The sequence below is a fragment of the Intestinimonas massiliensis (ex Afouda et al. 2020) genome (genome assembly GCF_900626285.1).
GTDB lineage: Bacteria > Bacillota > Clostridia > Oscillospirales > Oscillospiraceae > Flavonifractor > Flavonifractor massiliensis_A.
The window spans coordinates 1,912,935-1,969,545 of record NZ_LR131147.1; the positions used below are offsets into that span (position 1 = coordinate 1,912,935).

At 55.1% G+C, this 56,611-nt stretch carries 53 protein-coding genes, 1 tRNA gene and 1 pseudogene (2 of these 55 only partly in view); 31 read left to right on the forward strand and 24 right to left on the reverse strand.

Translation table 11 applies throughout. The features are described 5' to 3' along the window. The 6 genes and pseudogenes from E0E41_RS09625 to E0E41_RS09650 all read right to left on the reverse strand — a co-directional run. A protein-coding gene (locus E0E41_RS09625; RefSeq protein ID WP_130869737.1) for a M14 family metallopeptidase crosses the window boundary here: on the reverse strand, positions 1-669 show its beginning. Its footprint begins 3,099 nt before the window's first position; the window shows 669 of its 3,768 coding nt (coding positions 1-669); the start codon lies at positions 667-669; its stop codon lies off the left edge, out of view. 213 nt (positions 670-882) lie between these two features. Next, a pseudogene (locus E0E41_RS09630) lies at positions 883-1,449 on the reverse strand (polysaccharide deacetylase family protein); the annotation flags it as partial. A 74-nt stretch (positions 1,450-1,523) separates the two neighbouring features. After that, positions 1,524-2,825, reverse strand: coding sequence for an ATP-binding protein (locus E0E41_RS09635; protein ID WP_242623750.1), 1,302 nt, complete (start codon positions 2,823-2,825; stop codon positions 1,524-1,526). A 119-nt stretch (positions 2,826-2,944) separates the two neighbouring features. Further along, a complete protein-coding gene (locus E0E41_RS09640; protein ID WP_130869738.1) occupies positions 2,945-4,486 on the reverse strand; it encodes a recombinase family protein in 1,542 nt (513 codons plus the stop codon). Between the two features lie 296 nt (positions 4,487-4,782). Next, entirely contained in the window at positions 4,783-6,357 is a 1,575-nt protein-coding gene (locus E0E41_RS09645; RefSeq protein WP_130869739.1) for a DUF5906 domain-containing protein, read from the reverse strand. After that, positions 6,341-6,862: a hypothetical protein gene (locus E0E41_RS09650; RefSeq protein ID WP_130869740.1), complete on the reverse strand. Its 522-nt coding sequence runs from the start codon at positions 6,860-6,862 to the stop codon at positions 6,341-6,343. Before E0E41_RS09650 ends, E0E41_RS09645 begins: the two co-directional genes overlap by 17 nt. An 80-nt stretch (positions 6,863-6,942) precedes the next feature. Between E0E41_RS09650 and E0E41_RS09655 the strand changes: the two genes are divergently transcribed. Continuing rightward, positions 6,943-7,995: a hypothetical protein gene (locus E0E41_RS09655; RefSeq protein ID WP_130869741.1), complete on the forward strand. Its 1,053-nt coding sequence runs from the start codon at positions 6,943-6,945 to the stop codon at positions 7,993-7,995. 137 nt (positions 7,996-8,132) lie between these two features. On the opposite strand, the gene E0E41_RS09660 is transcribed toward E0E41_RS09655, so the two are convergent. Further along, positions 8,133-8,342 (reverse strand): helix-turn-helix domain-containing protein, encoded by a 210-nt coding sequence (locus E0E41_RS09660; RefSeq protein WP_130869742.1) that lies wholly within the window; start codon positions 8,340-8,342, stop codon positions 8,133-8,135. A 363-nt stretch (positions 8,343-8,705) separates the two neighbouring features. On the opposite strand from E0E41_RS09660, the gene E0E41_RS09665 reads away from it, so the two are divergent. The 3 genes from E0E41_RS09665 to E0E41_RS09675 all read left to right on the forward strand — a co-directional run bounded on the left by E0E41_RS09665 (position 8,706) and on the right by E0E41_RS09675 (position 11,479). Beyond that, entirely contained in the window at positions 8,706-9,821 is a 1,116-nt protein-coding gene (locus E0E41_RS09665; RefSeq protein ID WP_130869743.1) for an amidoligase family protein, read from the forward strand. Further along, the gene (locus tag E0E41_RS09670; protein ID WP_130869744.1) at positions 9,821-10,750 is read left to right on the forward strand and encodes a class II glutamine amidotransferase; all 930 of its coding nucleotides are present in this window, start codon (positions 9,821-9,823) and stop codon (positions 10,748-10,750) included. The genes E0E41_RS09665 and E0E41_RS09670 overlap by 1 nt, the downstream gene beginning before the upstream one ends. A 135-nt stretch (positions 10,751-10,885) precedes the next feature. Beyond that, complete coding sequence (locus E0E41_RS09675; RefSeq protein ID WP_130869745.1) at positions 10,886-11,479, forward strand: recombinase family protein; 594 nt, start codon at positions 10,886-10,888, stop codon at positions 11,477-11,479. Positions 11,480-11,508: 29 nt separating this feature from the next. Here the strand turns inward: E0E41_RS09675 and E0E41_RS09680 are convergent, their stop codons facing one another. Next, positions 11,509-11,844, reverse strand: a complete 336-nt coding sequence (locus E0E41_RS09680) for a helix-turn-helix domain-containing protein (protein ID WP_130869746.1) — start codon at positions 11,842-11,844, stop codon at positions 11,509-11,511. Positions 11,845-12,008: 164 nt separating this feature from the next. On the opposite strand from E0E41_RS09680, the gene E0E41_RS09685 reads away from it, so the two are divergent. Both E0E41_RS09685 and E0E41_RS09690 read left to right on the forward strand, forming a co-directional pair. Continuing rightward, entirely contained in the window at positions 12,009-12,689 is a 681-nt protein-coding gene (locus tag E0E41_RS09685) for a hypothetical protein (protein WP_130869747.1), read from the forward strand. Positions 12,690-12,753: 64 nt separating this feature from the next. Next, a complete protein-coding gene (locus tag E0E41_RS09690) occupies positions 12,754-13,848 on the forward strand; it encodes a hypothetical protein (RefSeq protein WP_165450535.1) in 1,095 nt (364 codons plus the stop codon). Positions 13,849-14,148: 300 nt separating this feature from the next. Here the strand turns inward: E0E41_RS09690 and E0E41_RS09695 are convergent, their stop codons facing one another. Both E0E41_RS09695 and E0E41_RS09700 read right to left on the reverse strand, forming a co-directional pair. Beyond that, positions 14,149-14,376, reverse strand: coding sequence for a hypothetical protein (locus tag E0E41_RS09695; protein ID WP_130869749.1), 228 nt, complete (start codon positions 14,374-14,376; stop codon positions 14,149-14,151). 75 nt (positions 14,377-14,451) lie between these two features. Then, positions 14,452-15,138, reverse strand: coding sequence for a FadR/GntR family transcriptional regulator (locus tag E0E41_RS09700; protein ID WP_130869750.1), 687 nt, complete (start codon positions 15,136-15,138; stop codon positions 14,452-14,454). A 310-nt stretch (positions 15,139-15,448) separates the two neighbouring features. Between E0E41_RS09700 and E0E41_RS09705 the strand changes: the two genes are divergently transcribed. Genes E0E41_RS09705 through E0E41_RS09730 form a run of 6 tightly spaced genes read left to right on the forward strand, consistent with a single transcriptional unit; the run spans position 15,449 to position 22,792 of the window. Next, on the forward strand, positions 15,449-16,999 hold the full coding sequence (locus E0E41_RS09705) for an L-lactate permease (RefSeq protein ID WP_368019912.1): 1,551 nt from the start codon (positions 15,449-15,451) through the stop codon (positions 16,997-16,999). Between the two features lie 30 nt (positions 17,000-17,029). Beyond that, positions 17,030-18,313, forward strand: a complete 1,284-nt coding sequence (gene larA, locus E0E41_RS09710; protein ID WP_130869751.1) for a nickel-dependent lactate racemase — start codon at positions 17,030-17,032, stop codon at positions 18,311-18,313. Positions 18,314-18,359: 46 nt separating this feature from the next. Further along, a complete protein-coding gene (locus E0E41_RS09715; protein ID WP_130869752.1) occupies positions 18,360-19,781 on the forward strand; it encodes an FAD-binding oxidoreductase in 1,422 nt (473 codons plus the stop codon). 58 nt (positions 19,782-19,839) lie between these two features. Continuing rightward, complete coding sequence (locus E0E41_RS09720; RefSeq protein WP_130869753.1) at positions 19,840-20,979, forward strand: acyl-CoA dehydrogenase family protein; 1,140 nt, start codon at positions 19,840-19,842, stop codon at positions 20,977-20,979. Between the two features lie 18 nt (positions 20,980-20,997). After that, the gene (locus E0E41_RS09725) at positions 20,998-21,789 is read left to right on the forward strand and encodes an electron transfer flavoprotein subunit beta/FixA family protein (RefSeq protein WP_130869754.1); all 792 of its coding nucleotides are present in this window, start codon (positions 20,998-21,000) and stop codon (positions 21,787-21,789) included. A 13-nt stretch (positions 21,790-21,802) separates the two neighbouring features. Next, positions 21,803-22,792, forward strand: a complete 990-nt coding sequence (locus tag E0E41_RS09730) for an electron transfer flavoprotein subunit alpha/FixB family protein (RefSeq protein WP_130869755.1) — start codon at positions 21,803-21,805, stop codon at positions 22,790-22,792. A gap of 49 nt (positions 22,793-22,841) precedes the next feature. Here the strand turns inward: E0E41_RS09730 and E0E41_RS09735 are convergent, their stop codons facing one another. Further along, positions 22,842-23,978, reverse strand: coding sequence for an MFS transporter (locus tag E0E41_RS09735; RefSeq protein WP_130869756.1), 1,137 nt, complete (start codon positions 23,976-23,978; stop codon positions 22,842-22,844). A gap of 469 nt (positions 23,979-24,447) precedes the next feature. On the opposite strand from E0E41_RS09735, the gene mgtE reads away from it, so the two are divergent. After that, positions 24,448-25,797, forward strand: coding sequence for a magnesium transporter (gene mgtE / locus E0E41_RS09740; RefSeq protein WP_130869757.1), 1,350 nt, complete (start codon positions 24,448-24,450; stop codon positions 25,795-25,797). Between the two features lie 48 nt (positions 25,798-25,845). Here mgtE and E0E41_RS09745 read toward each other — a convergent pair whose 3' ends face one another. Then, entirely contained in the window at positions 25,846-27,285 is a 1,440-nt protein-coding gene (locus E0E41_RS09745) for a 4Fe-4S dicluster domain-containing protein (protein ID WP_130869758.1), read from the reverse strand. A 210-nt stretch (positions 27,286-27,495) separates the two neighbouring features. Here E0E41_RS09745 and selA point away from each other — a divergent pair, with 210 nt between their 5' ends. From selA to E0E41_RS09765, 4 genes are all read left to right on the forward strand, one after another. After that, entirely contained in the window at positions 27,496-28,845 is a 1,350-nt protein-coding gene (gene selA / locus E0E41_RS09750; protein ID WP_130869759.1) for an L-seryl-tRNA(Sec) selenium transferase, read from the forward strand. Next, the gene (gene selB, locus E0E41_RS09755) at positions 28,842-30,590 is read left to right on the forward strand and encodes a selenocysteine-specific translation elongation factor (RefSeq protein ID WP_130869760.1); all 1,749 of its coding nucleotides are present in this window, start codon (positions 28,842-28,844) and stop codon (positions 30,588-30,590) included. The genes selA and selB overlap by 4 nt, the downstream gene beginning before the upstream one ends. Positions 30,591-30,603: 13 nt before the next feature. Then, positions 30,604-30,699: transfer RNA gene (locus E0E41_RS09760), tRNA-Sec, on the forward strand. Positions 30,700-30,732: 33 nt separating this feature from the next. Next, on the forward strand, positions 30,733-31,011 hold the full coding sequence (locus tag E0E41_RS09765; RefSeq protein ID WP_130869761.1) for a GNAT family N-acetyltransferase: 279 nt from the start codon (positions 30,733-30,735) through the stop codon (positions 31,009-31,011). Between the two features lie 38 nt (positions 31,012-31,049). Here E0E41_RS09765 and E0E41_RS09770 read toward each other — a convergent pair whose 3' ends face one another. From E0E41_RS09770 to E0E41_RS09805, 8 genes are all read right to left on the reverse strand, one after another. Next, on the reverse strand, positions 31,050-32,420 hold the full coding sequence (locus E0E41_RS09770) for a penicillin-binding transpeptidase domain-containing protein (protein WP_130869762.1): 1,371 nt from the start codon (positions 32,418-32,420) through the stop codon (positions 31,050-31,052). Next, the gene (locus tag E0E41_RS09775; protein WP_368019913.1) at positions 32,407-34,206 is read right to left on the reverse strand and encodes an FtsW/RodA/SpoVE family cell cycle protein; all 1,800 of its coding nucleotides are present in this window, start codon (positions 34,204-34,206) and stop codon (positions 32,407-32,409) included. Before E0E41_RS09775 ends, E0E41_RS09770 begins: the two co-directional genes overlap by 14 nt. A gap of 155 nt (positions 34,207-34,361) precedes the next feature. Then, on the reverse strand, positions 34,362-35,771 hold the full coding sequence (locus E0E41_RS09780; protein WP_242623751.1) for a DUF4368 domain-containing protein: 1,410 nt from the start codon (positions 35,769-35,771) through the stop codon (positions 34,362-34,364). Positions 35,772-35,848: 77 nt separating this feature from the next. Beyond that, positions 35,849-36,244, reverse strand: a complete 396-nt coding sequence (locus E0E41_RS09785) for a recombinase family protein (RefSeq protein WP_130869763.1) — start codon at positions 36,242-36,244, stop codon at positions 35,849-35,851. Further along, a complete protein-coding gene (locus E0E41_RS09790; RefSeq protein ID WP_130869764.1) occupies positions 36,241-37,848 on the reverse strand; it encodes a recombinase family protein in 1,608 nt (535 codons plus the stop codon). The genes E0E41_RS09785 and E0E41_RS09790 overlap by 4 nt, the downstream gene beginning before the upstream one ends. Continuing rightward, on the reverse strand, positions 37,849-39,555 hold the full coding sequence (locus E0E41_RS09795) for a recombinase family protein (protein WP_130869765.1): 1,707 nt from the start codon (positions 39,553-39,555) through the stop codon (positions 37,849-37,851). A gap of 15 nt (positions 39,556-39,570) precedes the next feature. Then, positions 39,571-41,205: a recombinase family protein gene (locus tag E0E41_RS09800; RefSeq protein ID WP_007046157.1), complete on the reverse strand. Its 1,635-nt coding sequence runs from the start codon at positions 41,203-41,205 to the stop codon at positions 39,571-39,573. Positions 41,206-41,419: 214 nt separating this feature from the next. Then, positions 41,420-41,662, reverse strand: a complete 243-nt coding sequence (locus E0E41_RS09805) for a DUF6870 family protein (protein ID WP_130869766.1) — start codon at positions 41,660-41,662, stop codon at positions 41,420-41,422. Positions 41,663-42,295: 633 nt separating this feature from the next. Between E0E41_RS09805 and E0E41_RS09810 the strand changes: the two genes are divergently transcribed. Further along, positions 42,296-43,504, forward strand: a complete 1,209-nt coding sequence (locus tag E0E41_RS09810) for an IS110 family transposase (RefSeq protein WP_130870823.1) — start codon at positions 42,296-42,298, stop codon at positions 43,502-43,504. Between the two features lie 414 nt (positions 43,505-43,918). Here E0E41_RS09810 and E0E41_RS09815 read toward each other — a convergent pair whose 3' ends face one another. The 3 genes from E0E41_RS09815 to E0E41_RS09830 all read right to left on the reverse strand — a co-directional run bounded on the left by E0E41_RS09815 (position 43,919) and on the right by E0E41_RS09830 (position 45,903). Beyond that, a complete protein-coding gene (locus E0E41_RS09815; RefSeq protein ID WP_005934739.1) occupies positions 43,919-44,401 on the reverse strand; it encodes a hypothetical protein in 483 nt (160 codons plus the stop codon). Between the two features lie 450 nt (positions 44,402-44,851). After that, positions 44,852-45,580, reverse strand: a complete 729-nt coding sequence (locus E0E41_RS09825) for an ImmA/IrrE family metallo-endopeptidase (RefSeq protein ID WP_008816141.1) — start codon at positions 45,578-45,580, stop codon at positions 44,852-44,854. Next, a complete protein-coding gene (locus E0E41_RS09830; protein ID WP_005934743.1) occupies positions 45,577-45,903 on the reverse strand; it encodes a hypothetical protein in 327 nt (108 codons plus the stop codon). Before E0E41_RS09830 ends, E0E41_RS09825 begins: the two co-directional genes overlap by 4 nt. Positions 45,904-46,094: 191 nt before the next feature. On the opposite strand from E0E41_RS09830, the gene E0E41_RS09835 reads away from it, so the two are divergent. From E0E41_RS09835 to E0E41_RS09895, 13 genes are all read left to right on the forward strand, one after another. After that, positions 46,095-46,535: a helix-turn-helix domain-containing protein gene (locus tag E0E41_RS09835; protein WP_438819454.1), complete on the forward strand. Its 441-nt coding sequence runs from the start codon at positions 46,095-46,097 to the stop codon at positions 46,533-46,535. A 140-nt stretch (positions 46,536-46,675) separates the two neighbouring features. Continuing rightward, entirely contained in the window at positions 46,676-47,140 is a 465-nt protein-coding gene (locus E0E41_RS09840; RefSeq protein WP_223385148.1) for an ImmA/IrrE family metallo-endopeptidase, read from the forward strand. Positions 47,141-47,164: 24 nt separating this feature from the next. Then, complete coding sequence (locus E0E41_RS09845; RefSeq protein ID WP_007046151.1) at positions 47,165-47,989, forward strand: hypothetical protein; 825 nt, start codon at positions 47,165-47,167, stop codon at positions 47,987-47,989. A gap of 33 nt (positions 47,990-48,022) precedes the next feature. Continuing rightward, the gene (locus E0E41_RS09850) at positions 48,023-48,328 is read left to right on the forward strand and encodes a hypothetical protein (RefSeq protein ID WP_007046150.1); all 306 of its coding nucleotides are present in this window, start codon (positions 48,023-48,025) and stop codon (positions 48,326-48,328) included. Further along, a complete protein-coding gene (locus E0E41_RS09855; RefSeq protein WP_007046149.1) occupies positions 48,328-49,014 on the forward strand; it encodes an AlkZ-related protein in 687 nt (228 codons plus the stop codon). Before E0E41_RS09850 ends, E0E41_RS09855 begins: the two co-directional genes overlap by 1 nt. Positions 49,015-49,018: 4 nt before the next feature. Beyond that, a complete protein-coding gene (locus tag E0E41_RS09860) occupies positions 49,019-49,753 on the forward strand; it encodes a hypothetical protein (RefSeq protein WP_130869767.1) in 735 nt (244 codons plus the stop codon). After that, complete coding sequence (locus tag E0E41_RS09865) at positions 49,743-50,222, forward strand: flavodoxin (protein WP_008982904.1); 480 nt, start codon at positions 49,743-49,745, stop codon at positions 50,220-50,222. The genes E0E41_RS09860 and E0E41_RS09865 overlap by 11 nt, the downstream gene beginning before the upstream one ends. 34 nt (positions 50,223-50,256) lie before the next feature. Next, positions 50,257-50,676 (forward strand): nuclear transport factor 2 family protein, encoded by a 420-nt coding sequence (locus tag E0E41_RS09870; RefSeq protein WP_003864537.1) that lies wholly within the window; start codon positions 50,257-50,259, stop codon positions 50,674-50,676. A 308-nt stretch (positions 50,677-50,984) separates the two neighbouring features. Continuing rightward, a complete protein-coding gene (locus tag E0E41_RS09875; RefSeq protein ID WP_006859036.1) occupies positions 50,985-51,224 on the forward strand; it encodes a DUF6061 family protein in 240 nt (79 codons plus the stop codon). A gap of 249 nt (positions 51,225-51,473) precedes the next feature. Then, the gene (locus tag E0E41_RS09880; RefSeq protein ID WP_009265522.1) at positions 51,474-52,163 is read left to right on the forward strand and encodes a response regulator transcription factor; all 690 of its coding nucleotides are present in this window, start codon (positions 51,474-51,476) and stop codon (positions 52,161-52,163) included. Positions 52,164-52,225: 62 nt separating this feature from the next. Next, complete coding sequence (locus tag E0E41_RS09885) at positions 52,226-53,191, forward strand: sensor histidine kinase (RefSeq protein ID WP_431834498.1); 966 nt, start codon at positions 52,226-52,228, stop codon at positions 53,189-53,191. Between the two features lie 151 nt (positions 53,192-53,342). Then, positions 53,343-54,008: an ABC transporter ATP-binding protein gene (locus E0E41_RS09890; protein ID WP_006859033.1), complete on the forward strand. Its 666-nt coding sequence runs from the start codon at positions 53,343-53,345 to the stop codon at positions 54,006-54,008. Positions 54,009-54,022: 14 nt separating this feature from the next. Beyond that, positions 54,023-56,350, forward strand: a complete 2,328-nt coding sequence (locus E0E41_RS09895; RefSeq protein ID WP_006859032.1) for an ABC transporter permease — start codon at positions 54,023-54,025, stop codon at positions 56,348-56,350. Between the two features lie 195 nt (positions 56,351-56,545). Here E0E41_RS09895 and E0E41_RS09900 read toward each other — a convergent pair whose 3' ends face one another. After that, positions 56,546-56,611 carry the 3' portion of a DUF6040 family protein gene (locus E0E41_RS09900; protein WP_438819455.1) on the reverse strand. Its footprint extends 900 nt past the window's final position, so only the last 66 of its 966 coding nucleotides appear in the window; its start codon lies off the right edge, out of view — the gene reads right to left on this strand; the stop codon is at positions 56,546-56,548.

The following is a 56,611-nucleotide window of genomic DNA, read 5'->3' on the forward strand; positions in this document are numbered from 1 at the left end:
CTTGCCCATGGAGAACTTCTCCACATAGAGGTCGGTGTTCTTCTCAGCGTAGGACACGATCTCGTCGATCTGGGCATAGATCTCGGACATGGTGTGGAAGTTGTCATAGGGGGCCACCTTCAGGCCCACGGAACCCACGGTCTTCCCGTCCACGGCGGCAGACAGGTCGAACCAGCCGCACACGTCCAGGTAGTAGCCGCCGTTGACGTGGGGGGCGCTGAGGTCGTCGCCGAAGTAGCCGCAGTTCTCAAAGGTGACGGTCAGATAGACCTGGCCGTCCACGGTCTCAGCCCCGGACACGATGTTGCTGAAGAAGGGGGTATCCCCATCCGCGCACACCCAGCCGCTCAGGGGACCGCCCTGGGACTGGTTGGGGAACAGGGCCTCATCCACATATTCCTGGTCAGGGTCGCGGACCAAAGACCAGACTGCCTTCTCAGCGGCGGCCTTGGCCTCCGCCTCGGTCATATTCACCGGGATGCTGGCCTTGAAGGTCCGCTCGCTGGTGAGGGAGATCATATTGTCGCCGCCGTCGTCACTGGTGTTGACGAACTGGGCGGCAGGTGCGGTGGGCTCGGCGGCAGACGCCGGGAACACGCACAGGGACAGCAGGAGGGCGCATGCCATCACCAGAGACAGCACCTTCCCAACGGACTTGTGTTGCTTCATGCTGATCACCATTCTCTTTCCTTCCGGTCTGGAGTGAATAATATCCGTATATGTCGAATATTATTTAAGAATGATAGCACCGCCGTCCAAAAACGTCAAGAATAAAAATGCATAAAATCAGCAGTTCATGCGAATATATATTTATACGCACATCAATAAAAGGCTGCTGTCCCAGCATCTGTATGCTGGGACAGCAGCCTTTTATTTGAATATTTAACAGGGACATTGCCGTCCGGTATGGTCGATAACGTAATCGGTATTATAGGTCCCGGGCAGGATAATCCGGGAGATGGGCACGAAGGTGTAGCCCTCCTGGAGCAGGGTCTCAATGATGCCGGGCAGGGCCTCCGGGGTGTGGAGGGCCGCGTTGTGGAACAGCACGATGGAGCCGGGCTGTACCTTGCTCACCACCCGCTGGGTGATTTCCGAGGCGGGCAGTTCCTTCCAGTCCAGGCTGTCCACGTCCCACTGGATGGGCTCCAGGCCCATGGAGCGGATGGCGGAGATCACATGGTCGTCATACTCCCCGTAGGGCGGCCGGACCAAAGTGGGCCGGACGCCGGTGACCGCCTCGATCTTGTCGCTGCAGGCGTTCAGATCCGCCACGATCTCCTCGGTGCTCAGCTGGGACATGTGGGCGTGGGAATCGGAGTGGTTCATCACCTCATGCCCCGCGTCGGCCAGGGCCTTCACCGACTCGGGATATTTGTCCACCCAGGAGCCCACCACAAAAAAGGTGGCCGTTACATCATAGCGGTCCATGATGTCGATCAGCTCCTGGGTATCCTCATTGCCCCAGGGTGATGTAACATAGCGGCCCTTGGGGCTCTAGGGCTCCAGGGGCCGCTATTGGCTCAGATGCAGAAGCAGGCGTAGAGAGGGACCGATCTCAGCCCATTCTCCTGGCCAAAATTTTTGGTGGAAAGCCGAAGGGACTGCTCCGGCCGAAACGTCTTTTGGTAGACCTCCAGGCTCTTGGCCTTGGTGTGTTCCCCGGCCTTTACTTCAATGGGGAGGATAGCCCCTTCCCTTTGAATCAAAAAGTCGATCTCATACCCGCCCCGGTCCGCCGTCCAGTAGTAGCTGGTATAGCCGCTGGCGGTGAGCTGGGTACACACATAGTTCTCCGTCATGCCGCCCTTGAAGTCGTCCAGCTCATGGGTGGGGTACAGGATATCCTCCGGTACAATTTCTTTTTTGGCGCACAGCAGGCCCACATCGGAAACATAGGTCTTGAAGGCATCAATATCCCGGTAGTTCTCCAGCGGCTTTTTGACCTGCTCCACCCGGTAGATACGCTTGACGATCCCGGAGAGGACCAGCCATTCGATGGCGTTTTCAAACTCCGAGGCCCGCCCGCCCTTCTTCACCAGCTTGTACTGGAAGCGCGTGTTCTTTTTGGAGAGCTGGACCGTGATATTATCGTAGACCAGCCGGGTCTTCTTGGTCTCGTTCTCCTTGTTATACTTGCTCATGTCGTTGAGATAGGCGGACAGAAGGGTATCTTGAATATGCCGGACCAGAACATAGTCCCGGGTCTCAATAAACTTGCTGACACAGTCGGGCATACCGCCCACCAGCAGGTACTGCCGGTAGTAATTCAGCGCCGCCTCGTGGAGCACCGCAGGCATGGGGGTATCGCGGGCAAAGCAGTCCCGAATCTGTCCCACCAGCTCCTCTTCCCCGCAGGCCAGCAGGAATTCCTCCAGGTCCATGGGATACAGGGTCTTCATGTCCACCTTTCCCACCGGGAAGGAGAATTTCTGCCGGTTGACCGCCACCCCCAGCAGACTGCCGCAGGCAATTACATGGTAGGCGGGAGCCAGCTCACAAAAATATTTCAGGCTGGTTAGGGCCCGCTCGCACAGCTGCACTTCGTCGAAAATCACCAGTGTCTTTTCCGTCACGATGCTCTGTCCCGCCAGACGGGAGAGCAGGGGGATCAGATAGGCGGGCTCCAGGCTTTCGTCAAAGGCGCCGGCCAAACTGGGGTTGGTCTCAAAATTGAAGTAGGCCACATTCTCGTAGTGAGCCTTTCCAAACTCCAGAAGGGCATAGGTTTTGCCCACCTGCCGGGCCCCCTGTAAAATCAGCGGACGGCGGTAGGGACTCTTTTTCCATTCCAGAAGATAGTGGGTCATTTTTCGGTACATCATCACACCTCCGCTGTAAAATTCAATAGAATTATAGCGTAATTTAATGCAAAAAACAAGTCGAATTTTACATCATATGTCAAAATCAGAGGGCGTTCCGCACCTGCTGCGCAGAACGCCCTCTATCCGGTCAAGAGTCCAAGCTCATTGGAAAAAGTATAAGTAATCTCGATGTGCCCATCTTCAAAAATCAAAATCTTCCTTACCGTTTCCGCCACTGTGACGCGGTCCAGACTGGTCAGCTTTCCATGCCGGAGCAGGGACTGGACCCACGGATGGAGCAGCACGGCCTCCTCCTGCGGCGCTTCCAGCTGCTGAAGCTGGGCGGATAGCTCCCGCTCCTGCCGCTCATAGTCCGCCTGATATCGCTGGAAATCCTCCTTGCGGATCAGTCCGTCCCGGTAATCCTCATAGGCGGATTTCTTCAGTCGGTAGAGTCGCTCCAATCCCCCCTCCAGACGCTCCCGTTCCCCCGCTCGCCCCTTGGTGGGCTGCCGCTCCGCCTCTTCCGCCAATGCCTGCAGGTCTTGTACCGACGCAATGATTTGGTTCAGGTCATTCAAAACGATTTGTTCCAGAACCGCATGGGAGATGCTGTGTTTGGTACATACTGTGGGTCCGTACCGTTTATAGGAACCGCAGCTATAGTAAATTCCGCCTGCGCTCCTGGTCTTTACCATGGCCCGCCCGCAGTCTCCGCAGCGGAGGAACCCGGCGAAGGGGCTCCGGTTCTGCTCGAAGTCCAGCTGCCGGGTCCGTCTGTGGAGCAGGGTCTGGACCCGCTCCCACTGTTCCGCCCCAATGATGGCCTCGTGGGTGTCCGGGATCACGGTCCAGGCCGAGCGGTCCAGCTGAACAGCCTTCCCATGCATGGTGGGGCGGAAATTCCGGCCCTGTTCCATATTCCCCGCATACATCTGATTTTGCAGGATACGGTGGATGGTGGCATAGGTCCAATAGGTGGTCCGGTCCATTTTTCGGCCGTTGTGGTAGCGCTCCCCCAGGATCCGCTTGTACTCGCTGGGGCTGGGGATGCCTTCGGCGTTGAGCTGTTTGGCAATCCTGACCTTACCCCACCCCTGCTCAAAGAGATCAAAAATCCGCCGCACCACCTGGGCTGCGGCGGGATCAACGACCAAATGGTTATGATTGGCCGGGTCTTTTTGGTAGCCGTAACTGGGGAAAGCCCCGATAAACTCTCCCCTCTGCTGCTTGGTATGAATGGCGGAGCGGACCTTGTCCGAAATGTCCCTGGCATACTGGGTGTTGAAGATATTTTTCATGGGCAAGAGCATATCATAGCGCCCCTGCTGGCTGTCCACGTGGTCATTGACGGCGATAAACCGCACACCTTGGGCAGGGAAGACCCGCTCCAGGTAGCGGCCCATCTCGATGTAGTCGCGGCCGAACCGGGACAGGTCCTTGACCAGAACACAGTTGATCTTCCCTGCTTCGATGTCCCCCTCCATTCTCCGGAAGGCGGGCCGGTCAAAGTTGGTGCCGGTGTAGCCGTCATCCTGGTAAAAGTCCACCAGATGCAGCTCCGGGTGGGCCTCGATGTACTGCTCCAGCAGCTTGCGCTGGTTGGCGATGCTGTCGCTCTCCGCCTTGTCGCCGTCCTCCCGGGACAGGCGCAGATAGCCCGCCGTGTTCCACCTCTCCATGACCGTCCCACCTCCTCTCATGTGGCATGATGTATAGTTACGGTTTGTGGGCCTGGATCAGCGCTCTCAGCAGGGACTCCGGGCCTTTATTGCCGTCAAAGTGACGGGTCACCTGCCAAGATGAACGAGTAGCAGATTTTGTCGTTTCGATGGTCATGAAATCACCTCGATTTTTCCATATTCTGTAAAAATAATATGTGGTCGGGGTGACTAACATACCTGATGCGGGCGCGTCTGGTACTCTGGTAAGACCCGAATGCCCTGGTACCCTCTGGAACCGCATCCGTTCACCCGCTTTACAGGTCTGACCGAAAGATGTTCCCTGCGGATCCAGTCGTTGAGCTGCCTGAAAAATCAATTTCTGACATCGGCGGGCGCCCTTTCAAGAATAAGAAGTGGCAGAAGGCGCAGAAAAGATCGCCTGTCTCAGTCTCACACTCGCTCTGAAGCTCACAGCAGTGATCCACAAATTCCCCCAGAAGCAATGTCTTGTCACTCCCAATCTGAGGCGCGTATTCTTCAGGAACCTGAACACATGTGACCTGGAAGTTTCTGTCCATCAGTGCTTGAAACGCACAGATAGATTGTCTTATAATGTAAGGGGCTTCTGCAAAAAAATCCCGAAACAGTTCCTGTTTCATTTTTTCAACTGGGCAGGGATTTGTAAAGGGGATAATCACCATACGGTTCAGAAGTGCTTCGTCCAGCGCATTTCCATGAAGCGGATAGTTTCCTGCAAAAAACAGGATGGGCTTTTTTCGCATGAGACCGGGGGACTTATATTTTTCCTCGATCTTAACAGTATCATCGCCCACCATCTGCTTGATAATCCCGGCTGCGTCCTTGGGAAGGGGCTTGTCCGGCAAGTCCAGACAGGAAGCCAGGCGCTTCCCCTGCATACTGCCGGTAGTCCACTGATCGGAAAAATCGTGCATTCCTCGGACAGAGACTACATTTTCCTCTCCGACCAGCTTCTCCAGAAATTTGCCGATTTGAGACTTTCCTGTGTTACTAGGCCCCAGCAGCACATAGAAGCGTTTCAGATTGGCTTCTGAAAGGACTAGAGCAATCAATTCCAGAATTTGTTGGCGGATCTCCGGGTCGCCGTTGCTGACCTGCCGGATAAATGACTCGAAAGCGATTCCTTGCTCCGGACTGTTCCGAATTTGTTGATAAGAGAATCTTACCACACGGAAAAAACCATCGTCTGGGTTATGCCGATACAGCACGCCCGTTCCCAGGTCAAGCGTACCATCGAGAAAATTGATTGTGTAGGGAGGCGGTTCGATCTCTTCCTCCTGCTGAATTTCAGGACTCTCACTCACCATTTTTATTAACTTCCGATAATCACTGTTTGTCAGGCTATCTGCAAGGTCAGCCTCTTGCAGCGTTGCCTTAAACAGTACTGCCGCCTGATGGTCACACAATTTTCTCCAACATATCCCATCGAACTGGCACAGACTATCCTGGTAGTACATCAATATCAGCGTCTGGAGCAGGAACTGCTCCAGACGGACCAGGTCCCGGCTCACCTGACGTTTCCCTAGTCCAACACTGATATCCGGCTTTTGTATCCCACAGATGCCTGTCGGAAATGGCTTCTCTGGCCACTTCCGGTCAAATTGGCAGGGCTCAGAGATCCTCCGTGTGATTTTTAATGCGGATACATCCAGCAGTTCCTCAGGGCATCGCAGCGCAAGACTCATTTGCATGTCCCGGACAGCACTGCGGTCCAAACCGCAGTCGTCCTGATCGTTCCAGGACGACTGCGGAAATACCAGAGCGGGCGCTACAGACCGGGACTCTTCCGAGCAATCAAAATCGTCTTCGCTCCAAAATTCGGAAGCTATAGAATCAAATTTGAGCTTCATTTATCGTCTCCTGATGCCAGGCTGGCCGCAGGCATTGGGCAGACAGTCTCCAATGTTCGGCGAAAAGTGGCGATCTTTCTATCTGCAATGACCCGACTGTACTGGACTCCTCCCAATCAAAGACGCCATGCATAGTGGCTGGATGGCAACTGAGGCGTCCCTCTGCAATGAGCCAGAGTTGTCCTGAAAAACAGTCGCAAACGGAGGACAAAACGGCTGTATCCTGCTGATCCAGGAGAACAAGGCGAGCACTTGCCGGCTTGTCCGGATCGGTACTCAGGCCCAGCTTCCACCCCATTGTGTCTGCATTTGCCTCAAAAACTTCGCCGTCATCCCGCTGTAAGCTCATTTCGAAGCGCGCTAGCGGCAGGTAGCGGCGCATATAAATGAGGCACAGCTGGTGGGTATTAGGGTTCCGCATGACGGCATAAACGTCTGGCTGTCCGGCGTTAATTGCGTCAATGATCTCCCTCGTCTGGTAGTCCATGGTGTTTACGTTTTTCATCTTGATTTTCTCCTTTCTGGCAGGGCCTCCTGCCAGAAATATCATACCAGAGTCTGCCGGGCGAGGTCTGATTCACAAAAATGAATTTGGAGGTGTTTCCAATTTCTGAGAAATCAGAAAATAACTCCTTTACGTCTGCCGCTTTGTATCATCAGGCAGTGGACCAAATTGGCCGTTATTGGAGAAGTCTTCTCCATGAAGATTCCACCATTGATTGTGAAGAGGCCTACGGCGTGGAAAACCGTAGGCCTGCATGGTTTGGAGATCTGAAATCATGGCTAGAACCTCTTTACGCTTGCAAAATACAAAGCGGGTCAGGTACAAAAAACACGAAGGCACAGCAGAAATATCAACGTCAATTTAGCCTCCCCAGTGCTGTTAACACCGATCTAGCCATGATTTCTATTGAATTAGATACCATGCTTCCTAAGGATAATCCGTTGGTCGCAGCGATGCTTCCAATCTTGATTTACAGCTATTTTTTGAATCGCAAAAAACAGGGGGAAGCACAATTCGATGCCGATGGCTACCCCATTGACGAGGTATCTCTGCAAGGCACTGCCAAATTGTTTGTTGACCTAAAAACGAATGCATGGCAAGACTATACCTTACCACACGGCGGAAAAGATCCTCTCCTGAATCGAGCAAAAAAATTATTTAATCTTAAAAATTGGCGTTGTGAATATTCAAAGCTCACTTTGAATTCATTGCAGAATGAGCAGAAACAGGGCCAAATTCGCAGGATATTTGGGAAAATTCTGTTGTTTAGCACATTAACCTATCATCTGCAGGATGTGTGCAATGTAACTATGACGATGGATGCCTTTGAGGATTTAACGGGCCTTTTGTCGCTTATTACCAAAGATCTTCCTATCCATACTGCGGGAAAAAGTGAAGGTCCATTTCGCCGTAATCTTGACCCCTGTAAGCAAGAATTGCTCGCGCTTATCGAGCAATTCCAAATAGAGCATTTACAGAGATATGATACAATACCTCCGTATGTCATCTTTTTGTATCTATTAAGAAACAAATTGTGGTATTCTGAGCACGAGGATGAAGGCCGAGATCCAACAGAAGATGAAAGGAAAATGTTTACAAAAGATTTCCCAGACCTAATCTATTTGCTCATCTGATACTCTCGCGAGATTTTCATTTTGGGCAGATGGACAGATTAAATTTGAACTTTGCCGAAGAAGCGGTATCGGAATCACCCTATACCGCTTCTTCGCTCTTATTTTACTGCTTTGATCTGCCCATCTGTCCAGAACGCTCATAATCCGGTCAACTCCAAGATCGCATCTTTTGTAATCCTCCAGCTTCGCCCGACCCGAAATCCTCTCAGCTTTCCAGAGTCCAGCAGACGGTAGATGGTGTTTTTTCCCACGCCTAAAACGTCCATGGCCTCCTGCGCTGTCAATACCACGGGCAGCCGCTCCAGCAGTTCATTTTCCCTCCAGTCCAGATACGCTTCCTCTCGCATGGTAAAAAGCCTCCCATTGATTATTTAGCACCCTGTTTGGTTTTTCTGTCCCCCTCAAACAAATATCATTTCCATAGAATACCGGGAACCGCTGAGGCCTGCGCCTCATCTGCGGTTCCCGGTATTTTTGATTTTATAGGAAAAGGAGGTAGGATGCCATGCTGAAAGCGCTTTTATCTGTGATTCGCGCTGTCATTGTGGAGCTGGTAAATCAGCTGTTTCAGCGGGTTTACGCCACCATGGGGTGACCATGGACCAGCGCCAGGAGTTCCGGGAGAAGTTCCTCGGAGTCCTCCTGGCGGCTGCGGCGGCGCTGCTGTGCGCGGCCATCGACTATTTTGTGAAACAGGAGGAAAACGAACCATGAGAGACGAAGTTTTTACTTGCGAGATCTGCGGCCGCACATATTCCAGCGGCCAGCGGCAAATTTTTGGCGACCAGGAGCTGTGCTCTGACTGCTTCCAGCAGGAAACCCTGCTCTGCTCGGTTTGTGGAGCCCGTATCTGGGCGGACGAAAATGCCGGCAGCGATGGCACTCCGCTCTGCCAGCGGTGTTACGAGCGGGAATACACCAACTGTATCCGCTGCGGAGCTTTACTCCACAATGACAGCGCCTATTACTCCAGAGACGATGAGGATGACGAGGAGCCCTTGTGCTATGACTGCTATGCCAGAAACGTCCGGCAGAGCGCCATACAAGACTACTCCTACAAGCCGGAGCCAATTTTTTACGGGAACGGGCGCCGGTATTTTGGTGTGGAGCTGGAGATCGACGGAGCCGGAGAATCCTCTGGAAACGCCAAAACGATTTTGTCCCTGGCGAATGCCAGGAAAGAGTTGATTTACTGCAAGCATGACGGCTCTTTGGACGAAGGCTTTGAAATTGTTACGCACCCCATGACTCTGGAATTCCATCAGAAGGAGATGCCCTGGGAGGCAGTCATGCGCGAGGCGGTCACAATGGGCTATCGGAGTCACCAGTGCGGAACATGCGGCCTTCACGTCCATGTGAGCCGGGCAGCCTTCGGCTCTACTCACCGGGAGCAAGAGGCCGGCATTGCCCGGGTCCTGTACTTCTTTGAGAAACACTGGGAGGAACTGCTGAAATTCAGTCGGCGTACTCCGCGCCAGTTGGAACGCTGGGCTGCCCGCTATGGTCTGAAAGATCATCCTATGGACATTCTGGACCACGCGAAGAAAGGGTACGGAGGGGGCCGATATTCCTGCGTGAACCTCAAAAATAGCGATACGATTGAATTCCGTATGTTTCGCGGGACACTGAAATACAACACACTGCTCGCCACATTGCAGCTCGTTGACCGAGTCTGTGATGTGGCAATTTATTTGTCCGACGACGAGTTGAAAGCTCTGTCCTGGACCAGTTTTGTCTCTGGTTGCCAGGCACCGGAGCTGGTGCAGTACCTGAAGGAGCGGCGGCTCTATGTCAATGACCCCGTTTCCGGAGAGGAGGAGCTGTAATGTGCTGCTTGTTTGGAGTCATCGACTACGGCCACTCTCTGACCCAAAAGCAGAGAAACCACATACTCACGGTCTTATCCGTCTCCTGTGAGGCCAGAGGGACAGATGCCACGGGAATCGCTTACCACAGTCATGGCAAGCTCTGTATCTACAAGCGCCCCCTTCCGGCCCATCAGATGCGCTTCCATGTCCCCGCAGATGTGTGGACCATTATGGGCCATACGCGGCTGACGACCCAGGGAAGTGAGCAAAGAAACTACAATAACCACCCGTTCCGGGGAACCGTATCCGATGGGATGTTCGCCCTGGCTCACAACGGCGTGATTCGGAACGATAAGCTGCTGCGCAGGAAACTGGGACTGCCTGCAGCAAAAATCGAGACGGACAGCTATATCGGGGTACAGCTGCTGGAGCAGGCCCATACGCTGAGCTTTGAGAGCCTGCGCCGTATGGCGGAACAGCTGGAGGGCTCGTTTACCTTTACCGTCCTCAGCGGAGCGGATGATCTTTACCTTGTCAAGGGCGACAATCCCATGTGTCTGTATCACTTCCCAAACAGGGGTCTTTTCCTCTACGCTTCAACTGAGGAGATTCTGCGGCGGGCGATTGGACGCTTGCGATTCCGGCTGGGGGAGGCCACCGAGATCGCAACACGATGCGGGGATATCTTACGGATCACCGCTGCGGGTCAGCTCACAAGGGGCCAATTCGACAGCTCCAAGCTGCTCTCAGCCTGGTTCGATCCACATTGGCGGCGTTTCCGCGCTCCGTGGGAGTCACGCCCTGCGAAGGCTGCCCCCGGCTATTTGGACGAGCTGAAATCGGTGGCCTATGCCTTCGGCTATGCTCCAGAGGAAATCGATATGCTGGCGGCAGAAGGGTTTTCTCCGGAAGATCTGGAAGAATTCCTGTATTGCGGGGTGCTTTGATGCCGGGTCCCGGTCCGCAAAAGGGCCGGCGGAATTTTCTGGACGAAATCAGGCGAGAAATACGCCCTTTTGGGGCGCTGGCAGATCGATTTCGGATGTTCAGTCTAACAACTGTTTTCCTGGACACTCCTGGAGGTGGTAAACACGAACTTCGGATATGCCCGATGCAGCACAAATGAGAGCAGGCAGGACATTGACCGCCAGGTGCGGGAGCTGAAAGCTGCCGGGGCGGAGAAGGTCTACCTGGAGTACGAGCACGGAGACAGTGCTGTCAAGCAGGTCCAGCAGCGTATGTTTGAGCTGGCACAGGAGGGGGATACCATTATCACGCTGGAGGTCTCCCGTCTGGCCCGGAGCACAAAACAGCTCTGTGAGATCATTGACTTGATAAAAGACAAGTCCCTCTGTCTGATTATCGTAGGCAGTATTACGATGGATTGCCGGAAAGGCCATGCGGACCCTATGACGGAGGCGTTTCTCCAGATGGCAGGGGTATTCGGCCAGTTGGAGCTGGCCATGATCCGGGCCCGTGTGCGCTCAGGCATGGCAAACGCGAAGGCGAAGGGCAAATGGATCGGCAGGCCCCGGCTCACCCCCGACACCATCCCGGCCATCTTCTACCGGCATTATCCGTCCTACCAGTCCGGCCAGCTCAATATCAGCGAATTTGCCCGTGTCTGCGATGTGAGCCGTACTACGATCTATAAATATCTCAGTATGGTGCGCTGAGCGGTGATATAGCAAAAAAGATTCGCCCGTCACTTGGGCGAATCTTTTTTGCTGTTCATGGCCAGAAGAAAGGTCTTCAGAAGCTGTTCGGCGTAACCGCGTTCTACCGTGGAACAACTCTTCAGCAGAAGCTCCAGAGGCTCAGAACTGTTATGCTCCGATGTTCCAAATAAAATATGGTCCGTGGATAACCGCAAAATGTGAGCGATTTTGCAGAGGGTGGGAACAGACATTCCTTTGGCTCCGAGCTCAATATCGGAGCAAAACTTGGGCGTGACCTCCAGCAGCTCGGCAAACTGTTCTCTGGTATAGCCCAGATATTCCCGCTGCCTGCGAATTCTGCCGCCAATCTCTGCCCATTCCATGCGATACCCTCCCCCGTTTTTCTTCAGTTTACCCTTGAGAGTTATATTTATAAATAAACTTGCAGGGTTGAAAACAGAGAACTCACAGGGTATAATTGAGACGGAAAATGATTCAGGAATTGGAAGATTTGATTTAATCGTAACAGACGAAGGAGAGACATCATATGACAGACCGGGAAATCATCCAGCAGGTAAAAGCGGTCAAAGAAAAAGAGAATGCGCTGGTCGATGCACAGATCGCCGCCGGAGAAAAGATGGAATGGGTTGAAAAGAAGTACGAGGCGGGAAAGTTCAGCTTGGTCGGAACGCTGCTGATATCGTTTTTTGCCGCCTGCGTCATAGGTGGCATTGCAGCACTTCTGCTTAACACCAGCAGTATCCTGGTCCTCGTTGTACCGTTTGTCATCGTTGCCGCATTATGTATTTCCGGACAGCGGTCCGCAAAAAAGGAATTCACCACAGAGATCGCGCCCCAGATCCCCGGGATCAAGCAGGCCTATGATGAGGCAGTTCAAGCATTGAAGCGCTATCAGGAATCCAAAGAATACACCGACGTGATCCCCGGAGCATTTCCGGCCAAATACTCTGATCCGGCGTCTCTGGCGATTATCATTGATTACTTTGATACCAGAAGAGCGGATACTCTCAAAGAGGCGTTCAATCTTTTGGAGTCCGAGGCCAAAATGAACGAGCTCATGAATCTGCAAAAGAAACAGCTCGATGAGATGGCCAAAAACAATGCGGCCGCGCAGCAGATCGTCCAGCAGAACGAGCGGATGGCAAAGCTGAACAAGCAGATCGCCAAGTCCAGCAAATGGACCAACTGGTGGCTCTTCTGGAAATAACGTAATGTGTCTGATAGAGAAAGGAATCAATCAAATGAAACTGAAGCGAGCAGTCTGCTGTATGATGGTTTTGATTCTGTTGGCCGTGCTGCCGGCCTGCGGGGGGAAAGATGCCGCCCAAAATACCGGCCCGCTGCCTCCGGATCATTCTGAAACCATGACTGGCGATGTGATTTCACAGGACGGCACGCCCGTTGAGGATCCCAACACGCCTTCCGACCCGACCGGAAGCGAGGACGCGCCGGTGACCGTGGATCCCAACACCATGACCGCCGATGAACGGCAGGAGCTTTTGATGTCCGGCGAGGAAAATATGCCCTATTTCATGCGCAGCGATATGCCAGAGGAGCGGATGGAATACCGGTTTAACGTCTATCGCTACGGACTGAATTTTGTCAATGAGCACGCTGTTTCCAGCGACGGAGAACTGTACGACGACCTGTGCCGGAATATTTTCAGCTATGCGGACAGTGCCCGTGAGATCTGTGTGACAGGGACCGTCGAGTGGTGCAGCCGGGACGGGAGCTTTACGGAATTTCTGGTGAAAGATGATTATGCATGGAAGGACATCTATTTCTCGGTGATGGCCTACACCGACGTCCCTGTTCTGGAGGGCGACTCCGTGACCTGCTTCGGCTATGTGAACGGGACGGAGTCGTATACCACGACCTATGAAAACGGCAGCGCGTCTGAACAGGAGGTTCCGTCCATCTATTTGGAGGATATGTTCCTGCATACCGGCGGTCAAAAAGCCGCTGGAGAGGCAACTCTGAGCGGCCTGACATTTTATGAAGGCTCCCCCGATTATTCGGACACGGAGATGGATTTTTTCTTCTTCGGGTCTGATGCCGTCTATTATAGCGAAAACTATCTCACCCCTGACACGGTCAACAGCCATCCATATACCGTATACGGCTATTACTACGAGCCTGAGCAAAATCGCTACACATGCTTGATCCGATATACTGAATTCCAGTATCCGGACGGGGCGTATACAACCATGACCGTCAGCCCCTATGCCATCGATTTCAAAACGCCGGACGGAGCAATCAAAAGCGCCTACACCGCATTTGAGAACGCGGTTCCCTCCACGATGCCCCTCAATACGAATGTTGCCGCAAATGGGCATATGTTCGACTGGTATCGCCTCTTTGGATAACCAGCTGAAATCTTCAGCACAGTCATGACCCCCGGCTAAGCCGGGGGCTTGTGTAAGCCCTAGAAGGGCATCGTACCGGCAAGCCTCTCAAGAGGCACTGAAAAATCTGCCACTCGCATCACTTGCCCCACAGCCCGTAAACGGGCGCTGTTTATCTAAGATCAACTTCCTGACAATAGTAAAGTTGTTGATTTTTTCTCGCTTCGCTCGACGCTTGGAGCTAAAGCTTTTTTACTCTCCCCAGCAGAGCTGGGGGTTCTCATTTCGCTAAAGCATACAAAAGAAGCGGCGCCCGGAACGCTAAGGTTCCGGGCGCCGCAATCTCACATCACCCCAGGCGGCATCAAAGGAGATGGCCACCATTTTCTGATCCCGCTGGACGCAGTAGATGGGCAGCTGCCGCTGGGTGGCCGCGACGGTGGCGGCATAGGGGTAATTGACCACATAGAAGATCAGGGCCGCCGCCAGGACGCAGGCCAGCACCGTCAGCGGCTTTTTCCGGAACAGTAAGATCTTTCCCTTAAGCATAAGAAAACCCTCCTTTGTGCCATTCTATGTCCGGATCGGGCCGGACAGAAGGGCGCAGAGGAGGGTCTTTTCTACTTATTCCGTGGCCGGCATATTGCTGTTGACCACATTGAAATGGTGGTTCACCGCCAGCATCAGATGGGTCTTGTCCCGCCGGCGCAGCGCGTCCACCATCTGCTCGTGGGCGTACTGGAGCTGACTGCCCGTGCGCGGATTCTGCAGGATCTGCCGGCGCATATCGCTGATAAACCGGTCGATGGTGGAGGACAGGGCCCGGAGGATCTGGATGATGAGCTGGTTGCCCGAAATGGCGGCGATCTCATCGTGGAGCTGCTTGTCCAGCTGGGCCCCCAGTTCGGCCGGGCAGGCCACCATCTGCCGCACCAGGCTGTCCAGCCGATCCACCTGGGTGCTGGTGATCCGGTCAGCCGCCAGTAGCGCCGCCTGAAGCTCCAGCCCCGCCCGCAGCTCCGCCAGCTGGTGGTAGTCGATCTGCTGGAGCAGGATGAGCATATCAAAGGAATCCTTCAGGTTCCGCTGGATGTTGCAGCTGATGAAATTGCCCGCACCCTGGCTGCTCACCAAAAAGCCCATATGCTCCAGCAGCCGGATGGCCTCCCGCACGGAGTTGCGGCTGATCCCCAGCTTCTCCGCCAGATCCCGCTCGGGGGGCAGGGATTGGCCCAGGGTAAGCTTCCCGTCCCGCAGGGCATCCTCCAAATAGGTAAGCACACGCTCATACGACTTCTGTTGTTCCGCCATATGCTCCCTCCTTCCTTTCCAGATCATTGCAGTCAGCTTGTCATTCTGTGGATATTATATCACAGCGGGCAACAGCTTGTAAAGGTAGTTCCAATTCGCAAAACTGGTGGGTCCAAAGTTGCACAAAAAACCCTATGGAAAAGTTATGCACTCATACAAATTTAGTCTATTTGCCATTTTTGAGGGCTTCTTCCCTTGACATTTGTACTTTACGCGCATAATATTGCTCTTGGAAAAAGCAAACGGGTGCGTATAGGTTTTATCTTTGGTACTACCATAGCTGTGGCAGCGTATCAACACGAAGGAGTGTATGGATGTGTTTCTGCGGTTCTTGCTTGCTCTGCTTCCCATTCTTTGGTTAGCTCTGGCTTTGAGCGTATGGAAGCGCCCCGCTTATCAGGTTTGTCCCCTGGCGCTGGTAATTACGGTCTTACTGGCGCTTTTTTACTGGAAAAGTCCGGGAATGGAAGTCTTTACCGGCGGTCTGGAGGGGGCTCTGATGGCCCTGTGGCCCATTTCGCTGGTCATCGTGGCGGCGGTGTTCACCTATAATCTGACGGTGCGCACCGGGGCCATGGAGCAGATCAAGGGCATGCTGACCGCGGTCACCCGGGATAAGCGGGTGCTGGTGCTTCTCATCGCCTGGGGCTTCGGCGGCTTCATGGAGGGCATGGCGGGCTTCGGCACCGCGGTGGCCATCCCCGCCGGCATCCTGTGCGGCCTGGGCTTTGACCCCATCTTCTCCGCTCTGGTGTGTCTGGTGGCCAACGCCACCCCCACCGCCTTCGGCTCCATCGGCATCCCCACCATCACCGCCGCCTCAGTGGCGGGTCTGGAAGCGGGGCCCACCGCTGTGGTGGTGGTCCTCCAGCTGGCCCTGATGGTTGTGCTTACCCCCCTGCTGATGGTGATGATGACCGGCGGCGGGCTCAAGTCCCTGAAAGGGGTCTGGCCGGTGGCTCTGGGCTCCGGCCTGGCCTTTGTGATTCCCGAGTTCCTCACCGCCAAGTACGTAGGCGCGGAGCTGCCGGCGGTTACCGGCTCGGTGGTGTGCATGGTGGTGACCATCCTCCTGTCCAAGCTGCTGAAGGGTGAGCCTCCCGCCGAATACGCCCTGCCCAAGCTCCAGGGGCAGGCCGGTCTCACCGTCAGGTCCGGCGTACTGGCCTGGTCCCCCTTCATTCTGATCTTCGTGTTCCTGCTGGTCACCTCCAGCCTGGTGCCCCCCATCCACAATGTGCTGGCGGCCATCAAGAGCGACGTGCTCATCTACTCCGGCGAGGGTGCCAGTCCCTATAGCTTCTCCTGGGTCAACACCCCCGGCGTGCTGATCTTCATTGCCGCCTTCCTGGGCGGGGCCCTGCAGAAGGCCAGCCTGTCCGTCATGGGGCAGGTGCTGTGGGCCACACTGAAGCAGATGTCCAAGACCATCATCACCCTGGTCTCCATCCTGGCGGCGGCCAAGATCATGGGCTACTGCGGCATGACCAGCGACATTGCCGCCTTCCTGGTGGCGGTCACCGGATCCTGCTACCCCATCGTGGCGCCGCTCATCGGCTCCATCGGCACCTTCGTCACCGGCAGCGCCACCTCCGCCTCGGTGCTGTTCAGCGGCCTCCAGGCTGAGACCGCCACCGCTCTGGGCATGGACGCCACCTGGCTGGTGGCCGCCAACACCATCGGCGCCACGGCAGGCAAGATCATCTCCCCCCAGAGCATCTCCATCGCCACTGCCGCCACCGATACGGTGGGGCAGGAGAGTATCATCCTGCGGAAATCCATCGGATATTACATCCTGTTTGTGGTGGTGTTCGGTCTGATCTCTCTGCTGGCCCACCCGCTGATGGCCCTGGTCCTGTGACCGGAGCAACAATATAAGGAGGAACGGCATATGGCCCAAATCACATTGCCCTTCGGCCGTGAACACGTTACGGCCGACATCCCTGACAGCCGGCTGGCCGGCGTGCTCCAGTCCAAGGCCCACAGCTATCAGGCCAAGGCCGGTCAGTCGGAGCTGGTGCGGCAGGCCCTGGAAAACCCCATCGGCTCTCCCCGTCTGCGGGAGCTGGCGGCCGGTAAGCACAAGGTGGTCATCCTCAGCAGCGACCACACCCGCCCCGTACCCAGCAAGGTGATCCTGCCCGAGCTGGTGGCGGAGATCCGCGCCGGCAGCCCCGATGCCGAAATCACCGTGCTGGTGGCCACCGGCTTCCACCGGCCCACCACTGAGGCCGAGCTGCTGGACAAGTACGGCGAGGAGCTCTACCGCCACTCCGGGCTGCGCTTCGTCATCCATATGAGCGGCAAGAAGGAGGATATGGTCCATCTGGGCACCCTGCCCTCCGGCGGCGAGCTGCTCATCAACAAGGTGGCGGCGGAGGCCGACCTGCTGGTGGGCGAGGGCTTCATCGAGCCCCACTTCTTCGCCGGGTTCTCCGGCGGCCGCAAGAGCGTGCTGCCCGGTGTGTCCAGCCGGGAGACCGTGCTGGCCAACCACTGTTCCGCCTTTATCGACAGTCCCTACGCCCGCACCGGCATCCTGGACGGCAACCCCATTCACCGGGACATGCTGTACGCCGCCCAGCAGGCCAAGCTGGCTTTTATCTGCAATGTGGTCATCGACGCTGACAAGCATGTGATCGCCGCCTTTGCCGGACACTTTGACCAGGCCCACCGTTCCGGGTGCGCCTTCGTGGACCAGCTCTCCGGCGTGGATGCGATCCCCGCTCCCATCGTCATCACCACAAACGGGGGCTATCCCCTGGACCAGAACCTGTACCAGTCGGTGAAGGGCATGACGGCGGCGGAAGCCACCTGCGCCCCCGGCGGCGTCATCATCATGGTGTCCGCCTGCAGCGACGGCCACGGCGGCCAGTCCTTCTACGACACCTTCGCCAATGAGCCGGACAACCAGAAGATCATGGACCGGTTCCTGGCCACCCCCAGCGACCGCACCATCCCCGACCAGTGGGAGGCCCAGATCCTGTGCCGGGTGCTCCTCCAGCACCCCGTCATCATGGTCACCCAGGCCCCCCGGGAGATGGTGGAGGCCATGCATCTGCACTGGGCGCCCGACCTGCCCGCCGCCATCGCCCTGGCGGACCAGCTGCTGGGCAGGGCCGACAGCCCCATCACCGTCATCCCCGACGGCGTGTCGGTGATCGTCCGTAAGTAAGTACCCTATCCTAACATATGATTTCAATAAAAAGGGGAGCATTTTTATGAGCCAGTACAACAAGGTCACCCCGGAGCTGATCGAAGCCCTGAAGGCCGCCGTGCCCGGCCGGGTCAGCGTCAACGGGGACATCAACGAGGACTTCTCCCACGATGAGATGCCCATTTACGGCAAGGCCATGCCCGAGGTGGTGGTGGAGTGCCTGACCACCGAAGAGGTGGCCGCCGTCATGAAGCTGTGCAACGACAACTGCGTGCCCGTCACCCCCCGGGGCGCCGGCACCGGCCTGACCGGCGGCGCCGTGGCCATCCACGGCGGCGTGGTGCTGTCCACCACCAAGATGAACAAGATCCTCTCCTACGACACCGAGAACATGGTGGTCCGGGTCCAGGCGGGCGTGCTGCTCAACGACCTGGCTGAGGACGCGGCCAAGCAGGGCTTCCTGTATCCCCCCGATCCCGGTGAGAAGTTCGCCACCCTGGGCGGCAACGTGGCCACCAACGCCGGCGGCATGCGGGCCGTCAAGTACGGCGCCACCCGGGACTATGTGCGGGCCATGACCGTGGTCCTGCCCACCGGCGAGATCGTCCATTTGGGCGCCAGCGTGTCCAAGACCAGCTCCGGCTACTCCCTGCTCAACCTGATGATCGGCTCCGAGGGCACGCTGGGCATCATCACCGAGCTCACCCTCAAGCTGATCCCCGCCCCCAAGGAGGTCATCAGCCTGGTGGTGCTGTACGAGAACCTGGAGGACTGCATCGCCACCGTGCCCAAGCTGATGATGGCCAACCTCCACCCCCAGGCTCTGGAGTTCATGGAGCGGGAGATCGTCCGTCTGTCCGAGAGCTACCTGGGCAAGAGCACCTTCCCCCAGACCTTCGAGGGCTCCGACGTCAACGCCTATCTGCTGATCACCTTCGACGGCGAGAACGAGGACCAGCTCACCGAGATCATCGAGCAGGCCTCCGAGGTGGTGCTGGAGGCCGGCGCTCTGGATGTGCTGGTGGCCGACACGCCCCAGCTGAAGAAGGACGCCTGGGCCGCCCGTTCCACCTTCCTGGAGGCCATCGAGGCCAACACCAAGCTGCTGGACGAGTGCGACGTGGTGGTGCCCGTGAACCAGATCGCCCACTATGTCACCTACATCAAGGAGATCGCCCAGAACTACGACTTCGAGGTCAAGAGCTTCGGCCACGCCGGCGACGGCAACCTGCACATCTACACCTGCTCCAACGACATGGAGCTGGCCGAGTTCGAGAAGCAGGTGGCCGACTTCATGGAGAAGGCCTACGCCAAGGCCACCGAGCTGGGCGGCCTGATCTCCGGCGAGCACGGCATCGGCCACGGCAAGATGGACTACCTGGCCCAGATGGTGGGCCCCGTGAGCATGCGTCTGATGAAGGGCATCAAGGAAGTCTTTGACCCCAACATGGTGCTCAACCCCGGCAAGGTGTGCTACAAGCTGTAACTTCGTCTATTCCATTCCACATCATATATTATAAATATTACATAAGGAGGAACCCGTCATGGCATATCTGATTTCGGAAGAGGCTCAGGAGCTGCTGGGCGCCGTTAAGGAGTTCTGTGAGAAGGAAGTCAAGGAGCAGTGCAAGGAGTACGACCGCTCCGGCGAGTGGCCCAAGGAGATCTACGACAAGGCCATCGAGATGCAGCTGCACATGCTGGAAGTGCCCGAGGAGTACGGCGGCATGGGCCTGAGCCGTGTGGACGTGGCCGCTCTGTTCGAGGAGATGGCCAAGGCCGACGCCGGCTTCGCCACCACCATTTCCGCCAGCGGCCTGGGCACCAAGCCCGTGCTGATCGCCGGCAGTGAGGAGCTGAAGAAGCGTGCCTGCCAGCTGATCGTGGACGGCGGCTTCGGCGCCTTCTGCCTGACCGAGCCGGGCGCCGGCTCCGACGCCAGCGCCGGCAAGACCACCGCCGTGAAGGACGGCGACAGCTACATCCTCAACGGCCGCAAGTGCTTCATCACCAACGGCGGCATCGCCTCCTTCTACTGCGTCACCGCTATGACCGACAAGTCCGCCGGCGTGAAGGGCATGTCCATGTTCTTCGTGGAGAAGGGCACCCCCGGCCTGTCCACCGGCCACGAGGAGGACAAGATGGGCATCCGCACCTCCAACACCTGCGACGTGGTGTTCGAGGACTGCCGCATCCCCGCCTCCAACCTGATCGGCGCCGAGGGCAAGGGCTTCTCCATCGCCATGAAGACCCTGGACCAGGCCCGGACCTGGATGGGCTGCGTGGCCACCGGTATCGCCCAGCGGGCCATGGAGGAGGCCATCGCCTACACCAAGGAGCGTATCCAGTTCGGTAAGCCCGTGCTGAAGAACCAGGCCCTCCAGTTCAAGGTGGCCGACATGGCCATCAAGATCGAGACCGCCCGTCAGATGGTGGCCCACTCCCTGACCCTGATGGACAAGGGCCTGCCCTACACCAAGGAGTCCGCTATCGCCAAGTGCTACGCCTCCGACATCGCCATGGAGGTTGCCTCCGAGGCCATCCAGATGTTCGGCGGCTACGGCTACAGCCGCGAGTACCCCGTGGAGAAGCTGCTGCGGGACGCCAAGATCTTCCAGATCTTTGAGGGCACCAACGAGGTGCAGCGCATCGTGGTGGCCAACAACACCATCGGCAAATTCTAAGGCGGGGAGCGAAGGAACATGGAAATTCTGGTATGTCTCAAGCAGGTGCCCGACGATTCGGTGGAGATCCACCTGAAGCCCGGCACCCAGGAGGTGAACCTGGACGGTGTCACCCCCGTAGTCAACGCCTTTGATACCTACGCCCTGGAGATGGCCACCCGTCTGAAGGAGGCGGTGGGCGGCAATATCACCGCCATCACCGTGGGTCCCGAGGGGGCCAAGGACGCGGTAAAGACCTGCCTGGCCGTGGGCGCCAATCAGGGCTATCTGGTCACCGATCCCACCTTTGAGGGCGCCGACAGCCTGGGCAAGAGCAAGATCCTGGCCGCCGCCATCCGCAAACTGGAGGCCGACGCCGGCAAGCCCTTTGATCTGATTTTCTGCGGCCGTGAGGCCACTGACAAGGCCGAGGGACAGGTGGGTCCCCAGCTGGCCGAGGCTCTGGGCGTGGGCGTGGTCACCGATCTGGTGGATATCCAGCAGACCGGCGCCGGCGTGCAGGCCAAGCAGGAGACCGAGGAGGGCTACCGTCTGGTGGACGCCCCCCTGCCCTGCGTGGTCACGGTGAACAAGCCCCCCTATGACCCCCGCTACCCCACCATCAAGAGCAAGCTGGCCGCCCGGAAGATGCCCATTCCCGCTCTGGACGCCGCCGCCCTGGGCGGTGTGGCTCCCGGCGCCGCCGGCAGCCATGTGGTGAAGGTGTACGAGCCGGCCAAGCGTCAGGCGGGCGTGAAGATCAAAGAGGAGACCTGTGAGGAATCCGTCGCCAAGGCCATTGCCATGATGGCGGACGCCAAGGTGCTGTAAAGGAGAGAGCGGTATGGATTGGGGAAATCGTAAGGATATTCTGGTCTTTCTGGAGCAAAAGGACGGAAAGGCCCTGAACGTGGGGCTGGAGTGCCTCACCCCTGCCCGCGCTCTGGCGCAGCACACCGGCGGACAGGTTCTGGCCGTGCTGATGGGCACGGACAACAAGGACGCAGCGGAGAAGGCGGCCCCCCTGGCTGACGGCGTGGTCACCGTCACCGGCGGCGACTACACTGACGGCGCGGCCGACGCCTTTACCTGGGCGCTGGAGCAGCTGGCCGCCCGGTACAATCCCGCCGCGGTGCTGGCGGGCAACACCCCGCTGGGCCGTGAGATGACTGCCCGGCTGTGCGCCCGTCTGGGCCTGGGCAGCGTCCAGGACGCTACCGCCCTGACCTGGGACGGGGACACCCCGGTGTGGACCGTGCCTCTGTACGGCGGCACCGTTCTCAATGACGTGGCCGTGGACACCCTGCCTGTGGTGGCCACCACCCGCTCCGGCGCCTTTACCAAGCCGGAGGCCGGCCAGGCCGGCGCCGTCACCCCGGTGGACCTTCAGGTGCCCGCCGACGCGGTGAAGGTCAAGGTGGCCGAGGCGGTGAAGGAGATCTCCGAGGCCGTCAACCTGGAGGAGGCCAAGGTCATCGTCACCGGCGGCCGGGGCATGGGCTCCAAGGAGCAGTTCGCCCTGGTGGAGGAGCTGGCCGATCTGCTGGGCGGCGTGGTGGGCGCCACCCGTCCCGCCATCGAGGACGGCTGGGTCTCCCGTGCCCACCAGGTGGGCCAGTCCGGCAAGATCGTGGCTCCCGCCCTGTACATCGCCTGCGGCGTGTCCGGCGCCACCCAGCACGTGTCCGGCATGAGCGGCTCCGGCTACGTGGTAGCCATCAACAAGGATGAGGACGCCCCCATCTTCGACGTGGCCGACGTGGGCATCGTGGGAGATGTGGCCAAGGTCCTCCCCCTGATGATCCAGGAGATCCGTCAGCGCAAAGCCGACTGAGCAAGAACATAAAATTGGGTCCCGCCTCTTTAGAGACGGGACCCAATTTTTATATTGAAAAATGGCTGCCCCACAGGCAAAAGAGCAGTAGCCCTACGCCGCACAGGCCTGCGCCCAGCAGGAAGGCGGCAGACAGGGTGAGCTCTGCCGCTGCCCCGAACGCCAGATTGGCCCCCACCCCCACGCCGTCCATCACCATGGCTCCCACGCTCAGGGCGGTGGCCCGGTCCTCCGTGGTGATCTGCCGGTTCTGCAGCTCCAGCTGGAGGGGCTGGAACAGGCTGTTTCCCACCCGCAGGAGCAGAACCCAGGCCACAGACAGGGGGGCGCTCCGGGTGCCGGCCAGGGCCAGGCAGGACAACGCCGCCAGGCCGAACAGCAGCCGGGCCGTCCGTCTTTCCCCCAGCCTCCGGGTCAGCCGGGCGGAAAACACTCCGGTCAGGCCCAGGAGGGCGGCGGCAAGATAGACCAGGCCGATGCTCTCGTTCCCCATGCCGCAGCGCTGATATTGGGGCTGGTTGAGAAAGACGGTGACCGCCTGATGGGTCTCGGTCAGCAGCCCGGCGGCGATCAGGAGGGCCATCAGCCGCCGGTCTTTCAGCACCTGCCCCGCCGCCGTCCGGAAGCGCCCCGCCCGACGGGGCGTCGTCCCCCTCACCTCGGCAAGTCCCAGGGACAGCGCGGCGGCAGCCCCATAGCTGAGCACCGTCAGCAGCCCGGCCAGGTCGTACCGCTCCCCGATCCACAGAGAAAATACCAGGGCCGCCAGCAGCAGGCCCAGGGTCTGCAGACCGCTGTACACGCTGAACACCCGGTGGCTCTCCCCCTCGCCGCAGGAGAGGTAGAGGATGCTGGCATCCACCCCGGACAGCCCCGCCGTCACCACGCTGAGCAGCATCCGTTCGGCCAGAAACCAGCCAAATCCGTCCGCCTGCCAGAATACGATTTTGGACGCAAAATAGAGGGTGCAGCAGAACACCATGGTCCGCTTGTAGCCCATCCGGTCGGCGGCCGCCCCCCAGGGCACCTCCAGCAGGATACACAGGGCCAGGGAGACGCTCTCGATCAGGGTGATCTGGAAGATGCTCAGGCCGTGGGCCTGCCGGCAGAGGGTGGCCACAGGCGCATAAAACACCATCCCCTGGAGCAGGGCTATGGCGTACATCAGCGCAATATTTCGTTTCATGAACCGCAAATCCTTTCCTGTTTTTGGACAAGACAGCCAGGCGCTGGAATACCAGCGCCTGGCTGTGCTCTCTCCATCAGGTGGGACTGGGTTTCATAGGGCGGCTCCTCCCGCTTTTTTCTTGATTGTACCATAAAAAAACCGGTTTGGGGTTGCCAATTCAAAAAATATATGCTATCCTCAAACAGCGGCCGAAAGGCCAGCAAATCAATAGGAAAAAGGAGGAAAATCAGGTGGACCAATGCGGACGAAGTACCAACGCGGGCTGTGAGCTCCCCTTGTGGGACCGATCCGGCGCCGCCTGGTTTTCCCTGTAATTTGGGGGACGCCGGGCGGGGCCCGGCTGTCTGTTCCCATATCGGTGCGCTCCGCCGCGGGGGGCGTCCGGGTCTTTGACCCGGATGCTCTGCCGCGGCGTACCTGTTTTGGTCACTTCCTCGCTGTATTTCAACGACAGGAGGAGCGAACCATGAAACAGAATCTGACTTTGGAGGCGCTGCGGGATCTGCTGGAGCGCCGGGATATGCACGCCCTGCGGGGGGTGCTGGCGGAGGAGCATCCCGCCGATCTGGCGGAGCTGCTGGAGGAACTGGACCGGCCGGAGATGCTGGCCGTCTTCCGGACGCTGCCCAAGGAGCTGGCGGCGGAGGTGTTTTCCGACCTGCCGCCGGAGGACCAGCAGGCCCTGATCCAGGCGGCCACCGACCAGGAGCTGTCAGCCATCGTGGAGGACCTGTGGGTGGACGACGCAGTGGATATGCTGGAGGAGCTGCCCGCCGGGGTGGTGAAGCGGGTGCTCCAGGCCGCCCGGCCGGACACCCGGCGGCTCATCAACCAGTTCCTCAACTATCCGGAGAACTCGGTGGGCAGCATCATGACCGCCGAATTCACCGACCTGAAAAAGAGCATGACGGTGGCTCAGGCCATCGCCCACATCCGCAAAACGGGAGCGGATTCGGAGAGCATCTACACCTGCTACGTCACCGACGCCGCCCGGCGGCTGGAAGGCGTGGTCACCATCCGGGAGCTTCTGCTGGCCGCCGACCAGGCCCTGGTGGCCGAGCTGATGGAGACCGACGTGATCACCGCCGAGACCGGCGAGGACCAGGAGGCGGCGGTGGCCCGGCTGATGAAGTACGACTTCCTCTCCCTGCCGGTGGTGGACCGGGAGGGCCGTCTGGTGGGCATCGTCACCGTGGACGACGGCATGGACGTGCTGGAGGAGGAAGCCACCGAGGACTTTGAGAAGATGGCGGCCATGGCCCCCTCGGAGAAGCCCTATCTCAAGACTGGGGTATTTACCCTGGCCCGACACCGCATCGTGTGGCTGCTGGTGCTGATGGTGTCCGGCATGATCACCGGCGGCATTCTGGGCCGGTACGAGGCGGCCTTCTCCACCATGCCTCTGCTGGTCACCTTTATCCCCATGCTCACCGACACCGGCGGCAACGCCGGCAGTCAGTCCAGCACCCTGGTGATCCGGGGCATGGCGGTGGGCGAGATCCGGCTGCGGGATTTCGGCAGGGTCTTCTGGAAGGAGCTGCGGGTGAGCCTGCTGGTAGGCGCCGCCCTCAGCGCGGTGAACTATGTCCGGCTCATGCTCACCTATCCGGGCCAGACCGCCACCGCCCTCACCGTAGCCGCCGCCCTGTTCGTCACGGTGCTGCTGGCCAAGACGGTGGGGGGCATTCTGCCCATGGCGGCCAAGTTCTGCAAGGCCGATCCGGCCATTATGGCCGCCCCCCTGATCACCACCATTGTGGACGCCATCTCCCTGGTAGTTTACTTCAATATCGCCAGCGCTCTGCTGCCCGTTTAAAAAAAAACGCCCCGCCGGTTTTTACCGGCGGGGCGCTCTGTTTGGATGTTACTCTTCCTCCACCGGGGAATCGCCCTCGGCGGCGGCCACCGCTTCCTCGATGGTGCGGCCCTCCGCCTGCTTGGCATGGCGGTCCACGTCGCCCTGGTTCTTGGGGGAGCGGATGAGCTGGGCCGGGCCCTGGACGCAGCCGCCCTCACAGGCCATACCCTCAATGAAGTTGAAGTCGCCGATGCCCTTGGCCACCTTCAGGAAGGCCAGCTTGCAGGCCTCCAGCCCGCTGCAGGGCATGGGCTTGACCTCAAACTTGCTGCCCCGCTCGGCCAGGGCCTCCTTCACGGCGGCGGTGACGCCGCCGCTGCGGGCAAAGGACCGGCCGAAGCCGCTGGCCTGGTCCAGGTCGGCAAAGTCCAGCTTGGACACGTCGATATCCCGGGATTCAAACATGGCGTACAGTTCCTCGAAGGTGAGGGCGCTGTCCACCGCCCGCATGGTCTTGCCCAGCTTGACCTCCTTCTTCTTGGCCACGCAGGGCCCGATGAAGATGACCTTGGCGGAGGGGTCCTTCTTCTTGATGTTCCGGGCGGCCATGATCATGGGCGAGGGGGTGGAGGAGATCAGGTGGGCCTGGTCGGGGAAGTTCTTCTCCACAAAGTCCACGAAGGCCGGGCAGCAGGAGGAGGCCAGCATGCCCTTCTCCTCCAGCTCCACCGCCTCATGCTTGGCGGTCATGTCGGCACCCAGGGCCACCTCCACCACGTCGTAGAAGCCCAGCATCTTCAGGCCGGTGACCACCTGGCCCAGGTCGGCGGGGGCAAACTGGCCGGCGATGGAGGGCGCCACGGCGGCGTACACGTGGAAGCCCCACTTGTCGGCGCCCTGGAGCATCTGGATGGCGTCCACGATGAAGGACTTGTCCATAATGGCGCCGAAGGGGCACTGGTAGACGCAGGCGCCGCAGGAGGTACACTTGTTGGGATCGATGAAGGCCTTCTTGTCCTCCCCCATGGAGATGGCGCCCGCCTTGCAGCTGCGCTCGCAGGGGCGGGTCTTTTTTTCAATGGCGCCGTAGGGGCAGGCGGCCACACACTTGCCGCAGGTGATACACTTCTTGTGGTCGATCTGGGCCTTCCGGTCCACCACGGTGATGGCGTCCTTGGGGCAGGCGTGGACGCAGCGGGTGGCGATACAGCCCCGGCAGGAGGGGCCCACGGAGATCTCGGTCACCGGGCACTCGTCGCAGGCGATGCTCAGCACCTCCACCAGGTTGGGGTTGGTCCGGTCGCCGCCCATGGCCACCTTCACCCGCTGGCTGATGATGGCCCGCTCCTTATAGATGCAGCAGCGCATCTTGGCCTCCGGTCCGGGAATAATCTGCTCAGGAATATCCAGGATCCCGCTCTGCAGGTCGTCCGCCCAGGCCAGCTTGGCCACCGAGCGGAGCACGTCGTTTTTCAGTTCCTGTACATGTGTCTCAAACACCCGCATGTCAGTCACTCCTTTTCTCAACGCCAAATCATATCGTCAATTATTTCACAATTTGATGATACCTGTTTTGGCTCTTATCTGTCAACTTCAATTATTCCTTTTCTTGGAGCAATTTGCAAGGGTTTTTCTGAAAACCATAAAGTTTATACGCTACCGTTTGCTGAAATATGGTATACTGCAAAAGAAACCACGGGAAATGAGGTGTGTGTCATGGCGGGAAAGGGGCTGTCCGGCCTGCCGAAAATGGATGTGCTGCTGGCCCGGGAGGAGCTGACGGGCTGCGGCCTGCCCTATGCGCTGGTGCGGCGGGCGGCCCGGCAGGCCCTGGAGGAGGCCCGGCAGGCCCTTCTGGCCGGCTCACTGGAAGCCGCCCCCACGGCGGAGCAGGCTGCCGCCCGCACCCTGGAGCTGGCCCGGGCCCTGGCCCGGCCCGGCCTCACCCGGGTGGTCAACGCCACCGGCGTGCCCCTCCACACCAACCTGGGCCGGGCACCCCTCTCTCCCCGGGCGGCGGAGGCCGTCCGGGCGGTGACGGCGGGCTACTGCAACCTGGAGTACGACCTGGACCGGGGGGCCCGGGGAGGACGCACCGGCCGGGTGGAGGGACTGCTGAAAGAGCTCACCGGGGCGGAGGGGGCCTACGTGGTCAACAACAACGCCGCGGCGGTGCTGCTGATGCTGTCCGTCCTCACCCCCGGGCTGGGGGTGGCCATCTCAAGGGGGGAGCTGGTGGAGATCGGCGGCTCCTTCCGGGTGCCCGACATCATGGCCCGCAGCGGGGCCAGGCTGGTGGAAGTGGGCACCACCAACAAGACCCGTCTGTCCGACTACGCCGCCGCCCTGGACTCCGGGGCGGCCCAGGCCCTGCTGAAGGTCCACCCCAGCAACTTCAAGGTGGTGGGCTTCACCCAGGCGGCGGAGCTGCCCGAGCTGGGAGCGCTGGCCAGGGAGAAACAGGCCCTCCTGCTGTGCGACCTGGGCAGCGGCGCCCTGGACGCCGGTCCCTTCTCCGGGGAGCCCACGGTGGAAGAGGCGGTGCGCCGGGCGGACGTGGTGTGCTTCTCCGGCGACAAACTGCTGGGCGGGCCCCAGGCGGGTATCCTGCTGGGCAAGGCGGACCTGATTGCCAGAATCAAGTCCGACCCTCTGGCCCGGGCCCTGCGGCTGGACAAGCTGTCCCTGGCCGCCCTGGAGGCCACACTGATGGACTGGCGGGACGGGATCCTGCCTCCGGCGGCGGCCATGCTGGGGGCGGACAGGGCGAGCCTGCGCAGAAGGGCGGAGGAGCTGGCGGTCCTGCTGGCCCCCCTGTGCCCCTGCGAGGTGATCGAGAGCCCCGGGGAAGCCGGGGGCGGCTCCATGCCCGGGGTATCCCTCCCCGGCTGGGCAGCGGCCCTCACCCCGGCGGAGGAGCTGGAGCGGTTTTTCCGGAGGTGGGAAGTCCCCGTCATCGGCCGCATCCACAAAGGAAAGCTGCTGCTGGACGTGCGCACCCTGCTGCCGGGGGATGAGGCGGTCATCGCCGCCGCCCTCGCCCGCTGGAAGGGGGAACAGCCATGATCCTGGGCACTGCGGGCCATGTGGACCACGGCAAGACCGCCCTCGTGAAGGCCCTCACCGGGGTGGACACCGACCGGCTGGCGGAGGAGCGCCGCCGGGGGCTGACCATCGAGCTGGGCTTCGCCCCCCTCACCCTGCCCAGCGGCCGGGAGGCGAGCATCGTGGACGTGCCCGGCCACGAGAAGTTCATCCCCACCATGCTGTCCGGCTGCGCCGGCATGGATCTGGTCCTCTTTGCCATTGCCGCCGACCAGGGACCCATGCCCCAGACCAGGGAGCACCTGGCCATCCTGTCCCTGCTGGGCCTCAAAGGGGGCGTGGTGGCCCTGACCCGGGCGGACCTGGGGGAAAAGCCGGGCGTGCGCCAGCAAATCGCTGCCCTGGTGAAAGGCACTTTTCTGGAAGGGGCCCCGGTAGTGGCGGTATCCGCCCTTACCGGCCAGGGCCTGACCGAGCTGCTGGCCGCCCTGGACGCCCAGGCCGACGCTTTGCCTCCCCCTGTGCTCACCGGCTCCCCGCGGCTCCACATCGACCGGGTATTTTCCATTGCGGGCAGCGGCACGGTGGTCACCGGCACCCTTACCGGCGGGGCCATCCGGCAGGGCATGGAGCTGCGGCTGTGGCCGGGGGATCTGACCGCCAAGGTCCGTGGCCTGGAGCGCCACGGGGTGAAGGGGGCGGAGCTGCCCCCCGGCGTCCGGGCGGCAGTCAATCTGGCGGGGGTCAAGGCGGAGGATGCGGCCCGGGGCATGACCCTGGCCCTTCCCGGCGCCCTGGAGGTCACGGATCAAATGGACGTGTCCCTCACCCTGCTGCCCGATTCCCCCTATCCCGTCAAAAACAACTCCCGCCTCCACCTCCACCACGGGGCCCGGGCGGTGGTCTGCCGGTGCGTGCTGCTGGGCCGGGATGTGCTCCAGCCCGGCGAGACCGGCTTTGCCCAGCTGCGGCTGGACCAGCCGCTGGCGGCGCTGGAGGGGGACCGGTTCGTGGTGCGGTTCTTCTCCCCTCTGGCCACCCTGGGGGGCGGCACCATTCTGGAGACCCATCCCCCCCGGCGGGGCCGGAAGGACCCCGACCGGCTGGAGGGGCTGGCCATCCGGGCCTCCGGCGACCCGCTGGCCATTGCCGCCCGGCGGCTGGAGGAGGCAGGAGATACCCCCATTCATCCCAGGGACCCGGCTCCCTATCGGGCCATGGGCGCAGCCGAGGGGAGTGGCTGGTTTTTATCCGCCGCCGCCTTGGCCGGGTATCGGGCCAGGGCGCTGGACCTGCAAGGGCAGGGGCTGGAGGCCGCCGCCATTCGGGACCGGCTGTTTCCCGGCCTGCCCAAAAGTGCGGCGGAGGGCTTTCTGGCCCAACTGCATCTGCCCGCCCCCGCCCGGCCCGCCGATCCTCTGGAAGGGGATCTGGAGGACTTTTACCGCCGGGCGGGCCTGTGTCCCCAGGAAGATAAGGCGGTGGAAACCGCCTTTCCCGGCAGGGGCCAGGCTTTGAAGCTGGCCCGCCGGGCCCTCACCGACCGGGGCGATCTGGCGGTGGTATGCAAGGGTTTCCGGGTCCACGCCGCCTGTCTGCGGTCGGGGCTGGACCAGCTGAAGGGGCAGTTCGGCACCGGGGTATTTACCCTGGCCCAGGCCAGGGATACACTGGGGGTGTCCCGGAAGTACGCCCTGATGCTGCTGGAGTACTGGGACAAGACCGGCGTGACAAAACAAATCGGGGAGGGCCGCAGATTTCTGTGACCTCCCTCCATATGGGGGCGGAAGGGTATCTGGTGAGCCCCGCGGTCTTCAAAACCGTTGGGGACGGCGTTCCCGTCCCGGTGTGTTCGATCCGCACCCGCCCTCGCCATAAGAATCAAAATTCAACAAAAGGAGGCATATCATGAACTTTCAGCAGACCGACGGCCGCATTTGGCTGGACAATGAGGAGGGCCGCCTGGTGGCGGAAATCACCTTCCCGGAGGTCCGTCCCGGCGTGGCGGACATCGACCACACCTTCGTGGACCCCTCTCGCCGGGGCCAGGGGGCGGCGGGCAAGCTGGTGCAGGCCGCCGCGGACCAGCTCCGGCAGCGGGGGATGAAGGCCCAGCTCACCTGCTCCTACGCCAAAAAGTGGTTCGGGGAGCACCCGGAGCAGTGCGATCTGCTGGCCGGAGAATGAAGAAGAAGGGAGCGCCCTCCGGGGCGCTCCCTTCTGTTTTAATATCCGTTGACCAGGGCGTCCAGCACCTTGGCGGCCACGGTGCCCGCCACGTCGGAGCCGGAGCCGCCGTTCTCCACCAGCACCACGAAGGCGTAGGGAGCGTCCTCGTTCCGCAGGAACCCGGCAAACCAGGCGTGGGGGGAGTTGCCGCCCCCCACCTCGGCGGTGCCGCTCTTGGCGCAGATGTCCATGTTGGGGAACCGGCCGGCGCCGTAGGTCTCGGTGACGTTGCTTGCCATCATGTCGGCAATGGTCTCCGCCGTGTCCGAATTGACCAGGGACTTGGTGTGCCCGGTGAGGGTGGGCAGGGAGGGCAGACCCAGCGGAGTCTCCGTCTTGAGCACCAGCTGAGGCACCGCCGTCTTGCCCCCCTGGGCGATGGCCCCCATGTACACCATAATGGCGCAGGGGTTGGCCAGGTCATTGTACTGGCCTACGCCCGCCCAGCCCAGCTGGCCGGTGGTACCGGAGAAGTCGAACTTTCCGGCGGCGGTATGCAGGCCGCTGACGCTGTAGGAGGAGGTGAGCCCCGCCTTTTCGGTGTACTGCTTCATGACCTCCGGGCCCAGTTCGGCGGCCAGCTGGGCAAACACCCCGTTGCAGGAGTTGGCCAGGGCGCCGTAGATGTCCATCTCCCCGTGGGCATGGGGGCAGGTGATGGCCTCGCCCCCCACGTCGGTGGAGCCGGTGCAGGTCCAGGTGCGGTCAAAGAGGTCGGGGATGTTCTCGATGGCGGCGGCCAGGGTCACCGTCTTGAACACCGAGCCCGGCGGAAAGGTGCCGGACAGAAAGCGGTTGAGGTACACGCCCTCATAGGCCGGATCGTTTTCCACGTCCTCCGGCGGGTCCAGGGGATCGTAGGTGGGAGAGGACATCATGCACAGCACCTCGCCCGTCTTGTAGTTGTACACCCCCACCGTCCCCTTCTTGCCTCCCAGGGCCTCATAGGCGATGTAGTTGAGCCGGGCGTCGATGGTGAGGTACAGGTCGTTGCCCGTCCCCAGAGGGGAGTAGGCCCCGGTAAACAGGTTGTAGCCGGACAGCTTGTCGGCAAAGGCCACCAGGGCCCCAGTGCCGATGCGGCCCTGGGCGTCCCCCACGGCGTGAAGGGTGGCCTTGCGGACGGTGGCGCCGTCATAGTACTTCCGGTTCCCGTCCTCATCCACCCAGGACAGCACGTCCCCGTCCCGGTCCAGCACCCGGCCCACCGCCAGCTGGCCCTGGCTGTTGTACAGGTGCCGGTTGGCGGAGAAGGAGGCCCACCGCCCGCCGTAGAGCACAAAGCGGAGGACGAAAAAGCCGGTGCCCGCCAGCAGGGCGATGGCCAGTAGCAGGCAGAGGAAGGTCCGTTTTTCAATCTTCTTCATCTGGAGCCTCCCATTCTTCCGTCTTTCTGGGGGCCAGCCGGGCGCCGCCCCGATCCTCCCTCCGGGAGGGCAGGCGGATGGCGAAGCTGGCGTTCTGACGGGTATCGGTGGCCTTCAGGTAGGCCAGCAGGCCCCAGGAGGCGATCATGGCGGTGCCGCCGTTGGACACAAAGGGGAAGGTGACGCCGGTGAGGGGCAGGATATCCACCGCGCCGAACACGTTGAGGCAGGTCTGGAACACCATCATGGAGGTGGCGGCGCAGGCGGCGATGATATAGAAGCTGGACCGGCCCGCCCGGCTGGCCCGGACGGCAAACACCGCCAGGGTGAGGACGGCCAGAACCGCCAGCACGGCGATGATGAGCCCCCACTCCTCGCACAGCATGCCGAACACCAGGTCGGTATCACCGGCGGCCACATTGTGGAGCCAGCCCTCGCCGGGGCCCACGCCCACCAGGCCGCCGGAGGCGGCGGCCGACATGGTGCGGGTCTGCTGGTAGCCGCTGCCCACCGAGGCGTTCTGCCAGGCGTGGCCCCAGGTGGCAAACCGGTTGAGGATATAGGGCTTCACCGACAGCATGGTGAGCACGGCGAACACACCGCCGCCGCAGATGAGGGCCAGGGTGGCCCAGTCGCCGGAGCGGAGGTAGGCGATGACCAGGAAGGTAATGAAGAAGATGGCCGCAGTGCCGAAGTCGCTCATATAGGCCAGACAGGCCAGGCACACGCCGGTGAGGACGATGAACAGCCCCAGGTTCCGCTTGCGGAACAGCCGGTCCAGGGTGGCCGAGCCGGCAAAGATATAGCAGATCTTGGCGATCTCCGAGGGCTGCACCGAGATGCCGCCGATGCTCAGCCAGTTGGCCGCGCCGTACTTGGCGGAGGTGAGCCCGGCGGCGTACAGCACCACCGTCAGGCTCAGCAGCACGATGGCCGCTCCCGCCATCAGCCAGCGGATCTTCTTGGCCCGGTCCAGATCCCGCAGGAAGATGCCCAGCACCAGGAAGAGGATCAGTCCCAGCACCACGCACAGGAATTGCTTGAACAGCGCTCCTGTGTTGGAGGAGCAGGTGATGGACAGGGACAGGGTGGACAGGAAAAAGGCGATGGTCTCCATCTCAAAGCCCACCCGGCCGGTGGCCCGGAGCACCAGGAAGTAGAGCCACATCACGCCCATGAGCAGCAGGAAGGTGAAGGGAATGATGGGGGTGGCCCCGTCCCCCTCGCTGATGGTGAGCTGGAGGGCGGCCAGCACCTGGAAGATGGTGAGGAACACCAGGCCCAGCCAGGGGGACACAGGCCGGGACCGGCGGCGGTTCTCCCGCCGCTTGGCCTTTTCCTCCGGGGACAGGGGGAGAAGCACCGTCTCCACGCCCCCCAGGGCCAGCACATCGCCGTAGCGCACCTCGGCCGCCCCGTCGATCTCCTTGCCGTTGACGGTAACGCCTCCCTTGGAATCCAGGTCATAGGCGGTCCAGGTGTCGTCCTCGTTGCGGATGAGGGCGGCGTGCTGCCGGGACACCACGGGGTAGTTCAGAATCACGTCGGAGTTGCCGCCCCGGCCCAGGATGTTCTCCCAGTGGGTCAGGGGCTCCTGGGCGCCGTTGGGCAGGGTGAGATAGGCCCACACCTCGGGCAGGCAGGGCACCGTCAGCAGGGAGCGGATGGTGCGGATGAGGATGAGCAGCGCCAATATGGGAAATACAAAGCGGACGATGGAAGTGAACCAGGCGCAGATCACCTGATGTTCCGCCATCCAGACGATGAGCGCGTCTATTCCGCTCACCTCCTTTCTGCTTGGTCGAAGAGCAGTATAGCACATTTCGGGCCAATAAAAAAGCGGGAGGCCGTCGGGTGCCCCCTGACAGGGGTAACTTTGCAGATGTCTGAACCCCCGGCAGATATTGCTACGGCAGTATCTGCCGGGGACTTCTTTTTGTCTCACGCACCCTTGGTGGTGGACTGAACTTCCGGCTGGGTGAGTTCCACACAGCCAATGTCGTTATAGTGAATTTCCACCGTCTGCTGAGCGTGCTTGCTCCACCTCACATCCTTTTCGTGTACCACGATCTTTCGGATGAACAGCCGAAGCAGCTCCGGTGTCAGCTCCTGGATGTCTGTGTACCGCTTTGCCAGAGAGATAAAGTGGTCTGTGCCGGACACCTGCTCCCGCAGCCTCTGGATGGCAGTTTCCTTTTCCGGGATGGCCCTGTTCAGCACTTCCATCTCCTGGGTGTAGCTGCTGGAGAGTGTCTGGAACTGTTCTGCTGTGATCCGCCCCAGGACGCTGTCCTCATAGAGCCGCTTGAAGATGCTGTCCAGCTCCCTGCTCCGCTTCTTCATAGCAGTCAGTTCCCGTTCCAACCCGCGCGCCTCTTTGCGGATCTCCGCGGACTGCCTGCTGCCGATGTACGCGGCAAACTCCTGGGTGTGCTCCCTGGCCATCGCTGTCACCCGCCGCAGATCCTCCAGGACCACGTCATCCAGTATGCACTCCCGGATATAGTGGGCGGTGCAGAGGGTGACGTCCTTCTTGTAGGTCCGGCAGGTGAAGTGGTTGTAGGACCGGCTCATGGTATGGGCGCGGTGGAGCACCATGGTACTCCCGCAGTCGGCGCACACCACCAGCCCGGAATACTTGTTCTGCTCGTCCATCTTGGTAGGCCGCCGTTTGTGCTGGCGTACCTGCTGGACGATATCCCAGACTTCCCGGCTCACCAGGGCGGGGTGGGTGTTTTCCAGCACCATGCACTCTTCCCTGGGATGTTCAATTTTCCGCTTGTCCTTGTAGGAACGAGTGCTGTACCGGAGGTTGATGGTGTTGCCAAGGTAGATCTCGTTCTCCAGCATGTTGGCAATCGTACTGTCAGACCACCCATAGGGATCATTCAAATTCAGACTGCTATGGGCAACGCCAAAGGTTTTGTAAGCGTAGGTCGTGGGGCATAGCACCTGTTCCCGCTTCAGCAGCCGGGCGATCTGGCTGGGTCCCTGCCCGGCGGCGCACAGGGCGAAGATGCGGCGCACCACGGCAGCGGCCTCCTCGTCCACCACCAGCTTCTTGCGGTCCTGCTCGTCTTTGCGGTAGCCGTAGGGCGCTCTGGTGCCCAGCCGCTCCCCGCGCTCTGCCTTGGCCCGCTGCACCGCCCGGATTTTCCGGCTGGTGTCCCGGATGAACCACTCGTTAAATAGGTTCTTGAAGGGCATCAGCTCCGTGCTCTCACTCCGGTCGGTGTCCACATTGTCGTTGATGGCGATGTAGCGGACGCCGAACATGGGGAAGCGTTCCTCGATGTACAGCCCCGTGTGGAGCTGGTTGCGTCCCAGCCGGGACAGGTCTTCTTGTGTCAAGTAGGGACTAAAAAAATTTTGAGAATTTACAAGCCGTTCATAGGTGGACAACCACCCGTGAACGGCTTGCGTTTTCTCTATGCTCTTTTGCCGTTCTTTGTGCGACGTTTCTTATACGCCGCCGCAAATGCCTCCATCATCGGAGTGACCGGAAGCTCGTTGTCAGGCTTGGACAGATACTCGAACCGTATGCCATTCTCTCTGAACTTTCGCTCAAATCTCATGAAAGAGGAAGTGTCCCGGCTGATCCGTGAGGTGTCACGGGTGAGAATCGTGCCGATGCCCTGACGCTTGGCTTCATTCAGCAGGAAGTTCATGATGCCTTCCGTATGGACGCCGGAGATGCCGTCTGCTGCCACCGCAGCAGCTACCTCATAGTCCTTATCCTTCGCATAGCGTTCCAGCTCTTCACGCTGGCTTGCTGCCGCAAGCTGATCCGCACAGGCAACGCGGATATAAAGAAATACTTTCATTTGGCTTCTCCTTCTGATGTAGTGAGGAAGTCCTTGAACTTCCAGACGATTTCTATGTTGTCGAGATCGTAAATGTAGACCGCAGAAATGAATGCGTGGGTCAGCTCATAGGTCAGAGCTTTGCAGTCGGCATACTGATCGCAGACAGCATCCAGCTTTTCGTCCGAACAAGAGGTCTCGGAGTCAAGCTCTTTCATCCGTTCGTGACTGTGCTGAATTGCTTCGTCGTTTTCAGCAATTTTCGCGTCCGTTGCCGCCTTTTGCTGAAGGTACGCTTTCTTCGTGATACCTCCGGCTGCGTATTTTTCGTAGAGCCTCAACTTGGACGCCTTGTGCTGCTCGTTCTGCTTTTGAAGAATCCGGATTTTCTCAGCACATTCCTTGATGGCAGATTTCCGTAGATCACCGACCTCTCGATTTTGGACTGCTTCCTTCTGTGCCAAAGCAAGAAACTGAGTAAGAGCATGGAAGACAACCTTCTCAATATCCATTTCCGGAAAGCTCCTGCCAACCGGACAGTCTGTGTTTCCGTTGTTGACCGAGTGAATGCACTGGAAGTATCGAATGCCAGCCTTGTTCTTTCGGCGTGTCATAGCACGTTTACAGTTACCGCAGCGGACGAGTCCCTTGAGCGGATAGTCATGCTGCTTGCGCGTGGGATTCCGTCCTCCGCCTCGAATGACCTTCTGAGCAAGCTCAAAGTCTTCCTTGCTGATAATCGCTTCATGCGTTCCTTCTACGATAATCGGCTCATTGACAACACGCTTTTTTGAGCCGACACCGCAGGACTTCATTTTGCGGCTGACCAGTGTTCCGGTGTAAACAAGGTTCTTGAGAATGTTATAGACCATCACGGTTTCCCAACTGATTTTCTCGCTCATGTTACTGAACTTCTTCTTGTCGGGATGCTTGTTCTTGAAGTATTGCCCCGGCGTCTGGATGCCGTCATCATTCAGGCTGCGGGCAATCTGAGAGGTGTTGCTGCCTTCCAGAGCCTCGCGGAAGATACGACGGATCACATCAGCCGCCTCCGGGTCTACGGCAAGTTTGTTCCGAATGGTGGGATGCAGGACGTAGCCGTATGGAGCGTAGCCACCGACATACTTGCCTTGCTTCATCATCTGGATTTTTGCCGATGTGGTCTTTACGGAGAGGTCTTTGCTGTATGCGGCGTAGATGATGCTGCGCATAACCACTTCCAGACCGCCCGTTGTGCCTTTGTAATCGTCGCTGTCATAGCCGTCGTTGATGGAAATAAAGCGGACGCCCATGAATGGAAAAGTGCATTCCAGATAGTTTCCCGTTTCAATGTAGTCACGAGAAAAGCGGGAAAAGTCTTTGACGCAGATCAGATCGATTTCGCCGCGCTTGACCTTCTCCATCATCTGCGTGAACTGAGGACGGTGAAAGTTCGTGCCGGTATAACCGTCATCCGCAAACTCAGACCGCTGACAGTGAGACAGCTCCGGATGATTGTCGAGAAAGCGATTGATGAGCATACGCTGGTTGCCGATGCTGTCACTTTCCGCCTTGCTGCCATAGCCGGTATCTTCATCAGCCATTGAGAGGCGGATGTAGATGCCGATGTTGTATTCCTTGCTCATTTACATCGCCTCCTGAACTTCCTTGACACTCTGTACGGTCAGAGCGTAAATATCGCCGTATTTCATGACCAACTCGATTGATCCGTCATCATGGACTTTCACAAGCTCTACGGACTCGTCAACCAAATCCTGAGAGAGCTTTTCTGCACCGCTGACGGATTTCATCAGCGTGAGCCACTTGTTGTCCTCGGACATTGCTTCGGCAAACTTCACCTTCCGCTGAACCGCTTCATCCAACCGCCGGGAAAGGTCGGCATACTGCTCATCGTAGGCTTTCTTGGCAAAGGCGTATTCCTCTTCATCGAGAATGCCTTCCGTGAAGTCCTCATAGAGACGGGTACGCTTCTTGGAAATACCGCTGAGTTTCAGATTCACGCTTGTAATGAGCGCGTTCTGCTGATCGCGGATGCTGCGTTCACCTTCGCTGTTTCTCAGCTTGGCAAGCAGCTTGTCGTAATTGAGAGCCGCCTTGACTTGAAGCTGGATCGCCGCAAGCACATCGGCTTCGAGTTTGTCTTGCCGCGTATAGTGTGGCGTACAGAGATTGCCGCGCTTGACGGATGAACTGCACTCATAGAAGGCGTACCATGCGCCGTCCTTACGCTTGTCAACGCGCTTGCGATGGAAATAGAGCTTCCTGCCGCAGTCTGCGCAGACGATTTTGTCTTCAAAGAGATTGATCAGTGTAGCACGGATTTTCTCCGTGCGCTCCATCTTCTCAATCCTTGTCCTTGCAGCAGCGTCGCGCAGCTCTTGTACCTTTTGGAAGTCCTCACGGGAAATAATCGCCTCGTGAGTATTGGGAAAAACAATCCATTCCTCGCGGTCGATATGCTGATTCTTGACGCCCTTGTAGATGGCGTTCAGCGTCCGTCCGAGAACGGTATCTCCGACGTAATGGGGATTATCCAGAATGGTAGTGAGTGAAGACTTGTTCCAAATCTTCTTTGCCGTAGCATTGCCTGTGCGGACGCCGACCTGATACTTCTGAAACTCCGGATTGGGCGCGTTCATTGCATCAAGCCGGTCTGCAATCGCAGGAAGGGACAATCCTTCAATTTTCCATTGGAAAATCTTCTGGACAATCGGTGCGGTTTCTTCATCGAAAACCATATTGCTGTGTTCTTCATCCCAGCGATAACCATACGGGAGATTGCGCTTCTTGAACTCTCCACTTTCCATCTGTGCTTTGAGCGCAGTAGAAACCTTGCGGGAGATGTCCTTCGAGTAAAGGGTGTTGATCATGTTTTGCAGAGGGATGATGAGGCTTTCGCCGGAGCCGTCCGTATCAAAGTTGTCGTAGTTCTCTTTGATAGCGATAAACCGAAGCCCGATCTGCGGAAAAACCCGTTCCAGATAGGTTCCAGCCTCGATGTAGTCACGCCCGAACCGGCTGAGATCACGAACTACAAGGCACTTGATCCTGCCGGTGCGGATGTCGTTCATCAGCCGGTTGAACTCCGGTCTATCAAAAACCGTTCCTGTTCGTCCGTTGTCCACATAGGTATCTATCAGATTCAGGTAGGGACGCTCTGCAATGTAGGACTTGCAAATCTCAATCTGATTTGCGATGACATCCACCTTTTCGGACTTGCCGCTGTTTTCAACGGAAAGACGGGCATAGATGGCTGTTGAGAAGACCTCGGAAGAAACAGGTTCGATAACCGGCTCTTCGACTGCAATTTGTTTTCTGCTTTTTCTTGCCATTTGCTCATCCCTCCTTTATACGGCAATATCCAGTTCGTCGGCATAGCCGAGAATGTATTCAAGCGTCTGCTGGTATTCGTCCCTATATTTGAAGACGATTTCGATTGCATGGTTTTCGTGAATCAGGATGCGGTCAACCAACGACATCAGCACACGGCGGTTCAGCTCTTCGACGTTTTCATACTGCTTGAAAAGCGTCACCCAGTTTCGTTCAGTCGTACCGGTTGTCACCGTCTGCTTCATTTCTTTTTTAACCCGCAGAAGCGCGTCCTGCTTGCCCTCAATGATTTTGGTGTAGCTGTTGCGGAACTCGAAGTATTCCGATTTATCAATGACGCCGCCGATGAAGTTTTCGTAAAGCCCCAGCTTGAGCTTTTGGTACCGTTCAATCTCTTCCTCGATTTTGGTGATCTGAGCTTCGTAATTGAAAGCCTTACGGCTCTGAGACGGAAGCCGTTCTATCATCGCAAGCGCGTGTTCCAGATTGATGACAAGCTCGATCTGATCATGGATGGCACGGAAGACCTTTTCCTCAACCTCTTTTGCGGCGATGCTGTGCGGGCTGCACGTCCGGCTGTGCTTATTGGTGGAGCAGACGTAGTAGATATACTTTTTCGTCTTCGACGGGACAGTCTTGCGGATCATTGGCTGCTGGCAGTCTCCGCAGAACAGGAAACCGGAAAACAGGTGTGCTTCATCCTGATCGGGTGAGCAGCGCATATCCCGCTGCATCATGACCTTGACTGCCATGAAGTCCTCGTAGGACACAAGAGCTTCATGCGCGTTTTCAACCTTGACCCACTCGGATTCATCCTTGCTTTTCACGACGCGGACTTTGTAGTTGGGAGTGCCTCGCTTGCCCTGAGCCAGAACGCCGATATAAACCTCGTTGGTGAGAATACGCTGGACGGCTTTGTATGTCCATTTTGCGGTATCGCCGGTTTTGAAGACGGTATCGAACTTTACGCCGACGGAATGCTTGTATTCCATTGGGGACAGGACGCCCATCTGGTTCAGACGCTTTGCAATACGTCCGATGGAGAAGCCGTCCTTGTACATGGAAAAGATCATCTGCACATATTCGCTGACCGCTTCATCCACGATGAGCTGATTTTTGTTCTCCGGCGATTTCATGTAGCCGTAAGGCGCGAACGAGCCGACGAACTCACCGCTCTTCTGCTTGACTTCCAGACTGCTTCGGATTTTCATGGAGATGTCCTTGCAGTAAGAATCGTTAATCAGGTTTTTGAACGGGATAACAAAGGAGTCGGACTGCGGATCACCGGTCAGACTGTCATACGCATCATTGATTGCAATGAAGCGAATGCCGAGCTGCGGGAAAATCTTTTCAATGTAGCGCCCGCCGTCGATGTAGTTTCTTGAGAAGCGGCTGAGATCCTTGACCACAATGCAGTCAAGCGCACCCTTGCGGATTGCCTCTTCCAGCTTTTTGAACTGAGGACGATTGAAGGAAACGCCGCTGTAACCGTCATCCACAAACGGCTCACAGACCAGCTCCAAATCCTCATGCCTTGCGATGTAGTCCTCGCAGATGGCTCTCTGGCTGGCGATGGAGTTGCTTTCTACTTTGTCTCCATCCTCACGGGACAGACGGCAGTAGATCGCCGTGCGGTAAACCTTGTCTGGCATAAAAATAACCTCCGTTTTTCTGTTTGGTGTGGTACATCAAATCAGAAAGACGAAGGCTTGCTTCAACTCTTATGAAGAGGAACACGAAAACGCCACATGACCATCAAGGCAAGCGGCTTAATCCGTATTCTTCTTTTTTTGACCGATTAAATTATACCACAGGCTCAATCGCTTGTCCATAGAACCGGGCGAAAAGATTCAGACTGTTCATAAATCAAAGACCTCTCAGATAGTGTTCCAGACAATCTTCTATTGTCGTATCCGTCTCGGTGAAGCTGATCTTCACCACAGTTTTTCCGTCCAGATAACAATAGGGATTTCTGATCTGCTTAATGAACTCCCTCAGCCTGTCCTCTCGCGGTGCCGCAGGATCAAGCCGGATGCTGCTTCTCTGAACGAGTGTGCTTCGGTCAACCGTTTTCGGGCTGACATTTTTCATTGCTTCAATGCCCATCATATTCTAAGCACCTCCTGTTTCGTGAAAATATTCAGGACAAAAGGATATGGCAGAGCATCTTGTGAAGATACCCTGCCACATAGTTTTCATCCTGAAACTATATAGTAAGTTTCTTTTGGGTTTGTTTCATTGTCCGGCATATTTGCAGCACGCGCCCCTGCCAGAAGAACTTTGCAGTTCCGGGAATGCTGCGGACTACCAATGGTCAATCGGTATCATGGGACTCTCACCCCTCCGAGGAACGCTCCGAGCCGCCCATTCAAAGAAAAGACGGAAGTATCATTATACCCGGCATCTGCATCGTCGCAAGCAGCCGCACCACACGACTGTTATAGCTCTCCGGAGGTCGCTCACTCCCTATTACAATAAATTTGGACAGGAAAGCCGGGCAGCCAGTCCGGCTTTCCCTCCATCTCGTGCCTAAGCTACAATAAGAGGAGCAACTGGCTGACCACTCACTCCTTGGGCTTGTAAGTCCGTACGAAAGACTGTCAGCCATCCTCTTGTTGTAGCGTTCGATTTCAGCAGGTTGAGCCACCGGATGCCGGGGAGTTCGCGTCACCCAATAGATTGAATCGGCAACGAGAAAAGATGGATTCCGGTTGCAGATTCTTTAGTATTGGAGGAATGTGGATGAACAGCGTTGGCATCGATGTTTCCAAAGGGAAAAGCATGATCGCCGTCATGCGCCCCTTCGGTGAGGTGGTGGTTTCACCCTTTGAAGTGCGACACACCGCCAATGAACTGAACGAACTGGCAGGGCTGCTCAAAAGTTTGGACGGTGAGACCCGTGTGGTGATGGAATCCACGGGTAATTACCACGCGCCGGTGGCCTGGCTGCTCCACGACGCGGGACTTTATGTCTCCGTAGTCAATGCAATGCTGGTGCATGACTATGGGAACAACAGTTTAAGACGAGGCAAGACTGACAAGAAGGACGCCGTGAAACTGGCCAACTACGGCCTTGACCACTGGCTCACACTACCGAAATATGTCCCGGAGGAGGACACCCGGCTCATGCTGAAGACCTGCTACCGGCAGTACCAGCAGTATTCCAAAGTACGGACCATGCTGAAGAACAACCTAATCTCCCTGCTGGACACCGCTTTCCCTGATGCAAACCGCCTGTTTACCAGTCCACCCCGCGCCGATGGCAGCGAGAAGTGGGTGGATTTTGTAGCCGCTTTTTGGCATTGTGAGTGTGTCTGTGGTTTGTCTAAAAAGGCCTTTACCACCCAATACCAGAAGTGGTGCAGAAAGCACGGCTACAATTTTAGCGAGGATAAGGCACTGGACATATACGCCTCTGCATGTGGACACTTCGGTGTCATGCCGAAAACGGATACGGCAAAACTTTTGGTAGAACAGGCTGTTTCCCAACTCCGGGCAACTTCCGCCGCGTTAGCTGCTCTCAAGCAGGAGATGCAGTCCCTGGCCGTTTCTCTACCGGAGTATCCTGTGGAGATGGAGATGTTTGGTGTTGGCCCAACCCTCGGCCCCCAACTCATAGCTGAAATTGGCGATGTACGCCGTTTTCATTCCAAGAAAGCGCTGGTGGCCTTTGCAGGCATTGACGCCCCACCTTACCAATCTGGACAAGTGGATGTCCGTAGCCGTAACATTTCCAAGAGAGGATCTGCCTCACTGCGAAGGACGCTCTTTCTGGTGATGGGGGTCCTCCTGCAATGCGCTCCAATGGATGAGCCGGTCTACCAGTTCATGAACAAGAAACGCTCTGAAGGTAAGCCCTACCGTGTCTACATGATGGCCTCCGCCAACAAGTTCCTGCGCATCTACTACGCTTCTGTGAAAGCCTACCTGGATTCTCTGGAGCATGGCTGATTTCCCAGCTCTATACTGTCTGGCTGACCGCCATTTTTTGAAATGCACAGCGGTTTAATTTGGTGCACCCTTTTCCTTTGCTCGTTTCCTTTGAAAGTTTTACTTGACTTTTGTTAGCAGGTCTNGGAGCATGGATGATTTCCCAGCTCTATACTGTCTGGCTGACCGCCATTTTTTGAAATGCACAGCGGTTTAATTTGGTGCACCCTTTTCCTTTGCTCGTTTCCTTTGAAAGTTTTACTTGACTTTTGTTAGCAGGTCTTTCGGGAGGTCTTGGCGTCGGAAGCTGTGTTGCTTCGCAGAAGCGGAAAGATCCGCAGCACTGAACTATTCAGTTTTCAAGGAGCAGTGAAGTGGTCTGATTGACCCTTTCACTTTACAACGGACATCTTTTTGCCGTTTGTTGAGTACCGCTCAAAAAATTCTTTGAAATTTTTTCTGCACCGCTGCTTTGAGGTCAAATGCAGCTCTGATGCCGATGCCTTTCCTTCGGGCAAACTCTCGAAGAGTCAGTCCTTCACGGGTCATCGCAAGATACAATTCGCGCTGCTTCTCGGTCAGAATGGAAAGAAGCTCCTTCTCTTTGAGGGCGGTGATCAGTTCCTCCATGCAGTCGCGGGAGTCTGCCAGCCATGCAGCGGACTTCACATCGTCCTCCGGCATAGCGTCAAGGGACAGCACGGTATCAGAAATTTTCTCTGCGCCGTCCTCATCCTCAGAGGTGTTGTCAGAGCCATACGAGCGTCTGATCCGCTTTTCCTCCGCGCGAAGGATTCTCATAACCTTGCGGTCAACCTCGGAAACTTCGCCGGTTCGTTTCACGCGAACCATGCACTTGCCGTCCTCCGTAGTCCAGAGGTCGTAATCGAACGCGATAGGGGTTTTAGGGATTTTCATTGTTCATCCTTTCCGCTGCGCGGGAGCAGCGGGAAGGGTGAAGACAGAAAAAGAGCCGCATGACGGTGAGGTTTGAATCCCATGCCGATAAAACAGAGTAATTACACTCTGTCTCATGCGGCATTAGGATGACTTCACCTATCAGGCGGCTCCACAGCTCAGCTATGACATATATTTTATTTTAGAACAGAGGCTTGTCCTCTGGTTCTTACTTGGTACGCGGTCGCAGTCTTCTCATATTCAGCACATCAAAGACTGTGATCCGCCCGCATTTCTTGCACTTTGATTCTACATGACCTCTCGTGTCTTCGTAGACAGCAATGGCATTATGCTGACAATAGGGACATTTCAGGTATCGGGGCTTCTGCTGGGAAATGGCAACTCTTGCCCTGCGGATTTTTTCGATCAGCTCCGGCGTCGGTTCCTGAACCCGAATGGATGCTCTCTTCATTACCACACCTCCAATGGGTCAACATACTCACTGAATGGACGATCTACCATGTAGCCGAGCTGACGAAGGCGGATAGACGCCGTTGTCTTGGAGACACCGAACAACCGGCAGAAAAGGCGCAGCGTTAAGTGATCACCATACGAATACCTCCCCTCGTAATTGATCAGCGGCGTTTCTGCAAACCGACGCATTGCCAGGTCAACCTCTTTTTGAGGAAGCAGGATCGCCGCGCCCAAGACATTTGCTTGCCACTCGTTCCAGTCCTCGCGGGTTTTCAGCTCTCGCGGCGTATAGGCTGTCCGTGCGGAATATTTCATTTCGCAGGACGCCTTTACCTCTTCCGATTCCAGTTGGAAGAGAATCTGATGGGCGCACTCGTGGGCAAGGGTAAATCTGCGCTTGGCGCAGAGCCGCTGCACGTTTCCGGATCGAATGAAGCTCTCGTCCAAGATGACCTGATTACGCTTCAAAGCCAGTGTGCGCGTAATACCAAGTTCCGTGATCTTGTACTCAGTGTCGGCATAGGCAGTGACACCGCAGATGCTTCCGTCCGGCGAGAGACGGGCGAATGATACGCGAAGACCGAGATAGTTCTTTGCAAACTGATCAATGGGTGTTGGCAAAGCTGATCGGTCGGGCTTGTCAGCCTCATCCCCGAAAAAGAACCGGTTGAAGTCCTTCGTTGTTGAGGCTGCAATTTCTTCAAGTTGGCGCTGGGATAAAATCATGAGCAGTTGTCCTCCTTTGCTTCGACGAACCACTTGTCTCCTTCGTGGAAAAGAAATGACTCCTTTCCGCGAATCTGAACTGTGTAACGGATGCCTCCGCCCCCAACCTTTTTGGATGTGGCGCGGCATTTGTATAGAATCTGGTCGATTTGAAAGATTACACCGTTGTCCCACCAGATAAGGCGAGGAAGGATTGCCCCCTCCTTGTCCACATCCAGCGTAACCGGGACGTATGCTTTTCTGTACTGTGTAGCCATTTCCGTTTTTCTCACTCCTGTTCCCTCATACCGGTGTATGCCGGTACGGATGATCTTCGGCAGCATAAATGCCTGTCCATTTGAACTGCTCAAAAGATGTAACTTTTTCGTGTACAACTACTCATGCCCCTTGACAGGATGAGCAATTCAAGATATACTATGAGTAGTTGGATTGCTCAGTCATTATTATACGCACTTCAAGTGCCTTTGTCAATAGACTTGCGCAATTTGATGTCGCAAACTTTTTGTGAACAGGAGTGATTACCAAAATGACATTTGGAGAGAAATTCAAGGCTGAACGGGAGAAGCGGAAGCTGACCCAGCAGGAAGTAGCCGATGCACTGGGGATCAACAGACGTATGATTACCCGGTACGAGAACGGCATTTCCTTTCCCCGTACCAAGGACGCTTACAAAAAAATCGCGGAATACTTCAAGGTGGATGTGAACTATCTGCTGACCGAGGACGAAGAGTTTGTGGTTCAGGCATCCGAGCAGTACGGCTCCCGTGGCATGAAACAGGCAAAGGACCTAATTGAAGGGATGTCCGGCTTGTTTGCGGGCGGTACGCTGTCTGAGCAGGACAAGGATGCGGTGATGAAGGCGTTGCAGGATATATATTGGGAATCCAAAGCCCGGAATGTTGAGAAATACACGCCGAAGAAATACAAGAAGACCGGTACGGACGCAGAGGAATAACTGTCTGCGTCTCGGTTTCTTGACGGATTTACTTTGACTGTTTTCAACATGAAAGGGGTGAAGGTCCCGTGATAATTCGCTCCGAGGAAATATACAAAAAGGCGAACAGTATTGTCAAAAGCTGTGGAACAAGAGATACCTTGAAGATTGCCCGTGAGCTGGGCATTCATCTCCATTTTCTTGACAATCTGAACGATCTGCTCGGAATGTACACCTACCGCCATAAAGAGCGGCATATTCTTCTGAACTCCAACATGGAGTATCTGATCATGCAAATGGTTTGCGGTCACGAGATCGGGCATGATACCTTTCACCGTGATCTTGCCAAAGGAAACGAACCGCTCCCGGAGTTCGTGCTGTTCGATATGCGCACAAAACACGAATATGAGGCGAATGCGTTTGCCTCACACCTGATCATTGACGATGATGAGCTGATTGACCTGATGAAGCAGGACTACGATGTGGTGCAGCTCTCGGCTGCAATGGGAACAAACATCAACCTGATGCTGATCAAGCTCAACGAACTGAACCGCATGGGCTGGCAGCTCAACTTGCCTTATGTACCGCACTCTGACTTCCTGAAAAATGTCAGACCGGAGGGGTGAATGAGGATGAAGGATAGTAATTAGATGAACAACGACGACTATAAAGAAGCCCTTTTCTATGCCGCTTCCATCTTTAACGAACGCTTGGGGGCAGAGTTCAGTGAGGACAACCTTGTACTGCGCTGCTTTCAGACGGAAAACCAGCAGGAAGTCTTTGAGCAGTTCTGCAAGCAGTATTTCCCTGACCGGCTGGAAGACCGCTATACAGAGGACGGCTATTTTGACTTTCACGCCTCTGCCTTCATCGGCAAAGAAGACGGCGTTGACGGAATCCTGCTGCGGACAGACATAGCGCGTCATCCGGCAGTGTTAAAACACATTCTTCTGCATGAGCTGGCGCATATCTTCTGCATCCGCAACGAGCTTGACGGAGATAACTTCTATGAGCAATACTGTATGGACGATACCATCAGCCGCGAAGAGGACGGAACCATTAACGCCGGTTATGCGGTCTGGCGGGAACTGATTGCGGAGCTGATTGCATTTGAACTGGATGACAACTGTGATATGGTTCCGCTCCGACGCAAGAAAGACCTACTCAGCTATTACGAAGGAGAACTCCTGACCGGCAACGGGAAAATGGGCATCAGCATGATTCTCTGCGAGGCGATGACCAGTGCTGAGGGCGAAGCGTCCATGACATGGGACGCTGCCAAAAGCAAGTTTGCACGGTTCAAGCCCTTTGATGATCCACTGTACAGGGACTTGCTGGAACTGGTCTTCACACACATTAGAGAATGCTTTATCGAGATTGACCGCGACTTTATTTATGAAATTGGAGTTTTGTATCTAAGCATTGCCGCACAAGCGATGATTGCGTCCCTAAAGAACAGATTTCAGGAAGAATAGACAGACCGATAGAGAGAAAGGACGGGCAATGATATGAAATATAAGCTGTTTCGCTCCCCCGGTGATCTGGACAAGGCGGTCCGGAAGCACGAACTGGTTGCCGTGGAGACCGGCAAAAGCATTGATGATGTGGCAGACGCGCTTATCCGTGATGTTCGGGATGATCTTGCGGAAATGCCGGAGTATGCGCACTGTGAAACCGCTGCGTATGCACCGGAACCAATTCAGGAGCATCGCCGCGTAAGACGTTATCAGTATGAGATGATGGGTGTTGTTTACCCGCAGTATGCGGAGAAGAACATCCTGATTGATTATGGCGTGATTGAAGAGGCAGAGTAATGTCAGAGCGAGATGTCGGACAACTGCATAGTGCCGATGACTTGATTGCCGCTGTTGAGCAATACGGCTTTCTGCCCTTCTTTCGGAATGAGATTCACGGCTTCTCCATCGAGGAACTTTGTCCACCTGAGTTATGGTTTGCGGATGATGTAGATGGTCCGTGGGAATGGAAAGGTCCGGCTGCGCGGAGCGGCAAATGTCTCTACGGCAAACTTTTCAACAAGAAAGCTGGATTTGTGAGTCGGGAGTGGATTCCGGACTTTGCGAACTTCCGGCGTGACGGCTATGACTTTGACGCCCGTTGGGATGACGGCTTGGCGTCCTACAAGGACAAGGAGCTTTATGAAGCCATAGACGGTGAAGGCGGGATGCTTTCCAAACGGCTGAAAGAGGCTCTGAACTACCGCAAGGGCGGCAACACCGGTTTTGAGACGTGCATCACGCGGCTGCAAATGCAGAGCTATGTCTGCATCGCGGATTTCGTCTATATGCAGGACAGATACGGAAGACCTTATGGCTGGGGTGTCGCAGAGTATGCGACGCCGGAAGAACTTTTCGGGTACGACCTTATCACATCTGCCTATCAGCGAGACCCGCAGGAATCCAAAGAACGCATTCTAAAACATCTGCAATCACGTCTGCCTAACGCGACCGAAATGCAGCTTGAGAAAATCATAAAGGGGTAACGCAATGGACGATATTATCTTTGAGAAGGATTACCGGGAAACCGAGTCTGCCGAATACGATAAATGGTGCGATGAGGTGTTTGACCGCGCAGTTAATTGTGGTATGCTGAAAGCGTACTCCGAAGCAATGGACAAGATACCAAAGATCATTGTACCGGAGGACAAGAAGAACTACGAGTATCTTCTGGAACGCTGTGATGCGTTTGTCGAGCAACACCGCGGGTATATCAAGGGAATCGTGGACTATCATCGTTGGCACGCGGAAATCAATATGTTTCTTCCGTTTGCGGAGTTCGATGACTCAGAAGACCTTGCATTTTTGAAAGAAATTGCAGAAAAATCGCAAACCGTCTGCTTCTCCCCGGAGGAAGAAGGTGGCATCCGCGTTCATATTTTTATCAACTACTTTGAAGAATTGATGTCAGCCGAGCACAAGTCATACATCGAATACGATGCTATTATGCAGGACAAGAAACTATCTGAGCTACTTGGCATACCGGAGCTTTCTGACGAGGAAAAAGAACTCGCTCTGAAAATGAAGGGCATACTTGACCGCATTGATGAGGAAACAAGGATTGACCGTGCCACGGCTTTTCGAGCCGTACTTGATAAGATGGCAAAAGAGCCGGAAGAAAACTGGTCGCTTCACTATATGGCAACATTGCTGGAAGCGCTGCTATACTTCATGCTGAATGAAGGAAATGAAAAGATTGATGAGGAAGAACACAATGAGCAATAAACTTGTAGCATATTTTTCTGCGTCCGGCGTGACCGCGAAGGTAGCTGAGACGCTGGCAGAGGCAATCGGCGCGGACATCTTTGAGATTGAGCCGAAGGTACCTTACACGGAAGCTGATCTGAACTGGATGGACAAGAAAGCCCGCAGCACGATTGAGATGAACGATCCTGCCTCCCGTCCTGAGATTGCCGTGAAGCGGGACAACATGAAGGACTACGACACAATCTTTGTGGGTTTTCCGATCTGGTGGTACGTTGCGCCGACGATTATCAATACGTTCCTTGAGAGCTATGACCTGACCGGCAAGACGATCATCCCGTTTGCAACCTCTGGCGGAAGCGGCATTGGCAAGACGAACGAGCGCCTTGCGCCGAGCTGCAAAGGCGCAAAGCTGATGGACGGCAAGGTCTTCAAGAGCAGCGTCGGGCATCAGGAGCTTGCGGCGTGGGTTGAAGGACTTGGACTTTAAGGGGCAGACAAATCGGGAGTTATGGAGGTACTTTATGAACGAGAGAGAAAAAATTATCCGATTATGGTTTGATATGTGGATTAAGAAAGCAGATTTAGGAATTGACAATATTTTTACAGATGATGTTGTATATACTGAGAGTTGGAGTCCTAAATATGAAAACCGCAAAACGGTAAAGCACTGGTTTGACGAATGGAATACACGCGGAAGTGTTCTTGTCTGGGAGATTAAGCAATTTTTTCATCAAGGCAATCAAACAATCGTGGAGTGGTATTTTAAAAGCAAAATGAATAATGGAAATGTTGAAGAATTTGACGGAATATCTTTAATTGTATGGACACAGGATAACAAAATAAAATCATTAAAAGAGTTTGGTTGCAATCTTCATAATTATAATCCATATCGAGATAGTGATATTCCCGTATTTCGAGAAGAAAAAGCAAATTGGTTTTGAGAGGACTATAAATTCCAGTTGATATTTCACATATTTTAGGAAATTTAATAACTGTTATATTTGATTATCAAATTCTTCGCAAACCCTTGAAAATACTAAGTTTGTAGCAAGTGAACTTTCCCTTACTCTTTCCCTTGTGTTACATTTTCCCATTGCTTTTCATGAACCTTAATATGGGAAAAATTAAGGGAAAGAAAATTTCATAACACAATATAACATATAACAATAACGACATGGTGAACTGATTGAAATGTTTTCGATATTTAACTCTGTAACTGATTATCAAAAGAAAATGGAGATAAGATACGATGAGAACAATTTATGCAGAATATAATATAAACCACGATAGTATTGATGTTTACACAAGTGCTGGATATATGCTTCGCATTGATTGCTGGGAAGCTGAAAAAAATTTAAAAACCACATATGGATCAGAATGTGCGCTTACTTCATTGGCTGTGGATGAGCCTTTGGAATATGCAAGATTATATCTTGATGGCAATTTACAGATGTGGGTGGATACAGAAGATTCATTAGAACTTTATTAAGCAAGAAGTGAGATAGTGTTGTAGGGAGTTTCCTGTAGTTAAAGATACCACACCCGATATGATGAACCCACGCTTATACACTACCAGCTATGATAAAAGAAAGGACAGCAATTTGACACTGCTGTCCTTTCTTTTATAAAATTGCAGTACACAGAAAAAAGCTGTAAAATGAAAAATATATTTGTCCTTGTAACAATTCTCGGACATTTGCCTGTTATACTATCTGCAAAAAGAAAAGGAAGTGATAATATGAAGCATATTTTAATTGTCGAAGATGATAATCTTTTGAATAAAACGCTTACTTATAATTTGGAATTGGACGGTTACACAATAACTTCTGTTCTGAATGCAAGGACAGCCGCTGAATCATTAAAAACAAACATTTTTGATTTGGTATTGCTGGATATAAATTTACCAGACGGAAATGGTTATGACCTATGCCGTCTTATCAAGCCAGAGCATCCTGATACAGTAGTTATATTTCTAACTGCCAACGATCAGGAAAGCAATCAGATACGGGGATATGAAGCTGGTGCAGTGGATTATATCACGAAACCTTTTTCGATTAGTGCTTTGCAGCGAAAAATCAAAGCCATGTTCGCTATGTTGGAGCATCACAAACCAGCTAAGGATATTTACGAGGATGGTAGCTTGTTTCTGGATTTTTCGGAACAATTTGCAAGTTTGAACGGGAAACCATTAGCACTTTCTGCGATGGAATATAAAATGTTGAACCTATTTCTTAAAAATCCGAAGCAGGTACTTACTCGCCAACAATTTTTAGAAAAACTGTGGGATGTTGATGAAAAATATGTAGATGAACATACCCTTACTACTTCTATCAGCCGTATTCGCAGTAAGATTGAAGCGGATGGCGACACATATATCAAAACGGTTTATGGTATGGGGTATCAATGGACAGGAGGCGAAAAGAAATGAATCTGAATAACCTTTCTGCTAAGAAAATTTGTAGACTGGTTAGTGCTGGCATGGTTTTCTCTATGCTGGTAATTACCGGTATTTTCGGCGGTATAATGCAGGATATACGAATTTTTATAGTGGGTGGAACATTGACACTCTGTGCGTTTTTCTGGATTTGGCTATTGGTGCTGATTTTTGGAAAACGCCTTTCTCATTTTACTTCTAATTTGTGCCGGACGCTGGACAACATGATTGATGGAAACGAGGAATTACAAAAGTCAAATGATAGTGAAACTCTTTTTGCCCGTATCAACCACCGCTTAATTCGGTTGTATGAGATTATGCAGAAAAACCGGCACAAGGTAGACATGGAACGACAGGAGCTTCAAATGCTGATTTCTGATATTTCACATCAAGTTAAAACGCCTGTCAGCAATTTGCAAATGGTAACGGACACACTTTTAACAAAGCCTGTTTCAGAAGAAGAACGGATGGACTTTTTACAAGGCATACGTAGTCAGACTGATAAACTGGATTTTCTGTTCCAAGCACTGGTTAAAACGTCCCGGTTGGAAACCGGAGCAATACGATTAGAAAAGAAAGACAGCAGCTTATTCCATACGCTTGCACAAGCCATGAGCAGTATTGTATATGCCGCAGAGAAAAAAGAAATTGCTGTATCCGTGGATTGCCCGGAAAATTTGATAATCTCCCATGACAGCAAGTGGACAAGCGAAGCCCTTTTCAATCTGCTGGACAATGCAGTAAAATACACTCCGTCAGGTGGAAAGATTTCTGTATCAGTGGTTCAGTGGGAAATGTACGTAGAGGTCAAAGTGACCGACACCGGCAAGGGCATTTCAGAAAGCAATCAGGCTGCCATCTTCCGGCGCTTCTATCGTGAGGAAGAAGTACACGATCAACAGGGTGTGGGAATAGGTTTGTATTTGGCTCGTGAGATTGTAACAAGGCAAGGGGGCTATATCAAGGTTGTTTCAGAGCTGAGGCAAGGCTCAGAATTTTCTATTATGCTTCCTGTAAGGTAAGATATAACCACTTTTTTTGAAATGTCCGAGCGTTGTAACATTTCACTCTGATTTTCGATAAAAATTTTTTCTATCTCGGACATTTGTGTAACATTTGTGGTTTACAATGGCTTTATCAACAGATAGAAAGCCTTGAAAGGAGCATTTGAATATGAGCATTTTACAAACAATCGACTTAAAGAAGTATTACGGCACAGAACCAAATATTACTCGTGCCCTTAATGGTGTAAATTTTACTGTGGAACAGGGAGAATTTGTTGCCGTAGTTGGAACTTCCGGCAGCGGTAAGTCTACATTGCTTCACATGATGGGAGGACTTGATACCCCCACTTCCGGCAGCGTGATTGTACGGGGAGAAGAACTCGCAAAAAAGAATGATGATGAATTGACAATTTTCCGCCGTCGTAACATCGGATTTATCTTCCAAAATTATAATCTGGTTCCGATTTTGAATGTATATGAAAATATCGTCCTGCCTGTGGAACTGGATGGCGATACAGTAGACCAGAAATTTATGGACGAAGTTGTGTATATGTTGGCTTTAGAAGATAAACTGGAAAATATGCCGAACAATCTTTCAGGCGGTCAACAGCAACGTGTAGCGATTGCACGAGCTTTAATTACGAAGCCTGCGATTATCCTTGCTGATGAACCGACCGGAAATCTTGATAGCAAGACCAGTGCAGATGTGTTAGGGCTTTTGAAGCATACCAGCGGAGAATTTAATCAGACCATTGTAATGATTACTCACAACAACGAGATCGCTCAACTCGCAGACCGCATTGTACGGATTGAAGATGGTAAAATTGTTGGCTAAAGGAGGTGGGAATTATGAATTATCCTTTTGAAAATGATACCAGTGCAGTAATTAAAAAATTAGCACGAAAAAGTGTGCGTTTTGATAAGAAGAAAAACTTATTTTGCCTTTCGGCAATTATTGTAGCCGTTGCTATGATAATGATGTCGTTGCTCACAGTGCAAAATATCATTTATCAAAATCAGAAAGAAATCGAAGGATTACATCAAGGGATTTTCTTTGACATTACGCAGGACAGTAAAGAAAAGTTGTTAGCAAACGAAGAAGTAAAAAGTGTAGGACTTTCCTGTAATATCAAAACAGTGAAAGAAAATTCTAAAGAACTGTCTCTGATTTATTATGATGATGACATGCTTAGTTTGATTCCTGCCTTTGACGGAAAATATCCAGAGAAAGCAAGTGAAATTGCTGTTACAGATGCCTTTTTTGCCAGTGAAAATAAGTCTCCGGAAATCAACGCCATAGTTCAGTTGAATCTGGATGGTACTTTGAAGAATTATACTATTGTTGGTATTTATCATGATAAAACTTCTACCGCTTATCCTGTTTTTGTTTCACTTGAAAAATGCCGGGAATTACGTGGAAATAACCTGCTTAATGGATATGTTTGGCTTGAAAATGCAGATACCCTTACAAAAGACGAAGCAACAGAAATATTATCTCAAATTTCAGAGGAGACTGGACTGAATAATTGGACAGTCAGCAGTTACTATGATTATGTAAATACAACTTTGTCCTTCAGTAATTATGCGGTATATGGTGTAGTTGCTGCCATTTTGTTTTTAGCTGCCGCACTTGTAATTTACAGCATTTTCTATATTTCGGTTGGACAAAAAGTTGCTGAGTTCGGACAGCTTCGGACAATAGGGGCAAGTAAAAAGCAAATTTATAAAATAGTTCTTAAACAGGGTTATATGCTTGCAGTTCCGGGGATTTTAATTGGTAGTATCATGGGAACGATCATCAGCTATTGTCTGCAATCAAAAGGCTGGTCAGTATTTGCATTTATTGTTTCTCTATGTGGCGCATGCCTTTTTGGAATACTGCTTGTTTATATTAGTGTTCGTAAACCAGCAAAAATTGCAGCGAATACTTCTCCAATTTCCGCCCTGAAAAATCCAGTGGGAATTGTAAATTACCGCACTCACAAAAGACATCGTATTACGCCTGTATATTTAGCGAAAATCAGCTTTTCCAGAAACAGAAAAAAATCTCTATTGACCATTTTATCATTGGGACTGTGCGGAGTTATATTTTTCCTTGCAGCAAGTTATCAGAGTTCTTTTAATGCCGAGAGTATGGCTCGTTATTGGGATATGAAGTACGGAGATTTCAAAATCAGCATTGATTTAGAAAACGAAAGTGAAAATTTGGATGCTCTCTTGCAGAAAGAATATTTTTCTGATTATGTAAAGCGTGTTGGAGATATAGAGGGAGTTAGCAATATATTTACTTATGCTACCGTACCAGTTGATTTCTCAACAGACAATGATATTTCAGATAGCACCTTGATGCTCGGCTATAATGAAAAGGATTTGGCGTCGCTAAATGCAGCGGTTTTGTCTGGAAATATTACTGATGATACAGAATTAGTTGTAAGTGATCCCGAACGTATTTATGATGTTTACCATTGGAAACCTCAAATTGGGGATACTGTGACCTTTAATTTCAAAAATCATAGTGGTAAAACAATAACAAAAGCATTCAAAATTGGTGCAATCACTTCCAGCAATGATGGAATGGGTGGCTATATTTTCAGAATGCCGGAAAATATGCTCAAAGAACTTGCAGGTTATGACTGTACATACGCAATCGAAATACAAGCAGAAGCTGAATATCAGGAGATAATCGAGCAAGAACTCAAATTACTCGTTTCTGACAATAGGGATGTTCGCTTACAAACCCTTCAAGATTTTATTGTAGAACACCAATCAGACAATCGTGCAGGTTTTACATTAGCTTATGCGATTGCAGCCATCTTGTGGATATTTGCGGTCATCAATCAAATCAATCTTACTGTGACAAATCTTTTATCACAGAAACAGGAAATGGGCACACTAAAATCTATTGGTATGACAAATAAGCAGTTGAAGCAAGCATTTATGATGGAAGGTCTTTTTACTACTTTGATTGCATTGCTTATAACTGCTGTTGTTGGAATCCCCGGCGGATATGCAATCGGTATATTTTTGAAAAATGCAGGCATGTCTACGGGATTTGTATTTCCGGTTGTTGCTTTTACTCTTTTTGCTGTTGCTATGTTTATGCTTGAAAGTTTGATGACAATATTGCTTATTCATTCATGGAAGAAGCAATCTGTTATTGCAATAATGCGAAATTGATGATAGAAAGCTTTTCATATCTCGGTCAGCTCCACAATTACATTACTCTGCTGATACAGCCAGTCCGTAAATTCTTTCGGGCTGGCTGTTCCTGTTTTTACAGCCTTTTTTCTCTGTAATACTTCTTTTCATACAGTAAATTTTCACTAGGCTGGTATGGAGTAATTTTACTGTCTATACAGTAAGTTGAAAATACTAATATGGTCTTTTTTCTAACCAAACTTTAAGATAACATCTAATTCCAACATATGCGCCCTGCGA

What these genes read in the sequence shown, in the direction of transcription:
- E0E41_RS09795 (WP_130869765.1), bottom strand. Translation starts at nt 39,555, where the DNA reads ATGGCAAGAAAAAGCAGAAAACAAATTGCAGTCGAAGAGCCGGTTATC.
- E0E41_RS09695 (WP_130869749.1), bottom strand. Translation starts at nt 14,376, where the DNA reads ATGCTTAAGGGAAAGATCTTACTGTTCCGGAAAAAGCCGCTGACGGTG.
- E0E41_RS09845 (WP_007046151.1), top strand. Translation starts at nt 47,165, where the DNA reads ATGAACAACGACGACTATAAAGAAGCCCTTTTCTATGCCGCTTCCATC.
- E0E41_RS09670 (WP_130869744.1), top strand. Translation starts at nt 9,821, where the DNA reads ATGTGCTGCTTGTTTGGAGTCATCGACTACGGCCACTCTCTGACCCAA.
- larA (WP_130869751.1), top strand. Translation starts at nt 17,030, where the DNA reads ATGGCCCAAATCACATTGCCCTTCGGCCGTGAACACGTTACGGCCGAC.
- E0E41_RS09725 (WP_130869754.1), top strand. Translation starts at nt 20,998, where the DNA reads ATGGAAATTCTGGTATGTCTCAAGCAGGTGCCCGACGATTCGGTGGAG.
- E0E41_RS09790 (WP_130869764.1), bottom strand. Translation starts at nt 37,848, where the DNA reads ATGAGCAAGGAATACAACATCGGCATCTACATCCGCCTCTCAATGGCT.
- E0E41_RS09855 (WP_007046149.1), top strand. Translation starts at nt 48,328, where the DNA reads ATGTCAGAGCGAGATGTCGGACAACTGCATAGTGCCGATGACTTGATT.
- E0E41_RS09805 (WP_130869766.1), bottom strand. Translation starts at nt 41,662, where the DNA reads ATGATGGGCATTGAAGCAATGAAAAATGTCAGCCCGAAAACGGTTGAC.
- E0E41_RS09735 (WP_130869756.1), bottom strand. Translation starts at nt 23,978, where the DNA reads ATGAAACGAAATATTGCGCTGATGTACGCCATAGCCCTGCTCCAGGGG.
- E0E41_RS09715 (WP_130869752.1), top strand. Translation starts at nt 18,360, where the DNA reads ATGAGCCAGTACAACAAGGTCACCCCGGAGCTGATCGAAGCCCTGAAG.
- E0E41_RS09640 (WP_130869738.1), bottom strand. Translation starts at nt 4,486, where the DNA reads ATGGAGAGGTGGAACACGGCGGGCTATCTGCGCCTGTCCCGGGAGGAC.
- mgtE (WP_130869757.1), top strand. Translation starts at nt 24,448, where the DNA reads ATGAAACAGAATCTGACTTTGGAGGCGCTGCGGGATCTGCTGGAGCGC.
- E0E41_RS09650 (WP_130869740.1), bottom strand. Translation starts at nt 6,862, where the DNA reads ATGAAAAACGTAAACACCATGGACTACCAGACGAGGGAGATCATTGAC.
- E0E41_RS09660 (WP_130869742.1), bottom strand. Translation starts at nt 8,342, where the DNA reads ATGCGAGAGGAAGCGTATCTGGACTGGAGGGAAAATGAACTGCTGGAG.
- E0E41_RS09680 (WP_130869746.1), bottom strand. Translation starts at nt 11,844, where the DNA reads ATGGAATGGGCAGAGATTGGCGGCAGAATTCGCAGGCAGCGGGAATAT.
- E0E41_RS09785 (WP_130869763.1), bottom strand. Translation starts at nt 36,244, where the DNA reads ATGAAAGTATTTCTTTATATCCGCGTTGCCTGTGCGGATCAGCTTGCG.
- E0E41_RS09720 (WP_130869753.1), top strand. Translation starts at nt 19,840, where the DNA reads ATGGCATATCTGATTTCGGAAGAGGCTCAGGAGCTGCTGGGCGCCGTT.
- E0E41_RS09875 (WP_006859036.1), top strand. Translation starts at nt 50,985, where the DNA reads ATGAGAACAATTTATGCAGAATATAATATAAACCACGATAGTATTGAT.
- E0E41_RS09655 (WP_130869741.1), top strand. Translation starts at nt 6,943, where the DNA reads ATGAATTTGGAGGTGTTTCCAATTTCTGAGAAATCAGAAAATAACTCC.
- E0E41_RS09850 (WP_007046150.1), top strand. Translation starts at nt 48,023, where the DNA reads ATGAAATATAAGCTGTTTCGCTCCCCCGGTGATCTGGACAAGGCGGTC.
- E0E41_RS09890 (WP_006859033.1), top strand. Translation starts at nt 53,343, where the DNA reads ATGAGCATTTTACAAACAATCGACTTAAAGAAGTATTACGGCACAGAA.
- E0E41_RS09685 (WP_130869747.1), top strand. Translation starts at nt 12,009, where the DNA reads ATGACAGACCGGGAAATCATCCAGCAGGTAAAAGCGGTCAAAGAAAAA.
- E0E41_RS09800 (WP_007046157.1), bottom strand. Translation starts at nt 41,205, where the DNA reads ATGCCAGACAAGGTTTACCGCACGGCGATCTACTGCCGTCTGTCCCGT.
- E0E41_RS09810 (WP_130870823.1), top strand. Translation starts at nt 42,296, where the DNA reads ATGAACAGCGTTGGCATCGATGTTTCCAAAGGGAAAAGCATGATCGCC.
- E0E41_RS09865 (WP_008982904.1), top strand. Translation starts at nt 49,743, where the DNA reads ATGAGCAATAAACTTGTAGCATATTTTTCTGCGTCCGGCGTGACCGCG.
- E0E41_RS09825 (WP_008816141.1), bottom strand. Translation starts at nt 45,580, where the DNA reads ATGATTTTATCCCAGCGCCAACTTGAAGAAATTGCAGCCTCAACAACG.
- E0E41_RS09705 (WP_368019912.1), top strand. Translation starts at nt 15,449, where the DNA reads ATGGATGTGTTTCTGCGGTTCTTGCTTGCTCTGCTTCCCATTCTTTGG.
- E0E41_RS09645 (WP_130869739.1), bottom strand. Translation starts at nt 6,357, where the DNA reads ATGAAGCTCAAATTTGATTCTATAGCTTCCGAATTTTGGAGCGAAGAC.
- E0E41_RS09880 (WP_009265522.1), top strand. Translation starts at nt 51,474, where the DNA reads ATGAAGCATATTTTAATTGTCGAAGATGATAATCTTTTGAATAAAACG.
- selA (WP_130869759.1), top strand. Translation starts at nt 27,496, where the DNA reads ATGGCGGGAAAGGGGCTGTCCGGCCTGCCGAAAATGGATGTGCTGCTG.
- E0E41_RS09745 (WP_130869758.1), bottom strand. Translation starts at nt 27,285, where the DNA reads ATGCGGGTGTTTGAGACACATGTACAGGAACTGAAAAACGACGTGCTC.
- E0E41_RS09895 (WP_006859032.1), top strand. Translation starts at nt 54,023, where the DNA reads ATGAATTATCCTTTTGAAAATGATACCAGTGCAGTAATTAAAAAATTA.
- E0E41_RS09885 (WP_431834498.1), top strand. Translation starts at nt 52,226, where the DNA reads ATGCTGGTAATTACCGGTATTTTCGGCGGTATAATGCAGGATATACGA.
- E0E41_RS09860 (WP_130869767.1), top strand. Translation starts at nt 49,019, where the DNA reads ATGGACGATATTATCTTTGAGAAGGATTACCGGGAAACCGAGTCTGCC.
- E0E41_RS09765 (WP_130869761.1), top strand. Translation starts at nt 30,733, where the DNA reads ATGAACTTTCAGCAGACCGACGGCCGCATTTGGCTGGACAATGAGGAG.
- E0E41_RS09815 (WP_005934739.1), bottom strand. Translation starts at nt 44,401, where the DNA reads ATGAAAATCCCTAAAACCCCTATCGCGTTCGATTACGACCTCTGGACT.
- E0E41_RS09700 (WP_130869750.1), bottom strand. Translation starts at nt 15,138, where the DNA reads ATGGCGGAACAACAGAAGTCGTATGAGCGTGTGCTTACCTATTTGGAG.
- E0E41_RS09830 (WP_005934743.1), bottom strand. Translation starts at nt 45,903, where the DNA reads ATGCTGCCGAAGATCATCCGTACCGGCATACACCGGTATGAGGGAACA.
- E0E41_RS09665 (WP_130869743.1), top strand. Translation starts at nt 8,706, where the DNA reads ATGAGAGACGAAGTTTTTACTTGCGAGATCTGCGGCCGCACATATTCC.
- E0E41_RS09730 (WP_130869755.1), top strand. Translation starts at nt 21,803, where the DNA reads ATGGATTGGGGAAATCGTAAGGATATTCTGGTCTTTCTGGAGCAAAAG.
- E0E41_RS09770 (WP_130869762.1), bottom strand. Translation starts at nt 32,420, where the DNA reads ATGAAGAAGATTGAAAAACGGACCTTCCTCTGCCTGCTACTGGCCATC.
- E0E41_RS09635 (WP_242623750.1), bottom strand. Translation starts at nt 2,825, where the DNA reads ATGATGTACCGAAAAATGACCCACTATCTTCTGGAATGGAAAAAGAGT.
- E0E41_RS09870 (WP_003864537.1), top strand. Translation starts at nt 50,257, where the DNA reads ATGAACGAGAGAGAAAAAATTATCCGATTATGGTTTGATATGTGGATT.
- selB (WP_130869760.1), top strand. Translation starts at nt 28,842, where the DNA reads ATGATCCTGGGCACTGCGGGCCATGTGGACCACGGCAAGACCGCCCTC.
- E0E41_RS09690 (WP_165450535.1), top strand. Translation starts at nt 12,754, where the DNA reads ATGGTTTTGATTCTGTTGGCCGTGCTGCCGGCCTGCGGGGGGAAAGAT.